General features: G+C 59.8%; 55 protein-coding genes and 1 tRNA gene (1 of these 56 only partly in view). 18 read left to right on the top strand and 38 right to left on the bottom strand.

Annotated elements, in window-relative coordinates:
* From hybC to ACW5W8_RS12895, 8 genes are all read left to right on the top strand, one after another.
* Positions 1 to 175, top strand: the final stretch of a protein-coding gene (hybC, locus tag ACW5W8_RS12930; protein WP_498628224.1) for a hydrogenase 2 large subunit. It extends 1,529 nt beyond the left edge of the window; 175 of the gene's 1,704 nt are visible here — the last part of the coding sequence; the start codon falls outside the window, past its left edge; its stop codon occupies positions 173 to 175.
* The gene (locus ACW5W8_RS12925; RefSeq protein ID WP_498628223.1) at positions 175 to 705 is read left to right on the top strand and encodes a HyaD/HybD family hydrogenase maturation endopeptidase; all 531 of its coding nucleotides are present in this window, start codon (positions 175 to 177) and stop codon (positions 703 to 705) included. Before hybC ends, ACW5W8_RS12925 begins: the two co-directional genes overlap by 1 nt.
* Positions 687 to 1,226, top strand: a complete 540-nt coding sequence (hybE, locus tag ACW5W8_RS12920; RefSeq protein WP_498628222.1) for a hydrogenase-2 assembly chaperone — start codon at positions 687 to 689, stop codon at positions 1,224 to 1,226. The genes ACW5W8_RS12925 and hybE overlap by 19 nt, the downstream gene beginning before the upstream one ends.
* A gap of 131 nt (positions 1,227 to 1,357) precedes the next feature.
* Positions 1,358 to 2,968 (top strand): ABC transporter substrate-binding protein, encoded by a 1,611-nt coding sequence (locus tag ACW5W8_RS12915; protein WP_498628221.1) that lies wholly within the window; start codon positions 1,358 to 1,360, stop codon positions 2,966 to 2,968.
* Positions 2,953 to 3,963 carry an ABC transporter permease gene (locus ACW5W8_RS12910; RefSeq protein ID WP_498628220.1) on the top strand — a complete coding sequence of 337 codons (1,011 nt, stop codon included), beginning with the start codon at positions 2,953 to 2,955 and terminating at the stop codon, positions 3,961 to 3,963. Before ACW5W8_RS12915 ends, ACW5W8_RS12910 begins: the two co-directional genes overlap by 16 nt.
* Positions 3,953 to 4,768: an ABC transporter permease gene (locus tag ACW5W8_RS12905; RefSeq protein WP_498628219.1), complete on the top strand. Its 816-nt coding sequence runs from the start codon at positions 3,953 to 3,955 to the stop codon at positions 4,766 to 4,768. The genes ACW5W8_RS12910 and ACW5W8_RS12905 overlap by 11 nt, the downstream gene beginning before the upstream one ends.
* A complete protein-coding gene (locus ACW5W8_RS12900) occupies positions 4,762 to 5,550 on the top strand; it encodes an ATP-binding cassette domain-containing protein (RefSeq protein ID WP_498628218.1) in 789 nt (262 codons plus the stop codon). Before ACW5W8_RS12905 ends, ACW5W8_RS12900 begins: the two co-directional genes overlap by 7 nt.
* Before the next feature lie 100 nt (positions 5,551 to 5,650).
* Positions 5,651 to 6,292: an ATP-binding cassette domain-containing protein gene (locus tag ACW5W8_RS12895; protein ID WP_498628217.1), complete on the top strand. Its 642-nt coding sequence runs from the start codon at positions 5,651 to 5,653 to the stop codon at positions 6,290 to 6,292.
* Positions 6,293 to 6,616: 324 nt separating this feature from the next.
* On the opposite strand, the gene hypB is transcribed toward ACW5W8_RS12895, so the two are convergent.
* On the bottom strand, positions 6,617 to 7,477 hold the full coding sequence (gene hypB / locus ACW5W8_RS12890) for a hydrogenase nickel incorporation protein HypB (RefSeq protein ID WP_498628227.1): 861 nt from the start codon (positions 7,475 to 7,477) through the stop codon (positions 6,617 to 6,619).
* Between hypB and ACW5W8_RS12885 the strand changes: the two genes are divergently transcribed.
* The gene (locus ACW5W8_RS12885; RefSeq protein ID WP_498628216.1) at positions 7,364 to 7,735 is read left to right on the top strand and encodes a hypothetical protein; all 372 of its coding nucleotides are present in this window, start codon (positions 7,364 to 7,366) and stop codon (positions 7,733 to 7,735) included. The genes hypB and ACW5W8_RS12885 overlap by 114 nt on opposite strands.
* On the opposite strand, the gene hypA is transcribed toward ACW5W8_RS12885, so the two are convergent.
* The 17 genes from hypA to ACW5W8_RS12800 form a co-directional block, all read right to left on the bottom strand.
* Positions 7,713 to 8,054 (bottom strand): hydrogenase maturation nickel metallochaperone HypA, encoded by a 342-nt coding sequence (gene hypA / locus ACW5W8_RS12880; protein WP_005301911.1) that lies wholly within the window; start codon positions 8,052 to 8,054, stop codon positions 7,713 to 7,715. The two genes, ACW5W8_RS12885 and hypA, sit on opposite strands and share 23 nt — an antisense overlap.
* Positions 8,055 to 8,120: 66 nt before the next feature.
* Complete coding sequence (hypE, locus tag ACW5W8_RS12875; protein WP_498628215.1) at positions 8,121 to 9,125, bottom strand: hydrogenase expression/formation protein HypE; 1,005 nt, start codon at positions 9,123 to 9,125, stop codon at positions 8,121 to 8,123.
* 85 nt (positions 9,126 to 9,210) lie between these two features.
* Positions 9,211 to 10,329: a hydrogenase formation protein HypD gene (gene hypD, locus ACW5W8_RS12870; protein ID WP_498628214.1), complete on the bottom strand. Its 1,119-nt coding sequence runs from the start codon at positions 10,327 to 10,329 to the stop codon at positions 9,211 to 9,213.
* Positions 10,323 to 10,574 (bottom strand): HypC/HybG/HupF family hydrogenase formation chaperone, encoded by a 252-nt coding sequence (locus ACW5W8_RS12865; protein WP_043819819.1) that lies wholly within the window; start codon positions 10,572 to 10,574, stop codon positions 10,323 to 10,325. Before ACW5W8_RS12865 ends, hypD begins: the two co-directional genes overlap by 7 nt.
* A 5-nt stretch (positions 10,575 to 10,579) precedes the next feature.
* Complete coding sequence (gene hypF / locus ACW5W8_RS12860) at positions 10,580 to 13,018, bottom strand: carbamoyltransferase HypF (RefSeq protein WP_498628213.1); 2,439 nt, start codon at positions 13,016 to 13,018, stop codon at positions 10,580 to 10,582.
* Positions 13,015 to 14,898 carry a selenocysteine-specific translation elongation factor gene (gene selB, locus ACW5W8_RS12855; RefSeq protein WP_498628212.1) on the bottom strand — a complete coding sequence of 628 codons (1,884 nt, stop codon included), beginning with the start codon at positions 14,896 to 14,898 and terminating at the stop codon, positions 13,015 to 13,017. Before selB ends, hypF begins: the two co-directional genes overlap by 4 nt.
* Positions 14,899 to 14,902: 4 nt before the next feature.
* Positions 14,903 to 16,372, bottom strand: a complete 1,470-nt coding sequence (gene selA / locus ACW5W8_RS12850; protein ID WP_498628211.1) for an L-seryl-tRNA(Sec) selenium transferase — start codon at positions 16,370 to 16,372, stop codon at positions 14,903 to 14,905.
* A gap of 314 nt (positions 16,373 to 16,686) precedes the next feature.
* A tRNA-Sec gene (locus tag ACW5W8_RS12845) sits at positions 16,687 to 16,778 on the bottom strand.
* A gap of 212 nt (positions 16,779 to 16,990) precedes the next feature.
* A complete protein-coding gene (gene hycI, locus ACW5W8_RS12840) occupies positions 16,991 to 17,482 on the bottom strand; it encodes a hydrogenase maturation peptidase HycI (protein ID WP_498628210.1) in 492 nt (163 codons plus the stop codon).
* Positions 17,482 to 17,895, bottom strand: a complete 414-nt coding sequence (locus ACW5W8_RS12835; protein ID WP_005351509.1) for a formate hydrogenlyase maturation HycH family protein — start codon at positions 17,893 to 17,895, stop codon at positions 17,482 to 17,484. The genes hycI and ACW5W8_RS12835 overlap by 1 nt, the downstream gene beginning before the upstream one ends.
* The gene (locus tag ACW5W8_RS12830; RefSeq protein WP_005301886.1) at positions 17,888 to 18,703 is read right to left on the bottom strand and encodes an NADH-quinone oxidoreductase subunit B family protein; all 816 of its coding nucleotides are present in this window, start codon (positions 18,701 to 18,703) and stop codon (positions 17,888 to 17,890) included. Before ACW5W8_RS12830 ends, ACW5W8_RS12835 begins: the two co-directional genes overlap by 8 nt.
* A complete protein-coding gene (locus ACW5W8_RS12825) occupies positions 18,703 to 19,293 on the bottom strand; it encodes a formate hydrogenlyase complex iron-sulfur subunit (protein WP_408843831.1) in 591 nt (196 codons plus the stop codon). Before ACW5W8_RS12825 ends, ACW5W8_RS12830 begins: the two co-directional genes overlap by 1 nt.
* Positions 19,294 to 19,302: 9 nt before the next feature.
* Positions 19,303 to 21,021, bottom strand: a complete 1,719-nt coding sequence (locus ACW5W8_RS12820) for a hydrogenase large subunit (protein WP_498628209.1) — start codon at positions 21,019 to 21,021, stop codon at positions 19,303 to 19,305.
* Positions 21,022 to 21,101: 80 nt separating this feature from the next.
* The gene (locus ACW5W8_RS12815) at positions 21,102 to 22,055 is read right to left on the bottom strand and encodes a respiratory chain complex I subunit 1 family protein (RefSeq protein ID WP_498628208.1); all 954 of its coding nucleotides are present in this window, start codon (positions 22,053 to 22,055) and stop codon (positions 21,102 to 21,104) included.
* 1 nt (position 22,056) lies between these two features.
* On the bottom strand, positions 22,057 to 23,940 hold the full coding sequence (gene hyfB, locus ACW5W8_RS12810; RefSeq protein WP_498628207.1) for a hydrogenase 4 subunit B: 1,884 nt from the start codon (positions 23,938 to 23,940) through the stop codon (positions 22,057 to 22,059).
* On the bottom strand, positions 23,940 to 24,605 hold the full coding sequence (locus tag ACW5W8_RS12805; RefSeq protein WP_498628206.1) for a 4Fe-4S dicluster domain-containing protein: 666 nt from the start codon (positions 24,603 to 24,605) through the stop codon (positions 23,940 to 23,942). Before ACW5W8_RS12805 ends, hyfB begins: the two co-directional genes overlap by 1 nt.
* Before the next feature lie 488 nt (positions 24,606 to 25,093).
* On the bottom strand, positions 25,094 to 25,270 hold the full coding sequence (locus tag ACW5W8_RS12800; protein ID WP_498628205.1) for an ATP-binding protein: 177 nt from the start codon (positions 25,268 to 25,270) through the stop codon (positions 25,094 to 25,096).
* A 93-nt stretch (positions 25,271 to 25,363) separates the two neighbouring features.
* On the opposite strand from ACW5W8_RS12800, the gene fliB reads away from it, so the two are divergent.
* Positions 25,364 to 26,536: a flagellin lysine-N-methylase gene (gene fliB / locus ACW5W8_RS12795; protein ID WP_498628204.1), complete on the top strand. Its 1,173-nt coding sequence runs from the start codon at positions 25,364 to 25,366 to the stop codon at positions 26,534 to 26,536.
* 299 nt (positions 26,537 to 26,835) lie between these two features.
* Here the strand turns inward: fliB and kup are convergent, their stop codons facing one another.
* The 4 genes from kup to ACW5W8_RS12775 form a co-directional block, all read right to left on the bottom strand.
* On the bottom strand, positions 26,836 to 28,704 hold the full coding sequence (kup, locus tag ACW5W8_RS12790) for a low affinity potassium transporter Kup (RefSeq protein WP_498628203.1): 1,869 nt from the start codon (positions 28,702 to 28,704) through the stop codon (positions 26,836 to 26,838).
* A gap of 533 nt (positions 28,705 to 29,237) precedes the next feature.
* Entirely contained in the window at positions 29,238 to 30,152 is a 915-nt protein-coding gene (locus ACW5W8_RS12785; RefSeq protein ID WP_498628202.1) for a hypothetical protein, read from the bottom strand.
* A 157-nt stretch (positions 30,153 to 30,309) separates the two neighbouring features.
* On the bottom strand, positions 30,310 to 30,732 hold the full coding sequence (locus ACW5W8_RS12780) for a GNAT family N-acetyltransferase (RefSeq protein ID WP_498628201.1): 423 nt from the start codon (positions 30,730 to 30,732) through the stop codon (positions 30,310 to 30,312).
* A 3-nt stretch (positions 30,733 to 30,735) separates the two neighbouring features.
* The gene (locus ACW5W8_RS12775) at positions 30,736 to 31,233 is read right to left on the bottom strand and encodes a GNAT family N-acetyltransferase (protein ID WP_498628200.1); all 498 of its coding nucleotides are present in this window, start codon (positions 31,231 to 31,233) and stop codon (positions 30,736 to 30,738) included.
* Between the two features lie 588 nt (positions 31,234 to 31,821).
* Here ACW5W8_RS12775 and ACW5W8_RS12770 point away from each other — a divergent pair.
* From ACW5W8_RS12770 to fdhD, 5 genes are all read left to right on the top strand, one after another.
* Positions 31,822 to 32,436: a 4Fe-4S binding protein gene (locus ACW5W8_RS12770; RefSeq protein WP_498628199.1), complete on the top strand. Its 615-nt coding sequence runs from the start codon at positions 31,822 to 31,824 to the stop codon at positions 32,434 to 32,436.
* Positions 32,437 to 32,545: 109 nt separating this feature from the next.
* Positions 32,546 to 34,690, top strand: coding sequence for a formate dehydrogenase subunit alpha (fdhF, locus tag ACW5W8_RS12765; protein ID WP_498628198.1), 2,145 nt, complete (start codon positions 32,546 to 32,548; stop codon positions 34,688 to 34,690).
* A 196-nt stretch (positions 34,691 to 34,886) separates the two neighbouring features.
* Positions 34,887 to 35,186 (top strand): hypothetical protein, encoded by a 300-nt coding sequence (locus tag ACW5W8_RS12760; RefSeq protein ID WP_498628197.1) that lies wholly within the window; start codon positions 34,887 to 34,889, stop codon positions 35,184 to 35,186.
* Positions 35,187 to 35,602: 416 nt separating this feature from the next.
* Positions 35,603 to 37,735 carry a sigma 54-interacting transcriptional regulator gene (locus ACW5W8_RS12755; protein ID WP_498628196.1) on the top strand — a complete coding sequence of 711 codons (2,133 nt, stop codon included), beginning with the start codon at positions 35,603 to 35,605 and terminating at the stop codon, positions 37,733 to 37,735.
* Positions 37,732 to 38,604 carry a formate dehydrogenase accessory sulfurtransferase FdhD gene (fdhD, locus tag ACW5W8_RS12750; protein ID WP_498628195.1) on the top strand — a complete coding sequence of 291 codons (873 nt, stop codon included), beginning with the start codon at positions 37,732 to 37,734 and terminating at the stop codon, positions 38,602 to 38,604. Before ACW5W8_RS12755 ends, fdhD begins: the two co-directional genes overlap by 4 nt.
* Before the next feature lie 101 nt (positions 38,605 to 38,705).
* On the opposite strand, the gene asd is transcribed toward fdhD, so the two are convergent.
* The 4 genes from asd to ACW5W8_RS12730 all read right to left on the bottom strand — a co-directional run bounded on the left by asd (position 38,706) and on the right by ACW5W8_RS12730 (position 43,317).
* Positions 38,706 to 39,818, bottom strand: coding sequence for an aspartate-semialdehyde dehydrogenase (asd, locus tag ACW5W8_RS12745; protein WP_005345266.1), 1,113 nt, complete (start codon positions 39,816 to 39,818; stop codon positions 38,706 to 38,708).
* Between the two features lie 352 nt (positions 39,819 to 40,170).
* Positions 40,171 to 41,478, bottom strand: coding sequence for a D-amino acid dehydrogenase (locus tag ACW5W8_RS12740; protein ID WP_498628194.1), 1,308 nt, complete (start codon positions 41,476 to 41,478; stop codon positions 40,171 to 40,173).
* Between the two features lie 154 nt (positions 41,479 to 41,632).
* Complete coding sequence (locus tag ACW5W8_RS12735; protein ID WP_498628193.1) at positions 41,633 to 43,153, bottom strand: cryptochrome/photolyase family protein; 1,521 nt, start codon at positions 43,151 to 43,153, stop codon at positions 41,633 to 41,635.
* Positions 43,153 to 43,317 carry a DUF2256 domain-containing protein gene (locus ACW5W8_RS12730; RefSeq protein ID WP_498628192.1) on the bottom strand — a complete coding sequence of 55 codons (165 nt, stop codon included), beginning with the start codon at positions 43,315 to 43,317 and terminating at the stop codon, positions 43,153 to 43,155. The genes ACW5W8_RS12735 and ACW5W8_RS12730 overlap by 1 nt, the downstream gene beginning before the upstream one ends.
* A gap of 474 nt (positions 43,318 to 43,791) precedes the next feature.
* Between ACW5W8_RS12730 and ACW5W8_RS12725 the strand changes: the two genes are divergently transcribed.
* The gene (locus ACW5W8_RS12725) at positions 43,792 to 45,177 is read left to right on the top strand and encodes a tryptophanase (protein ID WP_498628191.1); all 1,386 of its coding nucleotides are present in this window, start codon (positions 43,792 to 43,794) and stop codon (positions 45,175 to 45,177) included.
* Between the two features lie 131 nt (positions 45,178 to 45,308).
* Here the strand turns inward: ACW5W8_RS12725 and cdd are convergent, their stop codons facing one another.
* From cdd to ACW5W8_RS12710, 3 genes are all read right to left on the bottom strand, one after another.
* Positions 45,309 to 46,193: a cytidine deaminase gene (gene cdd, locus ACW5W8_RS12720; protein ID WP_498628190.1), complete on the bottom strand. Its 885-nt coding sequence runs from the start codon at positions 46,191 to 46,193 to the stop codon at positions 45,309 to 45,311.
* A gap of 197 nt (positions 46,194 to 46,390) precedes the next feature.
* Positions 46,391 to 47,077 carry an LrgB family protein gene (locus ACW5W8_RS12715; protein ID WP_021230200.1) on the bottom strand — a complete coding sequence of 229 codons (687 nt, stop codon included), beginning with the start codon at positions 47,075 to 47,077 and terminating at the stop codon, positions 46,391 to 46,393.
* Positions 47,074 to 47,430, bottom strand: a complete 357-nt coding sequence (locus ACW5W8_RS12710; RefSeq protein WP_005333279.1) for a CidA/LrgA family protein — start codon at positions 47,428 to 47,430, stop codon at positions 47,074 to 47,076. The genes ACW5W8_RS12715 and ACW5W8_RS12710 overlap by 4 nt, the downstream gene beginning before the upstream one ends.
* Before the next feature lie 164 nt (positions 47,431 to 47,594).
* On the opposite strand from ACW5W8_RS12710, the gene ACW5W8_RS12705 reads away from it, so the two are divergent.
* Complete coding sequence (locus tag ACW5W8_RS12705; RefSeq protein WP_498628189.1) at positions 47,595 to 49,304, top strand: glycoside hydrolase family 36 protein; 1,710 nt, start codon at positions 47,595 to 47,597, stop codon at positions 49,302 to 49,304.
* A gap of 78 nt (positions 49,305 to 49,382) precedes the next feature.
* On the opposite strand, the gene ACW5W8_RS12700 is transcribed toward ACW5W8_RS12705, so the two are convergent.
* Positions 49,383 to 49,883, bottom strand: coding sequence for a hypothetical protein (locus ACW5W8_RS12700; RefSeq protein ID WP_498628188.1), 501 nt, complete (start codon positions 49,881 to 49,883; stop codon positions 49,383 to 49,385).
* A 156-nt stretch (positions 49,884 to 50,039) separates the two neighbouring features.
* Complete coding sequence (gene sbcB / locus ACW5W8_RS12695; protein WP_498628187.1) at positions 50,040 to 51,467, bottom strand: exodeoxyribonuclease I; 1,428 nt, start codon at positions 51,465 to 51,467, stop codon at positions 50,040 to 50,042.
* Between the two features lie 183 nt (positions 51,468 to 51,650).
* Here sbcB and ACW5W8_RS12690 point away from each other — a divergent pair, with 183 nt between their 5' ends.
* Complete coding sequence (locus ACW5W8_RS12690; RefSeq protein ID WP_139462677.1) at positions 51,651 to 52,844, top strand: tyrosine-type recombinase/integrase; 1,194 nt, start codon at positions 51,651 to 51,653, stop codon at positions 52,842 to 52,844.
* Here ACW5W8_RS12690 and ACW5W8_RS12685 read toward each other — a convergent pair.
* From ACW5W8_RS12685 to ACW5W8_RS12655, 7 genes are all read right to left on the bottom strand, one after another.
* Entirely contained in the window at positions 52,791 to 52,985 is a 195-nt protein-coding gene (locus tag ACW5W8_RS12685) for a helix-turn-helix transcriptional regulator (RefSeq protein WP_139462675.1), read from the bottom strand. The genes ACW5W8_RS12690 and ACW5W8_RS12685 overlap by 54 nt on opposite strands.
* Positions 52,982 to 53,239 carry a hypothetical protein gene (locus ACW5W8_RS12680; protein WP_181222486.1) on the bottom strand — a complete coding sequence of 86 codons (258 nt, stop codon included), beginning with the start codon at positions 53,237 to 53,239 and terminating at the stop codon, positions 52,982 to 52,984. Before ACW5W8_RS12680 ends, ACW5W8_RS12685 begins: the two co-directional genes overlap by 4 nt.
* Positions 53,240 to 53,320: 81 nt before the next feature.
* Positions 53,321 to 53,515, bottom strand: a complete 195-nt coding sequence (locus ACW5W8_RS12675) for a hypothetical protein (protein WP_498628186.1) — start codon at positions 53,513 to 53,515, stop codon at positions 53,321 to 53,323.
* Entirely contained in the window at positions 53,491 to 53,928 is a 438-nt protein-coding gene (locus ACW5W8_RS12670; protein ID WP_498628185.1) for a hypothetical protein, read from the bottom strand. The genes ACW5W8_RS12675 and ACW5W8_RS12670 overlap by 25 nt, the downstream gene beginning before the upstream one ends.
* Entirely contained in the window at positions 53,928 to 54,083 is a 156-nt protein-coding gene (locus ACW5W8_RS12665) for a hypothetical protein (RefSeq protein WP_498628184.1), read from the bottom strand. Before ACW5W8_RS12665 ends, ACW5W8_RS12670 begins: the two co-directional genes overlap by 1 nt.
* Positions 54,080 to 55,816, bottom strand: a complete 1,737-nt coding sequence (locus ACW5W8_RS12660) for a phosphoadenosine phosphosulfate reductase domain-containing protein (RefSeq protein ID WP_498628183.1) — start codon at positions 55,814 to 55,816, stop codon at positions 54,080 to 54,082. The genes ACW5W8_RS12665 and ACW5W8_RS12660 overlap by 4 nt, the downstream gene beginning before the upstream one ends.
* Positions 55,813 to 55,998 (bottom strand): hypothetical protein (locus tag ACW5W8_RS12655; RefSeq protein ID WP_498628182.1); only part of this gene is annotated, 186 nt, incomplete at its 5' end. The genes ACW5W8_RS12655 and ACW5W8_RS12660, both read right to left, overlap by 4 nt.

Here is a 55,998-nt window from a genome sequence, read left to right as displayed (position 1 = left end):
CTTCAACGACGAACCTGGCCCCTACGAGCAGGCGCTGGTGGGCACCCCGGTAGCCGATCCGGCCAAGCCGCTGGAAGTGGTGCGCACCGTTCACTCGTTCGACCCCTGCATGTCCTGTGCTGTGCATGTGGTGGATACCCAAAATGGTGAAACGACTCAGGTGAAGGTGCTGTGATGAACACCCTGATCCTGGGCGTCGGCAACCTGCTGTTGAGCGATGAGGCGGTGGGGGTTCGCATCGTCGAGGCGCTGGGGCGCGAATACCGTTTCGCCCCCGGCATCGAGCTGCTCGACGGTGGTACCGCCGGCATGGAGCTGCTCGAAGCGATGGCCAGTCGCGATCACATCATTCTGGTGGATGCGGTGCGCAGCGGTAATCCGCCGGGCACAGTGGTGACCCTGAGGGATGAGGAGATCCCGACCCTGTTTGGCCGCAAGATCTCCCCCCATCAGCTGGGGCTGGCGGACGTGCTCTCGGCGCTGCACATGACGGGGGAGTCGCCCAAGCGGCTCACCCTGATCGGGGTCGAGCCCGAATCCCTCGAGCCCCGCATCGGCCTCACCCCTGTGGTGGCGGCTGTCATGGGGGAGGCGACGGATCGGATTTTGACTCTGCTGGCTGCCGTTGGCGCGCCCGCGATTGCGCTCTCTGAACAGGAGAAAGCTGAACAAGCACGGGAGGGCCTATGGCACAGTCCCATTTAAGCGAGGTTGAGAGAGTGCTGGAGAGAGTACCGGAGACAGCGCAGGAGTTTGCCGGTTTTGCCAGCGATCCCGCGCCTCTGCTGGTAGCCCAGTACGAGCGGATCGCTCGCGAAGAGATGCAGGCGTTGCCCTTCTATCACGCCACCATGCCCATTGTGGCGGAGTGCACGTTGTTTGACGGTCAGTGGCTCGGCTGCGTGCTCACTCCCTGGATGTTGAGCGTGGTGGTGCTGCCGGGGCCGGATCAGCTTTGGCCAGTTCGCAGCAGCAGCGATCGGCTCGCCCTGCAGCTCCCCTGCGGCAACATGACCTTTATGGTGGGTGAATTGCCCGAAAGTGGCCAGCTGCTGGCTTGCTCCCTAATGTCGCCGCTCGATCCCCATCTCGGTGCCGAGCAGGGGCGGGCGCTGGTGAGCAGCACCCTCAAGATGCTGCTCTCCTTGCCGGTGCAGCAAGGGGCTGGCGGCGTGGATCTGGGCCGCAGACGGCTATTCGGTGCCCGGCGCGGTCAACCGGCATAGTCGCTAGGTTTCACGCGAAATCAAGTTTAGAATAGGGGGCCATTTTGGCCCCTCACTCCCATGTTCAGACACGCATTCCACCTCTTTTTTGAGTGATGATCCGTGAGTGGTACAAAACAAGAAGGATCCCCATGACTGTTCCACGCAATTCTTTTCGCCATTACTGTGGCACCAGTGCTGCCGCCCTGTTGACTCTGCTGCTGGGCACTGCCTCTCACGCGGCGCTGGCCGCAGCCCAACCTGTGCCTGCCGAGCTCAAGCTCGCCATCGGAGCTGAACCCACCGAAGGGTTTGACCCTCTGCTCGGCTGGAGCCACGGCAGCTACCTGCTGCTGCATAGCCCGCTGCTCAAACAGAACGCCGATCTCAGTTGGCAGAATGTGCTCACCCAAGCGGTGACCCCGAGCAAGGATGGCAAGGGGTGGCTTATTACCCTCAAGCCTGAACTGAAATTCTCCAATGGCGCGCCGCTCACCGCCGAGGATGTGGCCTTTACCTACAACAGCGCAGCCCAGGGTGGTGGCAAGATCGACATGGGCAACTTTGTCTCGGCCAAGGTGCTCTCGCCCACCGAGGTTGCCATCACCCTGAGTGCTCCCCAGAGCACCTTCGTCAACGTGCTGGGATCTTTGGGGATAGTGTCGAAGCGGGATTACGACGCAAAAGCCTATGCCCAAAAGCCGGTCGGTGCCGGCCCTTACCGGTTGGTGAGTTTCCTGCCCGGCCAGCAGCTGGTGGTGGAGGCGAACCCCTATTACGCCGGTGGCAATAATGACTTCAAACGGTTGGTCTTTGTCTTTATCGATGAAGAGAGCGCCTATGCCGCCGCCCAGAGCAGCCAGCTCGATGTGGTGCGCATTGCCCCGTCACTGGCGCCCACAGTGCCAGCCTCCCTCAAGCTGTGGGTGCGGCCGAGCGTGGAGAACCGCGGCATCGTCTTCCCCATTCCGCCTGCTGGCGGCAAGGATGCCAAGGGTTATCCCATCGGCAACGACGTGACCTCTGACGTGGCGGTGCGCCGCGCCATCAACTACGCCATCGACCGCAAGCTGCTGGCCGACCAGCTGCTGGAAGGGCACGCCATCCCCGCTTACAGTGCGGTAGAAGGCCTGCCTTGGCTAAACAAAGCCACCGCCTTCAAGGATGGAGATGTCGCCCATGCCAACGCCCTGCTCGACGAGGCGGGTTGGAAGATGGGCAGTGACGGCATTCGCCACAAGGGCAATCTGCGCGCCGCCTTTACCCTCTGGTACACCAGTGGCGACAGCACCCGCCGGGATCTGGCGGAAGCGGTGCGGGCCATGCTCAAACCCATCGGTCTTGAGGTGAGCCTCAAGTCCGGCAGCTGGGAGCAGGTGGAGCGGGAGATGCACGCCAATCCGGTGCTGATGGGGTGGGGGAGTCTGGATCCCATGGAGCTCTATCACCACTACCAGAGCGGCTCCGGTGGCGTGGAGTTCTACAATCCGGGCTACTACAGCAACCCTGTGGTGGATGGCCACCTCAAGCAGGCGCTGGATGCCCCGAACTGGCAGGCGGCCGTGCCGTTCTGGCAGCAGGTGGAGTGGGATGGCAAAACCGGCGCCGGAGTGCAGGGAGATGCCGCCTGGGCATGGCTGCTCAATGTGCAGCACACCTATCTCGCCAACCGCTGCATCGATCTTGGCAAGGGGGCGCCGGAAATCCACGGTAGCTGGTCCCTGCTCAACAACCTGCAGGATTGGCGGTGGACGTGCCGTTAAGTTCGCCCTTGAGTCATTCAGGTTATCTGTTGCTAAAAGCCCTGCTGCGTCTGGCAGGGCTGTTATGTCTGGTCTCTGTCGCCACCTTTGTGCTGCTGAGCTATTCCCCCATCGACCCCATCAAGGCCTATATCGGCAACGATCTGCTCCATGTGCCGCCGGAACAGTACGCCCGTATCGCCGCCCGCTGGGGGCTGGATCAGCCGCTGTGGCTGCGTTACTGGCACTGGTTCAGCCAGGTGCTGCAGGGGGATCTCGGTTACTCCATGCTCTACAACGCGCCTGTGGGTGAGGTCATAGGCCAGCGCTTTGCCGCCTCTTTCCTGCTGCTGGCGGGGGCCTGGCTGCTCTCCGGCTTTTTCGGGATTTTGCTGGGCCTCTGCGCCGGTCGCTATCTCAACCGCTGGCCCGATCGCCTTATTTGCCGTTTTGCCTACCTGCTCGCCTCCTTGCCCACCTTCTGGGTCGGCCTGTTGCTGCTCGCCCTGTTTGCGGTGCACTGGCCGCTACTGCCAGTCTGCTGCGCCTGGACGCCGGGGCTCGCTGCCGAGGAAGCGGATTGGGCATTGCGAGCGCGCCATCTGTTGCTGCCGGTCACCACCCTGGCGCTGCTCGGGGTAGGCAACATTGCCCTGCATACCCGGGGGCGGGTGGCAGAGGTGCTGGAGAGCGACTTTATCCGCTACGCCCGCGCTCAGGGGGATGGCGGCTGGCCCATGCTGCGTTTTCACGTGCTGCGCCACGCCCTGACTCCGGCGCTCTGCCTGCAGTTTGCCTCCCTTGGTGAGCTGATTGGCGGATCCCTGTTGGCGGAGAAAGTGTTCTCCTATCCGGGGCTCGGCCAGGCCACCGTGGATGCGGGGCTTAGGGGGGATATCCCCTTGCTGATGGGCATAGTGCTCTTCTGCACCCTGTTGGTCTTTATTGGCAACACGGTGGCCAGTTTGCTTCTGGCCCGCATCAATCGGGGTTGGGAGGGCGAGCATGCTGTTTAATCCGTTTCCCTCCATACTGCGGCTGGTTTTTGCCCTGCTCGGATTGGCGCTGCTGACCACTTACGGCTGGAGCTTGTCGGCTCAGGATGTGCCTATGGATCTGCTGGCGCGCCAGCAGCCTCCCTCGCTGACCCACTGGTTCGGCACCGATCAGATGGGGCGGGATCTCTGGTTGCGCGCCTTTCAGGGTACCCTCACCAGTCTGGAACTCGGCATCAGTACGGCGCTCTGCAGTGGCCTGCTGGCCATGGTGGCGGCAAGCGTGTCGCTCATCCATCCCAGATGCGATGTGGCGGTGCGGCTGGTGATCGATGCCATGCTGGCGCTGCCCCATATGCTGCTGCTGATCCTGATCTGTTTTACCGTGGGGGGCGGTATGCGCGGGGTGATCCTGGCGGTGGCGCTGACCCACTGGCCCAAGCTGGCGCTCATTCTCTGCGCCGAGGCGCGGCGGATCGCCTGCAGCGACTACGTGGTGCTGGCCCGCTGTCAGGGGATGGGGGCGCTACGTCGCTGGCGCACCCACCTGCTGCCGGGGCTGTTGCCCCAGTGGTTTATCGGCACCTTGCTGATGTTTCCCCATGCGGTGCTGCACAGCGCCGCCTTGAGCTTTCTCGGCTTTGGGCTGGCGGCCCACGAGGCCTCGCTGGGCCTGCTGCTGGCCGATGCCCTGCGTTATCTGGCCGGTGGCGGCTGGTGGCTGGCCCTCTTCCCGGGGCTGATGTTGCTGCTGCTGGTGTTGCTGTTTGATCAGGCTACCCGCGCCTTGCAACAACTGTTGTGGCACAGGAGTGAACCATGCTGAGTTTTGATCAGGTGACCATCGAGGCGGCCCACTACTCCTGGCTGGGGCGGCGCAGCTGGCAGCCTTTGCTGACCGATATCAGCCTGCAACTGGCGCCGGGGGAGATAGTGGCACTGGTGGGGGGAAGCGGCGAGGGCAAGAGCCTGCTGTTACAAAGCGCCCTGACTCTGTTGCCGGACAATCTGCGGATGCGCGGCAGCATCTCTCTTGATGGCACATCTCTGTGCGATGCCAGCCGGGCCCGTCTGCGCGGCCACACCCTCTGCTATGTGCCGCAGGGGGTCAGCGCCCTCAATCCATTGCTGACGGTGGAGCGTCAGCTGGGACGTGCGGCACGCCTCTGCGGCCAGAACGGTTCTCGCGAGCGGCTCGGCGAGCAGCTGCTGCGCTACCAGTTGCCCGCGACCACCCTGGACAGATTCCCGCGCCAGCTCTCCGGCGGCATGGCCAAGCGCATTCTGGCCTGCACCGCGGCCCTTGGCGGTGCTCGTTACATTCTGGCAGACGAGATCACCGCCTGGCTCGACGAGGGGCTGGCTTGCCTGCTGCTCGGTCAGTTGCGTGAATTGGCCAATCAGGGCAGCGGTATCCTCTGGGTGACCCACGATCTGGCGCTGGCGGCCCGCTTTGCCGATCGCATCGTGGCCCTGCATCAGGGCCAAGTAAGTGACACCTTGAGCAGCCACCATCTGCGCCAGGGGCAGGGGAGCGAGATGCTCCGTGCCCACTGGCAGGCGCTGCCGGAATTCAACGCGCTCTTCTCTGTACCGGAGGTTTCCTGATGTGGGTATCTCTGAGACTAGCCGTGTGCTGCGCGGCAGACATTCAGTGGCAGGCGCTGCCGGAGTTCAATGCGCTCTTCTCTGTGCCGGAGGTTTCCTGATGTTTGAAGTACGAAATCTCACTATCGCCCAGGGGGAACGTCCCCTCTGGCAGGGGTTATCGCTGACGGTGAAAGCGGGCGAGCGGCTCGGCATCTCCGCACCGAGCGGCCATGGCAAGACCACGCTGGGGCGGGTATTGGCGAGTTGGCAACCGGTTGGGGCCGGCGGGCAGATCCTGCTGGATGGACAGCCAGTGCCTGAACAGGTAAAAGGCTATAACCCCATCCAGCTGGTGCCCCAGCACCCGGAGCTCACCTTCAATCCCTATCGCACCACCGGGCAGGCGATGTGGGATGTGTGGCGCCCCGATGAGGCCATGCTGGCCCGCTTTATGGTCAAGCCTGAATGGCTTGGTCGTAAACCCGGCCAGCTCTCCGGCGGTGAGCTGGCCCGCATCGCGCTGCTGCGCGCCCTCGATCCTCGCACTCGTCTGCTGATTGCCGACGAGGTGACCGCCCAGCTGGATCCGCAAATTCAGCGCCAGCTCTGGCGGGAGCTGATGATTGAGTGTGAGCAGCGTGGGCTTGGCATGGTGATATTCAGCCACCAGCAGGCGCTGCTGCGCCAAGTCTGCCATCGGGTGCTGCGCTTTGGTGAGGTGCCTGCGGAGCAGGAGGCGATGGCCCGTAGCGTGGCCTGAGGATTGGCTTCCCCCTCATCCCCAACCCTTCTCCCGCAAGGGGAGAAGGGAGTTGAAGGTGCCATCTCACCACGCTCAGGGTTTGGGAAGCAGGGCGGGTTGTTATGGTCGCAGACTCTCTGGGGGGCAAATATTTCGAGCATCTCGCGAGCATCCACAAACCGGTTCCCTCTCCCTGGGGAGAGGGCCAGGGTGAGGGGGGCGAGTATGATATGCCGGCCATTCTGGACAGATAGCACGGCCGACAAGGTCCACAGATAAAAGAGAGGGAGGCATCAGCCTCCCTCTCTTTTTACCTATTGCTATCAGCGGCGTTTAACCGGTTCAGGCACTGGCCAGCCAGTTGAGCCAGGCATCCATCCCTTCGCCTGTGGTGGCGCTGACCTGGATCACCTGGATATAGGGGTTGACCCGTTTGGCGTTCTCGATGCAGCGGGCCACGTCAAAGCTGACGTAGGGCAGCAGATCGATCTTGTTGATCACCATCAGCTGGGCGGCGGCAAACATGTCCGGGTATTTCAGCGGCTTCTCTTCCCCCTCGGTGACGGAGAGGATCGCCACCTTGTACTTCTCGCCGAGATCGAAGCTGGCGGGGCAGACCAGATTGCCCACGTTCTCGATAAAGAGGATGCCCCCTTCATTGGCAGGCAGCTGGTGGCAGGCGTCGTGGACCATTTTGGCATCCAGATGGCAGCCCTTGCCGGTGTTGATCTGCACGGCAGGCACGCCGGTGGCACGGATGCGATCCGCATCGGCGCTGGTCTGCTGATCCCCCTCGATCACCGCGCAGGGGCGTTTGTCGGCCAGTTGGCGCAAGGTTTCGCACAGCAAAGTGGTTTTGCCTGAACCCGGGCTAGAGACGAGATTGAGCACCAGCTGGGCTGCCTCGTCGAAGTGTTCGCGGTTGTGGGCGGCCAGCGCATTGTTCTTGGCCAGCACATCCATCTCGATGGCAATCAGCTGGCGCTGCCCCATGCCGGGTACCGACAATCCCGCTTCCCCTTTGCCATAGTGCAGATCACCCTGCTGATGGTCATGGTCATGGTCATGGTCATGGTCATGGCTGTGATCATGGGGATGCGCGTGGGAATGGCCGTGGTCATGAGAGTGGGGATGATCATGATGATGGTCGTGGGGGTGATCATGGTGGTGCTCATGCGGCTGATCATGACCCTCATGGCTTATGGGAGCCTGCACCCCGTGGTAGTGGTGATGGACATCCCCCTGATGGTGATAGTGGTGGTGAATGATCAGGGTGCGCGGTGCGCTCTGCTCGTGGTCATGATGGTGATGGGCGTCATGAGCATGATGGTCGTGCTCATGACCATGTTCATGGTGATGTTCATGTTCGTGATGATGCTCATGATCGTGCTCATGGCTGGCGATCCGTGCCTGGCCGCATCCGCATACGCTACACATATCAACTTACCTCGATGTCGGTGATGCGCAGGCTATCACCCTGCGCGACTCGTAATTTGTATCCGCCACACTCGGGGCAGGCCTGCCCGCGCTCGGTGAGGGTGACCGTCTGGTTGCAGTCGTAACACCAGGCTTCTGCCGCCTGGTGTTGAAAGTGAAGTTGGGCCCCCTCGACGGCGGTGCCCTTGGCGGCGGCCTCGAAACAGAAGGCAATGGTGTCCGGGTCGACGCAGGAGAAGCTGCCGACCTCGAGCCAGAGGGCGGTCACCTTGTTAAAGCCCCGCTGGGTGGCCTGCTCGGCCGCCAGATCGATGGCGGCCATGGCCAGAGACATTTCGTGCATGGTGGCTCCTTAACCGATATTGGGAGGAGTGACCCCCCCCTGTAATGGGCTGAACGGCATGGCCGATCAACAGATCCGCGGCAGCAGTTCTCCCTGCGGCAGCTCCAGATAACGGCGGCTGCCCCAGGGGTTATTGAGGATCACCTTGTGGCGATCGCTCTTAGTCACTCCCCCGATCTGACTGGCGGCGGGGTTGAATTGCCGCAAGATGCCCAGTGCGTCCTGCGCCTGCTCGGCAGGCAGGGCCAGCACCATGGTCCCCTCGTTGGCGAGATCATGGGGCTCGAAGCCGTAGAGCTCGCACAGGCCGCGCACCGGATCGCACACCGGAATGGCGGACTCCTCCAGCTCGATGGCCACTTGGGAGGCGGTGCTCCATTCATTCAGCACGGCGGCAAGGCCACCGCGGGTGGCATCGCGCAAGGCGTGAGGGGTAAGTCCCGCCTGCAGCAGCGCTTCTACCTGCGGCCAGAGGGTGGTGCAGTCGCTCTTGAGATCCGATCCCAGTTGCAGGGCGTCGCGGGCCATCAGGATGCAGGCGCCGTGGCTGCCGATATCCCGCGACACCAGAATGGCGTCACCGGCTTTGAGGTTGCGCACCGAGATGCCCCGGCTCTGCTCAGGCAGCGGGAAGGTGCCGACCCCGCTGGTGTTGATAAAGATCTTGTCGGCGGCTCCCTTGGGCACCACCTTGGTGTCGCCGCAGACGATACGGGCACCGCTGTTGGCAAGCTCCGCGGCCATCGACTCGACGATGCGGGCCAGATCGGCGTAGGGGAACCCCTCCTCGATGATAAAGCTGCAGCTCAGATACTCGGGCTTGGCCCCCATCATTGCGAGATCGTTGACCGTGCCGGCGATGGCCAGCTTGCCGATATCACCCCCCTCGAAGAAGAGCGGCGAGACGGTAAAGCTGTCGGTGGTAAAGGCGACGGGGCCCTCTACCGGCAACAGGGCGGCATCTTCACCGCGCAGCAGGATCTCGTTACCAAAGTGGCGAAAGAAGAGCTGGTTGATCAGCTGATTCATCTCGACGCCGCCGCCGCCGTGGCTAAGTTGGATTTCTCTCATCGGGTCTGGTTCTCCACAAGATTGCAGAAACGGGCTGGTTCATCTCTCCTCATCACCCGACCACCGTGGCTTAACTGGATTTCTCTCATTGTTCCTGGATCCCCATATATCGGTAGTAGGCATTGCAGGCCCCTTCGGAGCTGACCATGCAGCTGCCCATGGGCTGGGTCGGGGTGCAGCCCCGGCCAAAAACTTTGCACTGGTTCGGTTTGGCCAAGCCACGCAGGATATCGGCGCACTGGCACGCCTTGTGGTCATCGATGGGGGTCTGATTGAGCGCGAAGTGACGCTCCGCATCGCGCTTGGCAAAGGCATCGCGCAGGCGCAGGGCGGAGGCGTTGATATCCCCGAGACCTCGCCAGCGAAAGTGCTCGCGGGTCTCGAAAAAGCGCTCGACTAGCCGCTGGGCGGCTTTATTGCCACTGGCGGTGACGGCGCGGCTGTACTGCACCTCCAGCGCGTAGCGACCCTCCACCTTCTGGCGCACCATCATCAAGAGCGCCTCCATCACATCCACCGGCTCGAAACCGCTCACCACCACGGGCACCTGATAACGATCGACGATGGGCAGGTAGATATCGGCACCGGTGATGACGCTGACGTGAGAGGGGCCGATAAAGGCGTTCACCTTGGCCACCCCGTCGGCCATCACCGCATGAATGGCGGGGGGCACCAGCACATGGTTGATATGAAACAGCAGGTTCTCTACCCCCTCCGCTTCAGCGGCAGCCAGTAGTGCCGCCGTCATCGGGGTGGAGGTCTCGAAACCGATGGCGAAGAAGACCACGGTTTTTTCTGGGTTCTCTTTGGCGATGCGCAGGGCATCGAGGGGGTCATAGACCGGGCGGATATCGCTCCCCTTGGCGCGCTGCTGGGCCAGCGTGCCCTTGGAGCCCGGCACCCGGATCATGTCCCCTAGGGTGACCAGAATGACGCTGGGCTGGCTAGCCAGCTCGATGGCCTGATCGATGCGCTCTTTGGGCATGATGCAGACCGGGCAGCCGGGGCCGTGGACAAACTCGATGCTGGCCGGCAGCAGTTGGTGCAGGCCGTACTTCATGATGGTGTGGGTATGGCCGCCGCACACCTCCATCACCCGCAGCGGTTCGGGCAGATCTTTGGCCAGTTCGGTGATCTGGGTTGCGAGGGCGCGGATGACGTCGGGCTGACGAAAGCCCTGAAACAGGTCATTCAAGGTCAGCATGGCAAAATATCCTGTTTGGGCATCAGGGCCACCATCTGGCGGAAGCTCTCGAGGCTGGCCTGCGCCTCCTCTTCGTCAATCTTGCTCATCACAAAGCCGATATGGAGCAGCACATAGTCGCCAATGTTGAGAGGCTCTTCGAGCAGCATGCAGCTGACGCGCCGCTGCACCCCCAGGGTATCGACGGTGACGCAGTTATCTTCGGGGTGCAGTTGCACCACCTGAGAGGGGATGGATAGACACATGGATTTCAGGACTCCGACAAGGTGGCACAACCTGCTGTGGCAGGCTGGTGCGTGGCAAGATGGTGGATGGCAAACCAGAGCTGACCGGCGGCGATGCCACCGTCATTGAGTGGCAGGGTTTCGCTGGTCAATACCTGCCGGCCGGCCGCTTCGAGAGCGGGCACCAGCTGGTCCATCAGCACCCGGTTTTGAAAGACGCCGCCCCCGAGCGCCACCGGATAGCCGGGGAAGCGCTCGGCCAGGGCGATGACCAGATTGCTGATGGCGCGGATAAAACCGGCGGCCAGGCTGGCGGTGGAGGTGCCTTGGCGCTGCTCGCTGACAAGGGTATGGATCAGCTCGGCCCACTGGATCTGCAGTGGCCCCTCTGTTGATTGGCTGAGATCAAAGGCGAGGGGGAAGGGCTGTTCATCGGGGGCCAACTGCAAGGCAGCTGCCTCCAGCAGGAGTCCGGCCTCGCCTTCGTAATCGGGGGTATCGATCACCCCCAACAGCGCCGCCACCGCATCGAACAGCCGACCGATGGAGCTGGTGTAAGGGGCGTTGCGGCCAAGGCGCCAGAGCTGGTGCAGGTTGCTGATCCGCTCAAGGGACTGATTGTTGATCAACGGAATATCGAGGGCGCTGATCTCCTCAGGAGTGTGCGATTCAAACAGCAGTCCCAGCAGCTGGCGTACCGGTTCGCTGATCGCCGCTTCGCCGCCGATCAGCTTGAAGGGGGTGAGGTGGGCAACGCGCGTAAAGCCCTGAATGTCTGCGATCAGCAGCTCGCCACCCCAGAGGGTGCCGTCATCGCCAAGGCCGGTGCCATCGAAGGCAACCCCCAGCACCGGGCCCGTGATGTCGTGCTCGGCCATTACTGCCAGCAGGTGGGCGTGATGGTGCTGCACCTCGAGATGGGTGGCATTCTGATCGCGGCAATAGCTTTTGGCCCACTGATGGCTGAGGTAGCCGGGGTGGCGATCCGAGACCAGCAGCTCCGGCTTGAGAGCGTAGAGATCGCGAAAGGTCGCCAGGGTCTGCTCGAAGTGCTCCTGCATCGGCAGGCTGTGCAGATCGCCGATATAGGGGCTGTAGATGCGCTGGCGGCCGAAGGCGAGCGCCAGCTGGTTCTTCTGCTGCGCCCCGACCGCCAACAGCGGCACCCTGACCGCCTCTTGCAGGCTGGGAGTGCAGGGGGCATAGCCCCGGGCCAGCCGCAACGTCTGGCGTCGCCCGCCTGCCCACTGCAGCAGACTGTCGTCGCACGGGTGCAGGATGGGGCGGTTGTGATCCAGGATGCCGTCAATCTCGCTGCCGAGTTCCCTGACCACCGCCTCGCACTCGATAAGGATTGGGCTGCCACGACCATTGGCGCTGGTGGCCACCAGCGGCATGGCGCAGGCATCCAGCAACAGCTGATGGAGCGGGGTATAGGGGAGCATGACGCCAAGGTAGGGGATGCCGGGGGCGATCCCCTCGGCCAGCGGCGCGGTTGTCAGTTTGGATTCTGACGGCCGATCATCGTTTTTGCGTTTGCGCAGCAAGGTGATGGGTCTGGCCTGAGAGGCGAGCAGCTTCCACTCGTCTTCGCTGCCGGTGACATGCAATTTGGCCTCGGCAAGGGAGCCCATCATCACCGCCAGCGGTTTGCGCGCGCGCCGTTTGAGCATTCGTAATCTGGCAACACTCTGTTCATTGCGGGCATCACACATCAGGTGATAACCCCCCATCCCCTTGACCGCAATCAGCGCTCCCGCCTGCAGGGCGCTTGCAGCGGCCCGCAGGGCATCCTCGCGCTCGGCCAGTGCATCGCCACGGCCATTTCGCCAGCTGAGATGGGGCCCGCACTCGGGGCAGCTCACCGGCTGGGCGTGGTAGCGTCTATCCAGCGGGTTTTCATAGGCCGCCGCACAGCGCGGGCACATGGCAAAGCTCGCCATGGCGGTATGGGGGCGGTCGTAGGGGAGGCGGCGGATGATGGTGTAGCGCGGGCCGCAGTGGGTGCAGTTGGTAAAGGGGTAGTGATGGTGGCGATCCGCCGGATTAGCCACATCCCGGGCGCACGCCTCGCACATCCCCTGATCCGGCGAGATGGCGACTGTGGCCGCGCTCTGCTGCTGGCTCGCTTTAATTCGAAACTGGCCATGAAATTGGCCATCGAAGTCGGGATCATCAGCGAGGGGCAGTTCCCGCTCGTTGAAGTGATCGATACGGCTCAGTGGCGGCGCAAGTTCCCGTAGTTCGCGGGCAAAGGTGGCGAGCTGATCAGGCGATCCTTCGGCGCCGATGGTGACGCCGTTGGCATCGTTCAACACATAGCCGATAAGGCCGTGGCGCAGCGCCAGCCCATAGACGAAGGGGCGAAAGCCCACCCCCTGTACGATGCCGTCGATATGAAATTCGCGGCGCAGCCGGTTGGTCACAGGATTGGCAGAGCCAGAGGGGGCGATGGTGGCGCTCATGCCGGCTCCATATCATCTTGAGTCTGCGGCAAGCGCAGCACCCGGCGCTCGTTCTCCTCGCGCCGTACCCAGCCATCCATCTCCATGCGCAGGCAGAATGGAATGGCGTATTTGCGCGACAAACCGGTGATCTCCTTGAGGGATGCCATGTCGATCAGATCTCCCACCTGCTGGCCCGCCAGCACGGCGGCAACCATCTGGTTGTAAAGGGCGGCGTCGTAGTAGATGGGGCCATCGAGCTGCACCAGATACTTGAGTCGTGCCAGATTGCGCAGCTGCTTTTGCAACGCGCCTTTTTGCTGCAAGCCCTGCTGCAGGGCCGCGGGCAGCTTGCGGGTGATAAAGGGATCCAGCTCCACGCCGCCGGGGCCCAGTTTACCGGGCTCGTAACCCTCCTTGCCTTGATCTCGCACCACCTTGAGTACCAGCTGCGCCTCTTCTCCCAGATCGTCTTCCGACTCGCCGCTGCCCGGTTGCCACTTGTCATGGTGCAAGCGAATTAGCTGCTCGCTCTTGAGCTGCTGGAGCAGGGCCTGAGTGACCGGCAGGGCGATGCCAAAGCGGGTTGCCAGCTCGGCGGCACTGAGCGGTTCGCTGGCCAGGGTGGTGAGCAGTTGATCGCGGCTTTGGGCCAGCCAGTGGTTGTCCAGCAGCCAGTCACCGAGAGGGCAGACCTGCTCGGGCCGCTGGTCAAAGCGGCTGGCCAGCACATAGCCATTGAGCCCCAGCTGCAGGGTGGCCGGGTTGTAGTGCTCCAAGTCATCAGGCAACTCGCCCAGCAGGGTGTGCAGCGCCTTGCGTCTGGCGGGATGGATGTCGCCGCACCAGACGATGCGGGCGCCGTGCAGCAGTTCGCTGCTGCCGTGGCGAATGATGGCGAGCGGCTGGCCAAAGAAGCAGGGGATGGGGCTGGTAAAGATCAGCCGCGCCAGTCGGGTATCCTTGATGGGGACGAAACGAGCCCGGCCATGCCAGCTGCCGAGGGCCACCTCGACCTCCTGCGTGCGCAGTGTCTTGCTACTCAGGCTCTCGGCGTTGAGGCGTACTATAAGGTGGGTTGCCGCCTCGCACTGGCCGACAGTGCTGGTAAGGCAGTGGCCGCGGGCCACCTCCTTGTGAGGCACTTTTTTAAGGCCCACCGCTACCCGGCAGACGGCGCCGATCTCCTCGACGCTCTGGTGATAGGCCTGCAGGGAGCGCACCTGCACTTCCCGATCGGCGGGGTAGAGGCGCAGCTTGTCCCCCACCTTGAGGCAGCCCTGTTGCAATGTGCCGGTGAGCACGGTACCGGTGCCATTGGCGGTAAAGACTCTGTCGACATACAGTCGTGGGGCGCACTGTTCGCGAGCCGCTTGTGAGGCTGGCAGATCGGCAAGCTGGTGCACGATGGCGGCGTGCAGGGCGGCCATATTCTCACCGGTCTTGGCGCTGACGCTGAGGATGTCGGGCACCATGCCGCTCTCATCCATCACCCGCTCCAGCAGGCTCTCTTCCAACAGCAAAAGCTCGTCGGGGCTGACCAGATCGCACTTGTTGATGCAGACCAGCAGACGCGGTACCCCCATCGCCTTGAGCAGGCGCAGGTGATCGCCGGTCATCGGCATCCACCCCTCGTCGGCGGCAATCACCAGCAGCACCAGATCCAGACTCCAGAGCCCCGCCACCATGTTGCGGATATAGCGCTCGTGGCCGGGCACGTCGATGACGCCTATGGTGTTGCCCTGACCGTCGTCGAAGTGGGCAAAGCCGAGATCTTGGGTCATGCCGATGGCCTGCTCATGGGTGCGGGCTGTGGTGATGCCGGTGAGGGTTTTGATCAGCAAGGTCTTACCGTGATCCACGTGGCCGGCAAGACCGATAACGGCGCGATAGGGGGTCATGGGATCAGGACTCCTCTGTTGCATTGATCGAGGCAGGTAGCAGCAGCTCGTCAAGCTGGGCGATCAACAGATCCATCTCGGTCGGCAGCAGGGTGGCCATATTGAGCAGCACCTTCTGCTGGCGCACGGTGGCAATCACCGGCACCGGCAGTTCGCGCAAATCATCGAGCAGCTGCTGGGCCGGGCGCGGGTCGGTGCATTCCAGCGCAGGGGCCGGGTAGAACTCGTCCGGCAAGGTGCCGCCACCGACCACCAGCTGGGCGGGGACCGGCACAAAGCAGCCGGGCAGGGCGGCCATCAGCTGATCGACTCTCGCCTGCATGGCAGCCGGGTTGCTTAAGGTGCGTTGGGCGATGCCCTCGCCGATGGAGGATTTGTTGAGCTTGTGGATGAGCAGCCGTTCCAGCAGGGAGTAGACGATGCGGCTCGGGCGGAAGGTGCGCATCATGGGGTGTTTTTCCAGCCGCTTGATGAGATCGCTGCGGCCGCTGATGATGCCCGATTGCGGGCCCCCCAGCAGCTTGTCGCCGGAGTAGCAGACCAGATCTGCCCCCGCCTTGATGTATTGGCGCACCGAGGTTTCGTTCGGCGCAAACTCCTCGGTGGTCAAGCCAGAGCCCTGATCCACCGCCAGCACCACGTGTTCGGGCAGGGCGCGGGCCACCTCGCCGATATCGGGGGATTCGGTAAAGCCGCGAATGGCGAAATTGGATTTGTGCACCATTAGCACCAGCGCGGTCTGATCGGTGATGGCATCGAGGTAATCCTTGGCGGTAGTGATATTGGTGGTGCCCACCTCCACCAGTTTGGCGCCGGAGAGGGCCAGAATATCGGGGATGCGAAAGCCGCCGCCAATCTGGATCTGCTCACCGCGCGAGACGATCACCTCACGCCCCTTGGCCACCTCTTGCAGCAGCAAGAAGAGGGAGGCGGCGTTGTTGTTGACCACCAGTGAATCTTCGGCCTGGGTGAGGCAACGGAGCAGGGGAGCGATCAGCCCCTTGCGCCCGCCGCGCTTGCCGGTGGCAAGATCCAGCTCCAGATTGTTGTAGCCGGTGTTGAGGTCACGCACCTCGTCCCACAGCTCGTGACTTAATGGTGAGCGCCCCAGATTGGTGTGCACCAGGGTGCCGGTGGCGTTGATCACCCGGGTCTGGCGCTGGCGCAACTGCTGTTGGCAGCGTTTGGCAATCAGCGCCTCGATCTGCTCGGGGGCGACGCCATGCTGGCGAAAATCTTCGCTCTGGCGTAGCTCGCTCAGGGTATCGCGCACCGCCTGGGTCACCAGCGGGCGGCTCAGCGCCTCGATAAACCCGGCGAGAAAGGGTTGCTGCAGCAGCTGTTCCACTTGGGGCAGACGGCGCGTTGGTTGCTGGCTGGGCTGTTGCAGTGAATCTGGCAGTGAATCGTCGGCAGCCGTACCTGATGCGGGCTGGCGGTGGGGGATTGCTGGCGCGTGAGACGAGTTCGGCATGGGATTACCAGTGCAGTGCGTGGGTTCGGGATGTGCACCGGTTTGTCGATAGAGAGACCGAGCTGACGGGTTATGGTACTGCTGGCGATTTGCGGATGACTGCAAACTGGGTGCATCAATGAGCGGGTATAAATTAATGCTGCATCGATGCTGATAAATTAATTTTTGGCCAGCGAGATAACCTGACTTCGGATTATATTGGCAAGCGGTAAGCACCTTTTTTAAGGTATTACTTCAAACGTATTTAACAAACAATGGAAATAACATCCTGGCTGAAAAAATCAGCGAGAGAGTATTTGTTCAATAGATAAATTTGGCGGAAGAGGCAGGAATCGAACCTGCCAAAGCCTTCTCGGCTCACATCGGTTTTGAAGACCGAGGAGGCCACCAGACCCCATCAACTTCCGTAACGGTCGCCATTTTGTGGCAAGTTTCTGTGACTGGCAACGCTTTTTTGTCATAAAAAATCGAGAGTTAGCGATTTTTTGAAAAAATAAAAGAACCTTGTTTTATATCAAGTTCAGCACAATTAGCCCGATGTTTTTAATTTAACATCGGGCCTCGATCACATTGCCGGAACCGTCGGTCAATAACGGTCGTTAACAACTCGCTAAATAATCACAGGTTGGCGTTGGCAATATTCCACCGCTCCAGTTTCTCTATTAACAAGTCGGTATCCTTGGCGGCATCAAGATGCTGATAAAGATAATCCATCGCCTCGCTCACCATCTCGGTCATCGGGAAGGAGAACGCCACGATGGCCGGTTGTACCCCGACAAAGATCACCTCGGGGACAAAGGTCTTGAGCTCGTCGATCAGGAAATTGAGCGGCATATTGTGGGTCGAGAAGATAAACATCTCGGCGATGGTCTCGGGGGGGATCACCTGCAGGGTTCCCGCCTTCTCGCCGATCTCGGCGGCATCCACCAGCACCACCCGCTCCGGTTGCAGCTCCCGCACCTTGTAGACCACATTTTCCGGCGCGATGCCGCCGTCGATATGGATCCAACCGGGCAGGGGGGCGGCTTGCAGTTTGTCGGCAAGATAGGGGCCGGCACCGTCGTCCCCCATCATGGCATTGCCCACGGTCAACACGAGATTGCAGCCCATCAGCGGCTCCTTACCATCAGGTACATATGGGGGTCGTTAAAGAGGGCGGTGAGCTGATCCATAAAGGTATTGGTCCAGCCCAGCTCCTGCTCATCGAGCAGATTGTCGGCTTTGCGCAGTCGGTCGAAGGCGCAGGCCAGCATATGGCAGTGCTCGCGATAGATGGTGATCTCGCCAAAGGTGAGAAACCCCTCCATCTTGCGGCGCGCTTCGCTCCCCTCTGGCAGCTTGGCTACCCAGTCGCGATAACCGGTCAGCGAGCAGACCAGGTCTGCTCGCAGGCAATCGACGATGCCAAGGTGATGGCCGATGGCGAGGCTGTAGTACATCACCTCCCTGGCCTCTTCCGGCACGTCGAACTGCTCGTCGACGAACTTGCGCGAGAGGCGATAGAAAAAAACCTCGTCAGCCATGTACCGCCTCTCCCTTGCCGGCCGCCCGGTTGAGGCAGGCATTTGCGAGGTTGTTGACGATCTCCGCCAGACGCGGATCGTCGTGCTGATCGAGGTAGCTCTGGATGCGCAGATCCACATCCTGCTGGGTCGCCCCTTCGAGCAGGGCCATAAACTCGTCGGCGATGATCCGCCCCTGCCGGTAACCGGCCATGCGGCGCGCTTCGCGCTCGATCATCACCCGGATTTCATTGGGGATGCCGGTGTGGCGCAGTTCGACCCGCTCACCCGGTTGCACCTCGTGGCTGGTGGCTTTGAGTTTCTGCTCAAGCAGGCCGAGCGCCACGGCAAAGCCGTAGATGGTGGCCGCCGGTGTCGGAGGGCAGCCCGGGATATAGACATCCACCGGCACGATCTTGTCGGTGCCGCCCCAGACGCAGTAGAGGTCGTGGAAGATGCCGCCGTCACAGCCGCAGGCGCCGTAGGCGATGCAGATCTTGGGATCGGGCGCCGCCTCGTAGGCGCGCAGGGCCGGCACCCGCATCGCCCGGGTCACCGCGCCGGTAAAGAGCAGGATGTCGGCGTGGCGGGGAGAGGCGACCACCTTGATGCCGAAACGCTCGGCATCAAACAGCGGGGTGATGGTGGCGAAGATTTCGATCTCGCAGGCGTTGCAGCCGCCGCAATCGACCCGGTAGACATAGGCCGAGCGGCGAATGTCCTTGAGCAGGGTCTTCTTGAGTTTGGTGATCTCGGGATCCTGTGCCAGCGGCACGGCGCGGGTATGGGCATGGCCGACAACCGGTTCTATGCCTTTGATCTTGCTCATCACATCCACTCCTGTTGTGTGGTCATCGGTGCGGCCATCGGTGTGGCTATCGGTGTGATCAGGGCCGAGTCAGGCTGGCTCAGCATGCTCTGTTTTCGTTTGCAGTCGGGGCAGTGGTGCAGTCGCTCTGGCGGCGCTAGCGGCTTGGCATCGCGAGCCAGCGGCGTGCCCGCCTGCTTGAGGGTGTCTTCCACCAGCGCCACCAGCTTGCTCGGGGCAAAGTAGGTGCCGCACAGGGTGCAGGGGGCCAGCGCGAAGCGGGCCTCCTCATAGAGGTCCGCCTTGTTGGTCACCGCCAGCTCGAACTCGGGTGAGAGCGCGATGGCGCGGGTCGGGCAGACCTCCTCGCAGCGGCCGCAGAAGATGCAGCGCGCCATGGAGATCTCCCAGCGGCGCTCGCCGGTCTCCATGTCCACTTCCATCACCAGCGCATTGGCCGGGCAGGCCTTGGTGCAGGCGGCGCAGGCGATGCACTGATCCGCCTGATATTTCGGTTTGCCGCGAAAATCCCGGTTCACCTCGTAAGGGGCGAAGGGGTACTTGGCGGTCGGGGTGCCAGCCTTGAGGATGGTCTTGAACAGCTTGATCATGATGACCCCTTATTTCAGCGGAGAGTGCTTGCGATCGATGCCGTAGCGCTCGATCTCCTTGTAGGAGACCACGGTGGATTTGCCCTTCTTGGGGTCGACCAGGGTGACCCGGTCCGTACAGGAGTAGCAGGGATCCAGACTGCCGATGATGAGCGGCGCATCCGCCACGGTATTGCCGCGCAGCATGTAGCGCAGGGCGGGCCAGTTGGCGTAGGTGGCGGCGCGGCAGCGCCAGCGGAACAGCTTCTGGTTATCTCCCGTCATGCTCCAGTGGACGTTCTCGCCGCGGGGCGCTTCGGTAAAGCCCAGCGCAAACTTGCCCGGCTGGTAGGTGAAGCCTTCGGTGAGCAGTGGCCCTTCCGGCAGGTGCTCGAGACCAAACTCAATCATGTCGAGGGAGTCGTAGAGCTCGTGGATGCGTACCAGTACCCGGGATTGCACGTCGCAACCCGCCTTGGTCTGGATCTCCATCGGCAGCTCGCGGTAGCCGGCAAAGTCGTGGACCCGGCGCACGTCGCGCTTGAAGCCGCTCGCCCGCACCATGGGGCCGACGCAACTGAAATCGCGGGCAATTTGCGGGTCGAGCTTGCCGATACCGATGAGACGGGAAGAGATGTTGGCGGTATCCAGCAGCATGGCCATCAGGGGTTTGAGCTCATCACGCAGTTCCCGCACCAGCTGGGCACCCTTGATGCGATCTTCCTTGAAGATGTCGCGGCGTACCCCGCCAATCAGGTTGAGGCCGTAGGTCTTGCGGGCACCGGTCAGCAGCTCGGCCAGGGTCATGGATTTCTCCCGCACCCGGAAGAACTGCATGAAGCCGGTGTCGAAACCGGTGAAGTGGCTCGACAGGCCGATGTTGAGGATATGGCTGTGCAGGCGCTCCACTTCCAGCAGCACGGCGCGGATCATCTTGGCCCGCTCCGGTACCGGAATACCCATGGCGTTCTCCACCGAGGTGGTGTAGGCGACGCTGTGGGTAAAGCCGCAGATGCCGCAGACCCGGTCGGTCAGGAAGGCCACTTCGTTGTAGCCCATCCGGGTTTCCGCCAGCTTCTCCATGCCGCGATGGACATAAAAGAGGCGGTAGTCGGCATCGATGATGTCTTCCCCATCGACGAACAGGCGAAAGTGGCCCGGTTCGTCCGAGGTGATGTGCAGCGGGCCGACCGGCACGATGCGGTTGGCATCACTGCCGAGCTCGTTGACGAAGGGGTAGGTCTCGGTGTCGGTGGTGGGCATCGGGCGCTGGCGGTAATCCATGGCGTCCTTGCGTAGCGGATGGATATCCTCCGGCCAGTCATCCGGCAGCACCAGACGGCGTTCATCCGGCAGACCGATGGCGCGCAGGCCGTACATGTCGCGGATCTCCCGCTCGCCCCACACCGCCGCCGGAATGGTCGGGGTGATGGAGGGGTACTCCTGGGTATCGGCATCCACCAGCACCTTGACGGTGATCCAGCACTTGGTGTCGCCCTCCATGGAGAAGACGTGGTAGACGGCGAAGTGGCCGTTGAGGCTGCGCTCGTCATTGGCAAAGGAGAGCGGAAGCCAGCCCCCCAGCTGGTGGAAGATCAGGCTGGCGGTTTCGACCAGACTGGTGGGCTTGACGGTAATGGTGGCCTGATCGGCGGTTTGCCACTCCTCGTCGACGATGGCGTGGGGCAGTTGTGCTCGCACCTGTTGGATGTAGTCGCAGCCGATGCGATCCGAAATGGCGATGGTCATGCAGTTCTCACTTTAATGTTCGGGAATGAGCATTCACAAATGATGAAATCGGAAAAAGTTGCTGTGCTGGCGGGCATGGCTCAGACCCCGACCAGATAGGCGAGCAGCGCCAGCAGGGCAAGCCCCAACCCGTAGCGGGTGAGCTTGTGGGTGCGCACGAACTGGGTACGGGCCATGGCGTTTTCGATGATGCCAGCCAGCAAAAAGGCCACCAGCAGCTTGCAGGCGAGGATCAGCGTCGCGCCGATGAGCGCGGGCAGACTCCAGTTGGCCGCCTTGCCAAAGGGCAGGAAAATCACCAGGAAGAGCTGCACCACCACCAGTTGCTTGAGGCCGATGGAGAGCTTGAGCAGGGCCAGGCCCGCACCGGAATACTCGGTGAGCGGCCCCTCTTGCAGCTCCTGCTCGGCTTCGGCGCAGTCAAAGGGCAGCTTGCCCATCTCGACAAACACCGCGAAGGCACAGGCGGCGCCAGCCAGCAGGGTGGCGATGGGCGCGGCCAGCGGCTGGGTCGCCACATAACTGCTGATATTGCCCAGATCCGAGCTGCCCACCATCATCGCCATGATGAAGCAGGCGAGCACCAGAATGGGCTCCACCAGAATGCCGAGGGTCAGTTCGCGGCGGGCGCCGATCCCTGCAAACATGCTGCCGCTGTCGAGCCCCGAGAGGGAGAAGAAGAAGCGGAAGATGGCAAACAGATAGATGTCGGTGATGAGATCCCCGGCGATGGGGAAGGGAGACTCGTGAGTCAGGGTCGGCAGCGCCATCGCGACCAGCAGCAAGGCGGCGATCAGCAACGCAGGCATCAGGTTGAAGATGATGCCGGCAGGCTCGGGGGTCACCTCCTGACGGCGCAGGAGCTTGGCGATATCCCGGTAATCCTGCAGCAGGCCCGGCCCCTGACGGGAGTGCATCTTGGCCCGCAGCACCCGGTTGAAACCGGTGGCGAGCGGTGCCAGCGCCAGCATGGCGATGGCCTGGGTCAGGGCGAGGGCAACCATGCCCCAGCTCGGCATTTCAAGAACAGGCATATCAGACTCCTACAGCCATCAGGATAAAGAGCATCAGCACAATGCCATTTATTAAAGAGAGCAGCGGCCAGCCGGTGTTGCCGGGGGTATCGCTCACCCCGTGCAGGGCGCTGGCCAGATCGAGCTGGGGCTGCTTGCGATAGAGCGGCGCGCAGAGTTGGCGCAAGGTGTGGGTGACACCGCCGGAGGTGAGGCTCATGCGCTCCTCATAGGCGTAACCACAGGCCCACGGGGTGCCGGCGTGACGACGACCGAGCTTGGGCCCCTTGAAGATGGCCAGTACCAGCAGCGGGCTGAGGAACAGCCCCAGCAAGGTGATGGCTATAACGGGCGGGGAGAGGATCGCTTGTGAGCTGTCGAGTGGCAGCAGGGTGGCGCCAGTGGCGACACTCATCTGGCTGACAACCAAGGCTTGGCCATAGCTGGCGATATGGGGGGCAATCCAGGGGGCGCCCAGACCCAGCACCAGACAGACCGCGGCCAGCAGCAGGGTGCCTGCCACCATGGCGCCCGGCACTTCGCGGGCGTGGCTCGCCTTCTCGCTGCGCGGGGCGCCGCAGAAGCAGATGCCGAACACCTTGACGAAACACATCACCGCCATGGCGCCGGTCACCGCCAGCATCACTACCGCGAGCGGCGCGACCACAGAGGTGCCGAGTTTGGTCATGGAAAGGAGCGACTGGTAGATAAACCACTCGCTGACAAAGCCGTTGAGCGGCGGCAGCGCCGAGATGGCCATGGCACCGATGAGGAACGCCAGCGCAGTCCAGGGCATCAGCTTGGCGAGGCCACCCATCTTGTCCATGTCGCGGGTGTGCAGGCGGAACATCACCGAGCCGGTGCCCATAAAGAGCAGGCTCTTGAAGATGGCGTGGTTGAGCAGGTGATAGAGGGCACCGAGCAGCCCCAGCACCACCAGCGCCGGTTGCTGATTGGCGATGCCGATCATGCCGATGCCCATCCCCATCAGGATGATGCCGATGTTCTCCACCGTGTGGTAGGCGAGCAGCCGCTTGAGGTCATGCTCGGCCAGCGCAAACAGCACCCCTAGCACCGCCGAGCAGGCACCGAAGATCAGCACCACATAGCCCCACCAGAGCTGGCTGGCGCCGAGAAAATCGATGCTGACTCGCAAGATGCCAAAGAGACCCAGCTTCACCATCACACCGGACATCAGCGCCGAGATATGGGAGGGAGCAACGGGCTCGGCCACCGGCAGCCAGCCGTGCAGCGGCACGAAACCGGCGCGCAGGCCAAAGCCGCAGAAGCTGAGCAGGAACACCAGGGATGCCAGGGCGCCCGCCAGATGGTGCTCGCGCAGCGCGGCGAACTCCAGCGAGCCGGATTCGCGGCAGAGCAGCCAGAAGGCGACCAGCACCAGCGCCATGCCGATATGGTTCATCACCAAGTAGAGACGGCTCTGTTTGGCGGCTTCCGGGTTGGTCTTGACCAGCCAGTAGGTGGTGAGGGTTACCAGCTCGTAGCAGAGCAAGAAACCGAGAGCGTTGTCGGCCAGCACCATGCCCACCATGGCGAACAGGAAGAGGTTCATCAGCGCGCCGATGGCCACATCCCCCTTGCCCTGATATTCGCGGATATAGGCAAAGGAGTAGAGGGCGACGGCGACCCCGACGGTGCTAATCACCAGCAGCATCAGCGCGGAGAGCATGTCGAGGTGAACCGAACCCAGCAGCCAGAGTTGGCCATCGACGGGTGCGCCATGAGCAAAGGTCTGGATGGCGGCGACCAGACCCGAGAGCGACCCCAACAGGGCAAAGCCACTGTTGAGGCGGTTGGCCAGTGCGGGCAGCTTTTGCAGGAGCAAACCGGCGGCAGCGCCCAGCAAAAAGAGCAGGAGCGTAGCCATTACAAGGGGGGACAACATCAGCGGGCTCCCTCTGTGGTGGATAAATCGAATGCAGGGAGCGCCGTGGCGGGTGCCGAAAAGGCGGAGGCCCCTTGCGGGTTGGTGTCGGCCGCTTGCTGGCGACGGATACGGGCGGCGCGTTCGGTGTCGCCGTCATTGACCAGCTTCAGTGCCTGGGAGGGGCAGGCTCCGACACAGGCGGGGCCTTCGGCGCGAAACTCGCACAGGTCACACTTGACCGCGATGCTGCGCACGCCCGGCTCCCAGCTCAGCAGATCCTCGCCAAAGCAGCGCAGGCCTGCGGAGGTAGAGGGGTTGCTGGAGCGGATGGAGCAGGGGATATAGGTGTCGTAGCTGTTGGCCATGGCCACCGGACGGCTGCCGCCGCTCTGGATGGCGCCAAAGGGGCAGGCCACGGCGCAGAGATTGCAGCCGATGCAGAGCGACTCATTGAGTTGCACGCAATCGCCGGTCTGGCGAATTGCCTCGACCGGGCACACCTTGATGCAGGGGGCATCGTCACAGTGACGGCACTGAACCGGCATGGTTGCCTGCTCGTGTCGCATAACGGTTAAACGGGGGGCTTGCTGCAAACCTTGCGCCTTGTGTACTTCACTGCAGGCCGCCATACAGGTGCCACAGCCGATACAAAGCTTGGGGTCAGCGATAACGAAGCGGTTCATAGCCTACCTTGTCGTGTCGCGAACGGAGAAAGTAGGGGCATGTTGGCAAGATACGGGCCAGAATAACCATCAGCGTAAAATTTGCTTCAGTTCTTTGTTTTTAAAGGGATTTAAATTTTGAATTGCGCCATGACGAAAAGGCGGAACGGTGTCGAAGTGTGATGTTCGTCACTTGTGACGCCGCCGCCGGGAGGGCTCGTCACCCCCGAAAATGTGGTATGGGTAGGCTTGGAGTGGGCAGTTACACAGAATTATTTACAAGCTCTATATACAGCCAGATACGGCCAGATACAGCCAGACTCGCCCTCATCACTACAACGGTGGAGTAACCCCCAATGAATCTGAGCGGCAGTACTGGGCTGCTTATAAAACCGTGGCCAGTATTACTTGACCACTACAACCAGCCGGTTGGCAAGCTGCCTGGCTTTGCCAGCAGCCTTCTCTTTCTCCAGTTGGTTGACCAGATCCACCACATCGCAGCAACGCACTCACTTGCCCCGACGCACTGCATTGCGTCCCAGGGGGATGGCCAAGTGGGTTTTACCCGCCCCGGTTCCACCGATCGGCTGCAGATTGCGCTTCTGTTCCTGGAGGTCGCCCCAACGAGTGGGTAGACAACCGGATTCACACAGACAGAGCAAATCCACAAAAGCGAACGTTTGCATGGATTCATGCATTCCTATATTTATCTTGACCAAAAGCAGCTCTCTGTTTCACCCTGCGCTACAGGGTAATACTCGGAAAGAAAAGGAAGCCCCATGCCAATGTTGACTCGCTTTGTCCCCCGTTTTCGCAGCACTTTCCACTGTATCGGCCCGGCGTGCGAAGAGCATTGCTGTCAGGGATGGTCGATACAGATAGACAAGCCCACCTTTCGGCTCTACTGGTTTAGCGATGATGAGCGGATCCGCGCCACGGCCCGTGGATGCCTTCAAAAAACCAAAAGCAGTAATGATGACTGGGGGCGGGTGAAGCTCGATGAACAAGGAGTATGCCCTTTTCTCGACAGCGACAAGTTGTGCTCCATTCATCGCAGCCTTGGCGAATTGGCACTAAGCAATACCTGCTCGACGTACCCGCGCAGCACGGTCACCTTTCTCAATCAACAAAAAGAGAGTCTCACCCTCTCTTGCCCCGAAGCCTGCCGTCAGCTGCTCTTCGATCCTGATGCCATGCTGATCGAAACCCAGGAGCAGACGGTCGCCTCCCTCTCCCAGGCAGTGCCGGATGCGGCTCAGCGGCTCAATCAACTCAGCTATCAGATTGCAATGACCCAGGAACTCTCCCTGGAGATGCGGCTGTGGATGATAGGGATGTTGATCCACCACGACGAGGGTAACTCTTCTTACGAGCAGTTTCTCGATGAGCTGGTTGTACTGCTGGAGAAAGGGCAACTGCAGGCCATGTACGACACCCTTCCCTCACTGCCCCATGTGCAATGGTGGGCTCTGAGAACCCTGACCCATCTGCTGCTGCAGTCCAACGATACCAACCACAGGGGAAGGGCAATGATTGAAGAGTGCCTGGACACGCTCTACAAGTTGCTCGATGGTGAATATGACCAAGAGAAGATGGCCTTCTTCCCGCGCCTGTGGCGAGAACAGGTCGCCCCCTTTCTGGCCGAGCGTCCCCAACTGCTGGATAACTACTTGCTCTACCAGATCTACCACTTCAATTTTCCCTATCACAGTTCGAAATCGATGGAGACTGCCTATCGTCTGCTGGTCGCAGATCAGTTTTTGCTACGCAGTTACTTCTGTCTGCTGGCGCATCAAGGAGAGCTAACCGAAGAGAAAGTAATCAAACTGGTCTATAGCTATCACGCTCGCCGCCAGCACAACCTCAGCTTCGAACAGGAGTTGGCCACCGGATTACTCGAGACGGGGTTTAGCTCAGATATCACGCTCTATGCGCTGCTGAATCTTTCCTAAATAGTGCGCAGGTGGGTGTAGATTCTCGCTGTTTTAAAACGTCGATTAGCGAAGCGTAATCGGACGCACGAGAACGGAAATATATCGGCAGCATGCGGGGAGCAGGGTGCAAAGAACGAAGTGAATTGCACCGTTTGCAGCATATAGTCGTGGTGGTTTGTTCCCTTCTCCCCTTGCGGGAGAAGGGCTGGGGATGAGGGGGCGGTAATCGGGGTTAACGGAAACAAGAGAGGGAGGCCAATGCCTCCCTCTCTATTTGCTGACGTTTTCTATGCCATCAAGAGGCCATCAACCCGCCATCAGATATCCACCTGCGATCCCAGTTCGATAACCCGGTTGGGCGGGATCTCGAACTGATCCGGCGCCCGCAGGGCGTTGCGCTGCAGCAGCATAAAGAGCTTGCCGCGCAGATAGAGATACCAGGGGCGGTCTTTCATGATGAGCGACTCGTGGGCCATAAAGAACGAGGTCTCCATCATCCGGCAGCTGAGACCCTCGGCGTTGCAGCGGTGGAAGATCTCCTCCACGTTGGGGGTCTCGCGCCAGCCGTAGCTGGCCACCACCCGCCAGAAGGTGGGGGAGAGCTGCTCGATGCAGACCCGGCGCACATTGTGGACGTAGGGCACCTCTTCCACCCGCAGGGTGAGCAGGATGATCCGCTCGTGCAGCACCTTGTTGTGCTTGAGGTTGTGCAGCAGCGCATGGGGGATCACATTGACCACCCGAGACATATAGACGGCAGTGCCAGCCACCCGGGTCGGCGGGGACTTTTCCAGCGAGGCAATCATCGGCTCAAGGGAGTTGCCGTGCTCGTTGAGGCGACGAATAAGCTGGAAACGCTCGCTCTTCCAGCTGGTCATCACGGTGAACATCACCGCGCCCAGAGTGAGCGGCAGCCAGCCGCCGGAGAAGATCTTGGCGAGGTTGGCGGCAAACAGCGGAACGTCGATACAGAGCAGCGCGGCAAACAGGATGGCCACCAGATACTTGTTCCAGTGCCAGCTGTTCTTGGCCACCGAGCAGGAGAGGATGGAGGTGAGCACCATGGTGCCGGTCACCGCGATGCCGTAGGCCGCCGCCAGATTGCTGGAGTGCTCGAAGCTCATGATGACGATCACCACCGAGAGATAGAGCATCCAGTTGATGACCGGAATATAGATCTGGCCGGACTCCAGCTCTGAGGTGTGAACGATGCGAATAGGGGAGAGATAACCGAGGCGCACCGCCTGCCGGGTCAGCGAAAAGACCCCGGAGATCACCGCCTGCGAGGCGATCACCGTCGCCATGGTTGCCAAGAGCAGCAGCGGCACCAGCGCCCATTTCGGTGCGAGCAGGAAGAAGGGGTTGGTAATGGCCGCCGGATTGCTTAGCAGCAGCGCACCCTGACCGAAGTAGTTGAGCACCAGGGAGGGCAGCACCACGATAAACCAGGCGAGGCGAATTGGATTCTTGCCAAAGTGGCCCATATCCGCGTAGAGCGCCTCCACCCCGGTGATGGCCAGCACCACGGCGCCGAGGGCAAAGAAAGAGGTGGTCTGGTACTGGATAAAGAAGCGCACCGCCCAGATGGGGTTGAGCGAGCCCAGCACCTCCGGGTTGTGGATGATGCCGCGCAGCCCCAGCACCGCCAGCGTCATAAACCAGATCAGCATGATGGGGGCAAACAGCCTGCCCACCATGGCGGTGCCATGTTTCTGGATGGCAAACAGCAGGGTCAGCACCAGCACCGAGAGGGTGACGATATAGGGGTCGAGGGCGGGGGTGAGAATGCTCAGACCCTCGATGGCCGACATCACCGACATCGCCGGGGTGATCACCACCTCGCCATAGAAGAAGCTGCCGCCAATCAGGCCGAGGATGATCAGCAGCGGCGTCCAGCGGGTGGAGGCGTTGCGGGTTGCCAGCGACATCAGGGTGAGAATGCCACCCTCACCTGCGTTGTCGGCCCGCATCACAAAGGAGAGGTACTTGACCGACACCACCAGGATCAGCAGCCAGAAGATCAGCGAGAGAAAGCCGAGAATGGAGGCCGGCTCGACGCCGAACCCGAATTGACCTGACAGGCACTCGCGCAAGGTATAGAGCGGGCTGGTGCCGATATCGCCATAGACTACGCCAATCGCCGCCAGCATGACGCCGGACATGGCTTGTTGTTTATCACAGTTCATGAGTTCATCTTGTCAGTTTGATGTTTACACGTTTGCCAACGCACAGCTGCCCGACCTACCAAGAGAGTCGTGATATTTAATCGGGAGAGAATTAATGGATTGCGATGGGAAAGGGCGCTAACGGAATAGTGATCTGCTTGTCATGGAACACAGTCTGTTCATCTGTCGTTAAGCTTATAATGACACACACTCTGCGGGTTCATGCTCAGGTATAAATAATCAAAACGTCCTTTTGAGTAAGGTTATTAATTGGCCGTTGATTGAAATATTCATGCGCTCTGCGGGCAACCGTTTGTTTTATCTGGGGAAGTGGTTTGGCCACTATTTTTTACCGAAGTGAGTGAAAAATAGACGATAAAATAGTGACTAATTAATTGCTGGCAGGATGGCAAAGGGGAGGGCGTTGGGTAGCGATGGAGTCTTTATTTGGTAGGGGAAAACGTAGGGTGCAATGAACGAAGTGAATTGCACCAAGTATTAAAAGAGGCAAGAGGTGCAATGCGCTGCGCTTATTGCACCCTACAGTGTTATTTTTACGAACTCATTTCAGCACATTTTATGGTGTGATACTTGGCTACCTTTATTAATTCGGTTGTATGCTCAGGGTATTTTTGCTGCAAGAAGCAGATGGCGTCAGCCAAGGTAATTTGATGCAGATTAAAGCAGCTATCAAAAACCAACGCTCGTATTTGTTCAATAAAACCACCGGGATCATGATGGGTGGCGCACGAGTTCCACAAATTTAAATCCAGTTCATCATCAGGGTCTTCAAGGGGACTGACGGCTTGTAAATTGAGGTTGCCCAGCATGGTATTATATTGAGCATCAGATAACGAGGTTTTGCAGCGAACTATCCAGGCCAAAGTGATCAGGTTATGGCCAAAAAAGCCGGGCTGCTGCAAACAGAAGTGCAATACATCCTCTAATGTTACCGGCTGTCCGGTTGTGATCACCTCACCGCGTTCTCTATTTTCTTCATTAGGAAAGGTAGCGGTGACAAACTCCGTGACACGATTTAAAAATGCAGGCACCCACTCGGGAGGAAGGATGTTGTATATCTCATTGAGCGCAAGAAAAATGGTAACATTATGGGATAAATACTCAGGTTTTCTAGCCGCCTTATCGATATAGAATTCAAAAATATCGTGAAAGCCGTATTCAGCATGCCACTGTGAAACAGCCTGATAGGCAGCGGGATAGATACCACGCGCCAGAATACGATGTCTGCGCACATCGGAGAAAGCGACAGGCTGCACACTATCGGTAAGTACCGTTGAAACCAGCAACCCATCCTTGGCAATCAATTTGGCGGTTTGTTGCCACAAGGCTTCCGGTTGTCCAAGGTGCTTCGCAAGAAATTGAGCTGATGCATAGGCTTTTAATGCATGTGGCTGATGAATAACAGCACTGCTATGTACTGCTTGCTCAAGTAGTTCCCGAGATGTCATTAATCCTCCATGAATTTAGCGTTTTCCTTAAGGGGCTGGCAACGCATCACCCGCAAACACAACAACCGTAGGGTGTAATGAACGAAGTGAATTGCACCGTATAATTAAATATGCAAGAGGTGCAATGCGCTGCGCTTATTGCACCCTACAGTAATTACTACTCTCCATGATAGTGCTTCAATAAAAAGTAGCGGTCAGGACTATCTTTAACGCCGCTCACTTTACCGACGATTTTAAATCCCATTTTTTCATAAAATTTGGGTGCCTGAAATGACAGAGTATCGACTTGAGCAGCGATACATCCCCGTTTTTGTGCCTCGCGTTCAGCAATCACCATTAATTTAATGCCAAGCCCCTGTCCTCGCTTGTCATCGTGTACCCAAAGCACCTCGATCAAAAATTGATGATAAATGGTTCGTCCGGCAATGCCACCCACAATCTCGTCGTTATCATTACGAATAATCACCATTAATGGTTGGGATCGCTCCTCACCCATATTCTTAAAGTTGAATTGTCTGAGATTATTAACAAGTACGGAGAATATTTCTTCCTGAGACTCGCTGTAAATTTCAATGTTCATAACTTAACCTTGGTAATTTATTGGCATTTGATAGCGAGCAACATCGAAGCCAAACATTTCTTGCCTATCAATGAACTCAAAACCAAACTGCTCATAGAAATTTCTTAAACGTACTCTGTCTCCGTGGCAATCACACCTTAAGCAAGTACATCCCAGATGTTTCCCAAGTGATAATATTTCAGCAAGGGCTAATGTGCCCAATCCTTTTGAGTTATGTGCATCACCTATTGCTAATTTGTGAAAAAATAAGCTGCCTGGAGTGGAAAAATCTTTCCAAAAAACATCGTAATCGAAACTAATAAATACACAACCTACAAAATCACGATCATGTTGTAAGAGATAGAGGCTTTCGAAAGAGTATGATTTTTTCAGTGAGAATATATTGACTTGCTCATATGTCCACAATGGAACTCCATTCTTGTTGCATCTCGCGACTGTCTGAGTGAGTAAATTGGAAGCTATTTCCCAATGTTCATTTTTTGAAGCTTTGACCAATTCCATTTGTTATCCAATGAATGTAAACATTGTGAATACGACAGGGCTTATTTCTTTACCGCAGTCTGCCGCTGTTAATTTTGTGCACTTTTTGCGGTTTCAGCATGGAGGTGACAGCCAATTGCGCTGGTTGCCAACTGGCACATATTAACCGGAGGGATAGAAAACTGAAGGGGCAGGGGCCTAAAACCGGCTCTGGCTCAACAAATCAGTCAATAAGCGGCCCATTTTTGGCCATTGGTATGGCTTTTCTCCCCGGATGTCGTTCCTCCGCTTGCCCGGTTTGGGATGGCCGAACCTTGCTGCAAATTCCTTCGAACGGCTTCGTTATATGGCTGGGGCAGGGTCTGGTCAGCCGGTGTCGAGCTCGTCACTTTTGTCGTGTCGAGCACACTTCCCACCCCGTCGTCACTCTCGTCAGTTGTGGCATCCAGCACGCATCTCTTTCTGATTACTCCTTTATTTTCAGTTGATTGTGAATTTTTATCGCACCTTTTGCCCGTTTTGGTCTGATAAATGCTTTGTGGGGGGCTGGCCGCCTCTTTGCCTGTCGGCGGGCGGCCCGGTGTAACGAACCATTTAGGATCCCTCTCTATGAACAGCTTCGTGATTGCAGATCCCAGTCTTTGTATTGGGTGTCGTACCTGTGAGGTGGCCTGCGCCGTTTCACACCAGTCAACGTCCTGCACGGGTACCGTTGAGCGGGAGGGCGGCCTGCATCTTGCCATCGAGGATGGACATCTGGTCTCCAAGGACAGCTATTTCCAGCCGCGCCTGAAGGTGATCGTGGGCAGCAAGGTGACCACGCCGGTACTTTGCCGCCAGTGTGAAGACAAGCCGTGCGCCATGGCCTGCCCGAACAATGCCATCGTCAGCGAGGATGGTTGCGTCAAGGTGTTGCAGGAGCGCTGCATCGGCTGCAAATCCTGCGTGGTGGCCTGTCCTTACGGTGCCATGGCGGTGGTGGTGAAAGAGGTGGCGCCCGCTGCCGATGCGTTGTTCAAGCGGCCGCAGACCAAGGCGCAAGCCTTGAAGTGCGATCTCTGCCGTCACCGCGAGGCGGGCCCGGCCTGTGTCGAGGTGTGCCCGACCCAGGCACTGCGGCTGGTCACGCCGCAAGCCCTTGGCGAACTGAATCGCCAGAAGCAGCTGGCCAGTGCCGAGGCGATGGCGGCCTGCCAGCGCCAGCCGGTCTCTGCACAGGGGTAAGGCTATGGGGATGACGTGCGCCTCTGCGCTGTCACCCTGCTCAGCCATTTTCGTTAAAGGCCTTTGATCGTTAACAGCCTTTTACCGTTAACAAACAAGAGTGTGAGTCATGAAAAAAGTCATTACCATGTGCCCCTATTGCGGCACCGGTTGCAAAATCAACCTGCTGGTTGAAAACGACAAGGTGGTGGGGGCCGAAGGCGCCAACGGCCGGACCAACGAGGGGCAGCTCTGCCTCAAGGGCTATTACGGTTGGGATTTTTTGAACGACACCAACCTGCTGACCCCCCGTCTCAAGAGCCCGATGATCCGCCGCGAGCGCGGTGGCAAGCTCGAGGCCGTCTCCTGGGATGAAGCGATCGAGTTCGCCAGCAGCCGTCTCTCTGCCATCAAGGCGAATTATGGCCCGGACGCCATCATGACCACTGGCTCTGCCCGTGGCCCGGGCAATGAAGCCAACTATGTGATGCAGAAATTTGCCCGTGCGGTGATTGGGACGAACAACGTCGACCACTGCGCGAGGGTGTGACACGCACCCTCAGTCTCCGGTCTGGAGACAACTGTAGGCAACGGCGCCATGAGCAACGCCATTCCCGAAATTCAAGAGACCAAGTGCCTGCTGGTGTTTGGTTACAATGCTGCTGACTCTCACCCCATCGTCGCTCGCCATATCCTCAAGGCGAAGGCAAACGGGGCCAAGGTGATTGTGTGTGATCCCCGCATGGTGGAGACCGCCCGCATCGCCGATCAGTGGCTGCCGCTCAAAAACGGTTCCAATATGGCGCTGGTTAACGCCTTCGCCAACGTGTTGATCAATGAAGGGCTCTACAACAAGGCCTTTGTCGCCAACTACACCGAAGGGTTCGAGACCTTCAAGGCGACGGTGGCCAAGTACACCCCGGAATACGTGGAGGAGATCACCGGCCTCAAGGCCGCGGATATCCGCGCCGCCATTCGCACCTATGCCGAGTCGCCTGCTTCCATGATCCTGTGGGGCATGGGGGTGACCCAGTACGGTCAGGCGGTGGACGTGGTCAAGGGGCTGGCGGGTCTGGCGCTGCTGACCGGTAACTTCGGTCGTCGTGGCACCGGTTGCGGCCCGGTGCGCGGTCAGAACAACGTGCAGGGCACCTGCGACATGGGGATGCTGCCTCACCAGTTCCCGGGTTATCAGTCGGTGGCCGATCCCGCCATCAGCGCCAAGTTCGCCAAGGCGTGGGGCGTGGAATCCCTCTCTCAAAAGCCCGGCTATCGTCTGACCGAGCTTGGCCACAAGGTAGAGGAGGGCAAGTGCAAGGCCTTCTACATCTTTGGTGAAGATCCGGCCCAGACCGAAGCTGACTTGGGTCAGTTCCGCCGTACCCTGGCGGGGATGGAGCTGGTGATCGTACAGGATATCTTCATGACCCAGACCGCCGAGATGGCCGACGTCATTCTGCCCGCCACCAGCTGGGGCGAGCATGAAGGGGTCTACAGCTCGGCGGATCGTGGCTTCCAGCGCTTCTACAAGGCGGTGACGCCCCCCGAGAACGTGAAACCGGACTGGGCCATCTTCTCGTTGATGGCGACCGCCATGGGTTATCCCATGGAGTACCACAACACCGAAGAGATCTGGGACGAGATGCGTGCGCTCTGCCCGCTCTATACCGGGGTCAGCTACGACAAGATGGCCGATCTCAAGAGCGTGCAGTGGCCTTGCCCGACCGAGGATCACCCGGGCACCAGCACCCTGTTCGAGGGGAATGTGTTCACCACCCCGAGCGGCAAGGGCCAACTGCTCGCCGCCGAGTGGCGGCCGCCACGTGAGCAGCCTTGCGCCGAGTACCCGCTGGTGCTCTCCACCGTGCGCGAGGTGGGTCACTACTCCTGCCGCTCCATGACCGGCAACTGCTCGGCGCTGCAAACCCTGGCCGATGAGCCGGGCTATGTGCAGATCCATCCGAGCGATGCCAAAAAGCTCGGGGTGAAGGATCAGGCGCTGGTCTGGATCTCGTCACGACGCGGCAAGGTGATCACCCGCGCCAACTACAACGAGCGGGTCAACGCCGGCGTGGTCTATATGACCTACCAGTGGTGGATCGGGGCCTGCAACGAGCTGACCATCGAGCACCTTGATCCGGTCTCCTACACCCCCGAGTACAAGTACTGTGCGGTGAAGATCGAGCGCATCGAGGATCAGCCTGCGGCGGAAGTGTACGTCCAGACTGAATACAGCGCGCTCAAGGCGAAATTGCGCAGCGCAGCCAAAGGCTGACCCGCCCTAAAAAAGGACGTTCTGCACAAATAAGGGAACCCGACTCGGATTTATCGAGTCGGGCACCCTTTTATTACCCAAAAACAGGGGATAAATGATGCAACATGAAATTGGTCGCTTATTCGGAATTTTCTATATTGGTACCTATCTGGCGGCGATATTGCTGGGAATAGGTTGCTATATTTGGCGCGACGAGATGATATTTCTGCTCGGCTTCGGTTTTTTCGGCTGTTTTATGGCAGCACGGCTCGCCATGGGCAGCGTATTTTCCGCCTTGAGTATTTCCAGTGCCTGGCTGATCGGGTTTATCTCCACCACCTTGATCAACGGCCTGCTGCTGGGGGTGATCACCCTGCTGATCTACCTCACGCACCAGAGCGTCACCGCCGAGCTTGCCGACAACGCCAGCTGGCTGCTGATGGCCTTCCAGAGCTTGTCGGCCCTCTTTATCTTCGGAGGCCTGAAGTGCTGCCACAGCCGGTTCATCACCTCATAAATTGCCGATAAATGGGCAGCAAACGCCATCTCGAAACCCGCAGCCAGCGAAGAGGAGAGGCAGATCTGACAGTTGACGGCGGCCCACTTTTCGGGCGCCTTAATTGAGATCAAGAACTGATGAAATAACCGGTTAAATATGGCCATCAGATATATTAAATCGGATTGTAATGAAATTTGAGCTCATCTATGATGAGTCGCCATTCCAATATATCCCCCGATAACGATGTTACTTTTTGTTGTCGTTCGTTAATAACAACTCTGGAATTGCAACATGCGACAATTTTCGTCACCGCTTTTCTTATTGGCAGCCGCTTTTACGGGCTGCGGCTATTTATTTTGGTGACGGGTGCTTGTCGTGATGCGATGGCATGGACAGCCTGACTGGTGACTAAATCGATATAACGTGAGGCCGCAATGCTAAATGTGAGTGCCATCCCCCTGGACGAGATCTCTCCCATCTGGGACGACGGTTTCCTCCTGCTCTCCAAATCCCTCCTGTCGGCCGTGACGCTCGATGATTTTATCCACAAACTCAACAAGATAGATGCCAGCTTCGGCGGCGTGACCCGGGTCAACCTGATCCTCAACATGGGTGCGGACGAGGAGGCCATCTTCTATTTCATGGGACAGTCCGGCCCAAAGCATCTGGTCTGCCCCAAGGCAGAGCTGCACCTCTCCCCCCGTCCTACCAAAGAGACCCCGGAACAGGCCATCATTCTCGCGGCCGCCCGCTTTGAGAATCGCTGCCCGGCCCTGGATCGCGAAGGGATCTACGGGGGGCTGCGCTCCTACTGCCAGCTCCCCATCACCACCGCCCGCAGCCATCTGGGCGGGGTCGAGTTTATCAACACCCAGCTCGACAGCTTCACCATGGAGACCCTGGCCAAGCTGACCCAGCTGGCGGCCATTATCGCCATTGCGCTGGAGAACGTGCTCGACAAGGAGCGCACCCTGGAGCAGGCCAACTCCCTGCGCCTTGAGCGCGACAGCTGCAAAATTCTGGTGGATGTAACCAATGCGGTGATCAAACTGGTGCGCATCGCCGAACTGCCCAAGAGTCTGTTTGCCATCCTGCACCACCACTTTGGCATCAGCAGCTTGTGTCTGGCGGAGTACAACGCTACTTCCGACAGCTTCAAGAGCTATCTGGTCAATCAGCAGCAGTGCGACGAGCCGGGCATCATCGATCACTCCTGTTTCGAGCAGAAGTGTCTGCAGGGGGCACTTGGTCACAGCGAGCCGTTTTTCGTCTATCGCGAGCATGGCCACGGCTGCAGTAATCGTTGCCGGTTTACCTCCCAGATCCTGCCGCCCGATGCCGAGAGTTCCTGCATTTTGCCGCTGCGCTATCGGGGCAACCTGCTGGGGGTGTTGATCCTCTCGCACCCCAATGCCGATTTCTTTGCCGATATCGATATCTCCCTGCTGGAGCAGGTGGCGGCGCGCACTGCGATTGCCATGAACAACGTGCAGGCGCAGCAGGAGATCTCCAACACCAACGGCGCTAAAGAGAAGACTATTCGCATCAACGAGCCGCAGATGCAGGGGGAGTTCCCCCACATCATCTATCAGAGCGCGGTGATGGAGAGTGTGCTGGAGAAGGTGCGGCTGGTGGCCGAGAGTGACAGTACCGTGCTGATCCTCGGCGAAACCGGCACCGGCAAGGAGCTGATCGCCCAGGCCATTCACGCCCTGAGTGCCCGCCACGACCACGAGATGGTGAAGGTGAACTGCGCCGCCATCCCCACCGGCCTTATCGAGAGCGATCTCTTTGGCCACGAGAAGGGGGCCTTTACCGGCGCCCTGACCCAGCGGATCGGCCGTTTCGAGCGGGCCCACAAGGGCACCCTGTTCCTCGACGAAGTGGGGGATATGCCGCTGGACTTGCAGCCCAAACTGTTGCGGGTATTGCAGGAGCACGAGCTGGAGCGGGTGGGTAACAGCAACCCCATTGCGGTGGATGTGCGGCTGGTGGCCGCCACCAACTGCGATCTGCTCTCCATGGTCAAGAACAAGCGTTTCAGAAGCGACCTCTACTATCGCCTTAATGTCTTTCCCATCGAGCTGCCCCCTCTGCGGGAGCGGCGCGAGGATATTCCGCTGCTGGTCAATTTCTTTATCAAGAAGATCGCCAAGCGGATGCGCCGCACTATCACCTCGATCCCCGCCGATGCGATGAAGATGCTGGTGTCGCTGCCCTGGTACGGCAATATCCGCGAGCTGGAGAACGTCATCGAGCGCGCCGTGGTGATGACCCGCGGCCATGTGCTCAACCTCTCGCCCGATGAGCTGATGCCGCTCAAGGGCTACCACAAGATTGAGACTCTGGTTTATGACGAGCCCGCCACGCCGCTCTTTGCCGAGGAGGGGCCGATTGATGAGCGCGAGGCGATCATCGCCGCCCTGCGTGACTGCAACGGCATCGTCGCTGGCGAGCGGGGGGCGGCCAACCGTCTCGGCATGAAGCGTACCACCTTGCTCTCGAAAATGAAGCGGCTCGGCATTTCGGCCAGAGATCCCGAGATCATTGACGGGGTCGCTTTATGAGGGGTGAGGCAAGTGAGCTTGAGGCGCGAAGCGAGCAGAGAGAACAAAGAGGGCTGAGCGAACAGAACGAGCTGGCCCGCTGCGCCATCCACCGCGAGGTGGTGCACTACCGCGCCGATACACTGACCTGCGACAGCGAGATGGAACTGCCCTCCGAGACGCCGGTGGCGCTGGTCTACAACGGCATCGCCCACAGCGTGATGATGTGCTCGGCCTCCGATCTGGAGGATTTCGCCATCGGTTTTTCGCTATCTGAGGGGATCATCGACAGCCTGCTCGATATCCACGACATCGAGCAGATTGACGGCTGTCAGGGGATTGAACTGCATATCACCCTGGCCAATCGCTGCGTTCATCGCCTCAAAGAGAAGCGGCGCACTCTCGCGGGTCGCACCGGTTGCGGCATCTGCGGCAGCGAGAGTCTTGAGCAGGTGATCCGCACCCAGCCTGTTCTGCCCGACAGCCAGCGGCTGGCGGTGGGTGATATCGACAAGGTATTGAGCGCGCTGCGCCCGCTCCAGCTATTGGGTCAGCGCACCGGCGCCACCCATGCGGCGGTGCATCTGGATGGTGAGGGCAATATTCTCGCCATTCGTGAGGATGTGGGGCGTCATATTGCGCTGGATAAGCTGGTGGGGCACTTGTGCCGCACGGGTCGCCGTGATGGTGCCATTCTGGTGACCAGCCGCGCCAGCTTCGAGATGGTGCAAAAGTGCGCCAGCGCCGGGGTCGAGATCTTGCTGGCTATCTCCGCCGCTACCGAGCTTGCGGTCGAGCGGGCCGAGCAGACCGGGCTGACGTTGGTGGGTTTTTGCCGCCCCGGGCGGGCCGAGATCTACAGCGGCTGTCAGCGTATCCTGCTCAAGTAATCGCAAGGCCGTGAACCCGCTAAACGGGGCACGAAAACTGGCAATGAAAAAGGGCGGGGAGTGTGACTCCCCGCCCTTTTTGTATCTGCTGCTGTGGCGAATTAGCGCGCCAGCAGGATACGCAGCATGCGGCGCAGCGGCTCGGCGGCGCCCCACAGCAGCTGGTCACCCACGGTAAAGGCGGCCAGATACTCAGGGCCCATATTGAGCTTGCGCAGACGGCCCACCGGAATGCTGAGGGTGCCGGTGACGGCAGCCGGGGTCAGCTCGCGGGCGGTGATGTCGCGATCGTTGGGGATCACTTTCACCCAGTCGTTGTGGGCAGCCAGCAGGGCTTCGATCTCCGCCAGCGGCACATCCTTTTTCAGCTTGATGGTGAATGCCTGGCTGTGGCAGCGCAGGGCGCCGATCCGCACACACAGACCATCCACCGGAATGACGGCGTTCTCGATACCCAAAATCTTGTTGGTCTCGGCCTGACCCTTCCACTCTTCACGGCTCTGGCCGTTGTCGAGCTTGGTGTCAATCCAGGGGATAAGGCCACCGGCCAGCGGCACGCCGAAGTTGTCCACCGGCAGGGTGCCGGAGCGGGTCTTCTCGGTGATCTTGCGCTCGATGTCGAGGATGGCGGAGGCAGGGTCTGCCAGCTCGACCGCCACTTCGTCACGCAGCATCCCCATCTGGGTGACCAGCTCGCGCATATGGCGGGCACCGCCACCGGAGGCGGCCTGATAGGTGGCCACGCTGACCCATTCCACCAGATCGGCCTTGAACAGGCCGCCGAGGGCCAGCAGCATCAGGCTGACGGTGCAGTTGCCGCCAACGAAGGTCTTGATGCCATCGTTCAGGGCCTGCTCGATCACGTCGCCGTTGACCGGATCCAGAATGATGACGGCGTCTTTCTCCATCCGCAGGGAGGAGGCGGCGTCAATCCAGTAGCCCTGCCAGCCAGCGGCTTTCAGGCGCGGATAGACATCCTTGGTGTAGTCGCCGCCCTGGGCGGTGATGATGATATCCTGCTTGGCTAGCGCCTCGATATCGAAGGCGTCTTGCAGAGTACCGGCATCGACGCCGAAGTTGGGGGCGGCCTCACCGGCCTGGGAGGTGGTGAAGAATGTGGGTTGAATATGGGCGAAATCCTGCTCTTCCTGCATCCGGCTCATCAGAACCGATCCCACCATGCCACGCCAACCGACCAAACCTACTTTTTTCATAATGTCCTACCCTGGATTGCTGCTAAAGAAACTCGTGGTGACACCCGTAACCCCTTGTCTGGCGACGCCTGTTTACAAGCGGTTTACAGGCCATTTAAAAAATATGCGCTGCGAAAAATGCGTCTATCCACATTACGGATTGTGACGGCTTGCGCAAGTCGAATTGCGCAATATTCTGTGCCGTTTGCTGCATTAACCGGCAGCCAGCGCACCGCTCAGGCAGACGGGGAGGGAGAAGGTCAACATCAGACGAAAAGGCCACCGTTTATGGCGGTGGCCTGTCAATAAAGCGGTTGAGAACGTCCTCTGCTGGGCGTAGTTGGCGAGTGAAACAGCCCGACAGCTTGGGCGCTTAGCCGTAACGGGCCAGAGTGAGCCCCTCATCGCTGATGGCGGGTTCGCTGCCGCTGATGAGATCGCACAACAGCTGACCCGAACCGGCCGCCATGGTCCAGCCCAGGGTGCCGTGGCCGGTATTGAGCCAGAGGCCGGGAATGGGGCTCGGCCCTACCAGCGGGGTGCCGTCCGGTGTCATGGGGCGCAGGCCGGTCCAGAACTCGGCCTGGCTGATATCGCCCCCCTCGGGGAAGAGATCCCCGACCACCATCGCCAGCGTGTCGTGGCGTCTGGGATTAAGGGCGAGATTGTAGCCCGACAGCTCCGCCATGCCGCCGACCCGGATCCGCTCGTCAAAACGGGTGATGGCCACCTTGTAGGTCTCGTCGAGCACGGTACTGCGCGGCGCTGCCTCGGCGTTGATCATCGGCAGGGTGAGGGAGTAGCCCTTGACCGGATAGACCGGCAGCTCCAGCCCGAGCGGGCGCAGCAGCGGCCGCAGAAAACCGGTGGCATAACTGCCCAGCGCGCAGACGATGGCATCGGCGCGATAGCGCTGCTCGCCCGCCCGCACCGCCACGGCGCGGCCGCGGGCTTGCTCAATCTCGTCGATGTCGCAGTTGAAGACAAACTTGACTCCGAGCTTCTCGGCTTCAAGGGCAAGGGCCTTGGTGAAGCGGAAGCAGTCGCCGGTCTCGTCGCCGGGCAGACGCAAGCCGCCGACGATTTTGCCGCGCACCCGCGCCAGCGCAGGCTCTGCCGCTTCGCAGCCGCTGGCATCCAGCGACTGGTAGGGGACGCCATACTCCTCCAGCACCTCGATATCGCGCTGGCTGGCATCGAGCTGGGATTGGCTGCGAAACAGCTGCAGGGTGCCGAGCTGGTGCCCTTCGTAATCGATGTTTAGCTCGTCGCGCAGCAGCTTCATGCAGTCGCGGCTGTATTCGGCCAGACGCACCATGCGCCCCTTGTTGGTGGCATAGGCGGTCGGGGTGCAGTTGGCGAGCATTCTGAGCATCCAGCGTAGCTGGAAGGGGTCGGCGGTGGGGCGCACGGTGAAGGGGGCATGCTTTTGCAACATCCATTTGGCGGCCTTGAGGGGGATGCCGGGAGCCGCCCAGGGGGCCGCATAACCGGGTGATATCTGCCCGGCGTTGGCATGGCTGGTTTCAAGGGCTACGCCACCTTGTCGCTCCAGCAGAGTCACCTTGTGACCCGCTTTGGCCAGATACCAGGCGCTGGTTACCCCAATTACGCCGCCACCGAGAACCACTATCTCCATATCGTCTTTCCTTGACTGATCTCCTGATGTGGCTACCACCATAATCAGCCGCCACAGGATATTCAACCGCTCTACGCAGGATTGGGATCTCCGTCTGCTTGCCAGTCACAAGCTGGTGTTTGGTGCGATGGTGAGCCTGATTGCCAGCGTAAATCGCTGCGCTGTTTTCAGGGCAGTGTCAGGGGGTATGGTCCGCTTACAACTGCTCCAGCTTGATCAGGTACTGCTCCGCAGTGGCCAGAATGACCTGCTGCTGTTCGGCGGCTTGGCCATCCCAGTTGGCATAGGGGAGGGCGAGGCGGGGATTGCCGCCCAGTTTGTCCCGATTGCGCCAGAGAAAGTGCCAGTAGAGGCTGTTGAAGGGGCAGCTCCCATCGCCGTGGCGGGCTTTGACCTGATAGTGGCACCCCTTGCAGTAGTGGCCCATTCGCTCGAGATAGGCGCCGCTGCTGGCGTAGGGCTTGCTGCCCATCAGGCCGCCATCGGCAAACTGGCTCATGCCGCGGGTGTTGGGCAGCTCCACCCACTCGATGGCATCCACATAGATACCGAGATACCACTGATCCACCTCGTCAGGATCGATCCCCGCCAGCAGGGCAAAGTTGCCGGTCACCATCAGTCGCTGGATATGGTGGGCGTAACCGTGCTCAAGAGACTGGCGAATGGCGTGGCGCACGCAGGCCATCCTGGTTTCGCCGCTCCAGAAGAAACCGGGCAGCGGCCGGTTGGCATCGAGAAAATTGGCCTGCTGGTAGTCGGGCATCTTTTCCCAGTAGAGGGCGCGGACAAACTCGCGCCAGCCGAGGATCTGGCGAATAAAACCCTCCACCTGCGCCAGCGTGATGGTGGCCTGATTGGCCTGCCAGTGGGCCTCGGCGGCGCGGATCACCTCAAGCGGATGAAGCATCTTGCTGTTGAGGGAAAACGACAGGCGGCTGTGAAACAGACTCCAGCCACGCTCGCTCAGGGCATCCTGATAGCGGCCAAAGTGAGGCAGGCAGTGGGTCAGAAAATGGTCCAGCAGCTCGCGACTCTGGCGCCTTGTGATGGGCCACGGCAGTCTGCTGGTATCCGCCTCGCCGATGGTGTTGACCCCGTGGCGGGTCAGCATGGCGTCAATCTCGCTCACCTCGTTGGCAAAGGTGAGGGGCGCCGGGATCGGCTGGCTCGCCGGCAGCTTGGCGCGGTTCTCGTCATCGAAGTTCCAGCGCCCGCCAAGGGGTTGGCCGCGCTCATCGAGCAGCACCTGATATTGCTTTCGCAGGGCGCGGTAGAAGAACTCCATCCGGCTGTGGGGGTAGCGCTGCCAGCCATCGCGGGGGGTGAGAAAATGTTCGCTATCTACCTCGGTGGCAGGGATGGCAAGGCCCGCCGCCCAGCTTTTCAACTGGCTGGCGAGGCGCCATTCATCCGGGCTCTGCCAGGCAAAGCTGTTGGCCTGATGTGCTTCGAGCTGAGCTGCCAGCAAGCTTGGTAAATCGGGCCAGCGGGCACTCTCATCAAGGGTCAGGTAACAGACGCGGTGGCCCGCTTGGGTGAGTGCCGCTGCGAAGGTGCGCATGGCGGCAAAGAAGGCCAGCACCTTCTGACGATGGTGGCGGCAGTAGTCGGTCTCCTGCCGTAGCTCCGCCATCAGATAGCAGACCGTCGGATCCGGGGTGCGAAACCAGCTGTGACCGGCGTTTAGCTGATCGCCGAGAACAAGGCGTAGCTCCATCAGACTCGATCCTCCTCAGGTTGCTGGCAGCGGTGACGAGCGTGGCGACAGCGCTCGCTGCAGTAGCGAACCTCCTCCCAAATGCGCGCCCACTTGCGCCGCCAGCTGAAGGGGCGTTGGCAGACGGGGCAGATCTTTTCGGGTAGATGGGGTTTGCGATGCATGATGGCTTCCGGCCCAGGCTGATGGGGGATGTGGCGTATGGGTAGGGAGAATAACGAAGCGGGGGAGCGAGCGGATCAACCTCACTGCCGGTTTGCCGTGCAGATGCCCACTTTGTGAGCGGGCGCACAGCCCGTCGGTGCGCCCCTTGTTTGCCAATTAACCTGCCGTTAACGTGGCGAGGCTGCCTGTTGGCAGCATCCATCAATGGACATGGTTTCATCGACATAGTTGGCCACCGACTGTTTACAACCGATATGGAGGGGAGTGATGCCAATCATGACAGCTACGCCCCGGGCAGCTTGCCTGCTCGCCCACTGGTATACCCGGGATCCCATTCTCACCTTCGACTTTCCTCACCGCTGATTGGCGGCACCCGCCGTTTGAATTTGTCAGCCGGAAGACCCTGATCGCCCCGGCCTCTTTACCAATCCCGATTTCAAACACACTGGCCCCGCGCCGGTGAGGAGTCTTTTATGCGTCGTATACCCGAACCGTTTCGTATCAAGATGGTCGAGCCCATCAAACAGACCACTGGCGCCGAGCGCCGTGCCGCCCTCGAGGCCGCTGGCTGGAACCCCTTCCTGCTGCTGGCCGAAGATGTCTATATCGATCTGCTGACCGACAGCGGCACCGGTGCCATGTCCGATCGCCAGTGGGCTGGCATCATGATGGGGGATGAGGCCTATGCGGGCAGCCGCAACTTCGTCGAGCTGGAGCGCGCGGTGCGCGATATCTTCGGTTACCAGCATGTGACGCCTACCCATCAGGGGCGCGGGGCCGAGCAGATCCTCTTCCCCGAGCTGGTCAAGCGCTGCAAGGGCAAGGCACCTGTCTTTATCTCCAACTACCACTTCGACACCACCAAGGCCCATGTGGAGTTGGCCGGCGCGCGCGCCATCAACCTGCTCACCCCGAAAGCCCTCGACACCACCGCCCCCTACGCCTGGAAGGGGGATTTTGATCTTCCTCGCCTGAGCGACACCATCGAGACCCTGGGGGCCGCCAATGTGGCCGGCATCATCATCACGGTCACCTGTAACAGCGCCGGCGGCCAGCCGGTTTCCATGGCCAATATGGAGGCGGTCGCCGAGCTGGCCCGTCGCCACCATATCCCGGTGGTGATCGACGCCGCCCGCTTCGCCGAGAACGCCTGGTTTATCAAGGAGCGGGATCCGGCCTATGCCAAGCGCAGCATCAAGGAGATAGTGCGCCAGATGTTTGCGCTGGGGGACATCTTCACCATGTCGGCCAAGAAGGACGGGCTGGTCAATATCGGCGGGTTGTGTTGCTTTAAAGAGGATCTCGATCTGTTCCGTGCGGTGCAGGTGCGCTGCGTGGCGATGGAGGGGTTTGTCACCTATGGCGGCCTCGCCGGGCGGGACATGGCGGCGCTCGCCATCGGCCTGCGCGAGGGGATGGATGAGGAGTATCTCACCTATCGCATCAGTCAGGTGGCCTATCTCGGCGAGCGGCTGGCCGAGGCTGGGATCCCCATCCAGACCCCCACCGGCGGCCATGCGGTGTTTGTCGATGCCAAAAAGCTGCTGCCCCATATTCCGGCCGAGCAGTTCCCGGCCCATGCGCTTGCCTGCGAACTCTATCTGGAAGGGGGCGTGCGCGGGGTGGAGATAGGCTCCCTGCTGCTGGGGCGCGATCCCGCCACCGGCAAGCAGGAGGCGGCGGATTTTGAGCTGTTGCGCCTCACCATTCCACGCCGGGTCTACACCCGGGATCACATGGACTATGTGGCCGACTGTCTGATCGCGGTGAAAGCGCGGGCCAGCGACATTCGTGGGCTCACCTTTGACTACGAGCCGCCGCTGCTGCGCCACTTCACGGCGCGGCTAAAACCTGTCTGATCAGCAACCGGTCAGACGGGGTGATCAACCGAGCAAACCCGTGAAGATCAAGGGCTGCCCCCGATTAAACGGCCAAGTAAAAAGCCCCCGCACCAAGGTGCGGGGGCTTTCGTTTATCGAAGCAAACTGGGTCAGACAGCTTGATACTCCAGCTCGACAGAGCCCAGCGCCTTGAGGGTAGACTGGGCGGAGTCACGCTGGCTGATCTGGCCGCTTTTGTTCTCCAGCAGCACGGCGCGGCGGATGGTGGCGAGATCTTCGCCGTTAAGCACCGCATGGGCGCAAGCCATCTGCATCGGCGGCAGGCTGGGGTTGAAGGCGGCGTTCTCGGCGTAGCGGCCAGAGAAGATGCGGCCATCGGCAAACTGCAGCGCCACTGCGGCATAGCCTTGGCTGTAGGGGGCGTAGCTTTGACGGGCGGCGGCCAGCGCGGCCTGCCACAGCGGATCTTCGCTTTGAAGTTCAAGCTCTGCGTGATCCTGCGGGCTCATCAGCGCGTCCGTGATGTCGAGATCCGCCGGGCCAAACGAGTGGGGCAGGAAGGATTGCAGGGCGCTCAGGTCATCGGGCAGAGAGACTTTCAGGATCTTGGCGGTACTCAGCTCGTTCATGAACTGACGGCAGTGGCCGCAGGGGGTGTAGTTGACGGTGATTTCAGAGATCCCGGTCTCGCCACCCAGCCAGGCGTTGGAGATGGCGGACTGCTCGGCGTGAACCGAGTGGAACAGACCTTGCCCCGCGAACTCCATGTTGGCGCCGAAGTACCAGGTGCCGCTCAGGCCGCAGGCGATGGCACCGACATAAAACTTGGAGATGGGGGCTACCGAGCAGGCGGCGGCCAGCGGCAACAGGGCGAGGCGCAGGGCGCGATCATCGAGACCTGTGGCGGCTTTCAGGGTGGCGACTTGCTCCGGCGTGAAGCGGGCGTTGAAGTCGGCACTATCCAACATGGGCTGCACGGCTGCTTTGAGCGGGGCAGAGAGGGTATCGAATGGCTTGGCAAAACGGGGATGCATAGTGTGTCCTCAAAGGCCAATTGGGCGGCCATTGTAGGGAGCAAGCTCGGGTAAATGTGTGAGCAGGCTCACGCCCTGATGGGCAAACGGAGGGGGATGGTAATGGAAACGTTTGTCTTGTGCAAATTGTGCGGCAGGTCGCACCCCGAGAGGCCAGCAGGCCCCCCGGAATGGACAACAGGAGGTCAATGGGGTGATCAGATCAGCCAGTGATAGATGGCAAACAGCAGCGGGGCGACGGCCGCGGTGAGGATCCCGCACACCACCATGGCCAGCGACGCAAAGGCGCCCTGGGTGATCCCCTTCTCGGCGGAGGTGGCGGTGCCGATGGCGTGGGCACAGGCCCCCATGGCGAGCCCTTGCGCTTCCGGGTCGGTCACTTTGAGCAATCTGAGCAGCGGGTAGCCGATCAGGGCGCCAACAATTCCCACTACCACCACAACGGCGGCCGCGATGGCGGGAATGCCGCCGATGGACTGGCTGACGCTCATGGCGAGCGGGGTGGTGATGGATTTGGTCGCCAATGAGGCGAGCAGTGCCGGATCAGTGCCCATAAAATGACCGATCAGCAGGGTTGTGCACACCGAGATCAAGACGGAGGCGAGGGTACAGATTAGGATGGGCTTGAGCTTGGCCTGGATCTGGCGCGCCTGTTGATAGAGCGGCAGCGCCAGTGCCACCACGGCGGGCTCCAGCAGCATGGTAATGGGGCTGCTGCCGCGCTCGTACTGCTCAAGGGGCAGGTCAAACCAGAGCAGCAGGCCGATGATCACCGCGGTCGGCACCAGCACCGGATTGATGATGGGCCAGGGCAGGCGGCGATAGAGGGCGCGGGTGGCGAAATAGAGCGCCAGGGTCAGGGGAATGGCTAGCCAGAAGATCATTTGTTCATCCTCTGGTAAAGCCGACCGACGGTGGCGAGGATCAGCACGATCCCGAGCACGATGCAGAGCATGATGACGCCGAAGGATTGGCGCAGGGGCTCAAGCCAGGCCACCAGTCCGACCGCAACCGGCACGAACAGCACACCCATGTGGCGCAGCAGCAAGCCTGCGCCCAGCTCGACCCAGTGCAGCTTGATCAGTTGCAGGGAGAGCAGCACAAACAGCAGCAGCATGCCGATGATGCTGCCGGGAAAGGCGAAAGGCAGGATGGCTGCCACGGATTTGCCTGCCAGCAGGCAGGCGACGATGACCATAAAGTCACGAAAGTACAGCAAGGCGCGTTGCGCGATCACGTGAACCTCATCGACTGGGAAGAAAAATCGCAGTTTACCAGAGAGGCCGGGTCGCGGCATTAAAACAATAACAACTGAAATCAGTTCGTTTGCAGCTGATTTGTATGCAGATTATCTGTTGAACATCGTCTGATAGAACCCTTTTCGAACTACAAGGAGTAGTAATGACATCCCTCTTGTCCCGCGTTCGCCAGCTGGCGAACGATAATGCGTTGCCCTCCCACCTGTTGCAAACCCGCCAGTGGGAAGGGCCTCTGTGCCGGGTGCGACTCGACAACACAGGTTCTGATGCCACCCCGGTAGAGCGCTGGGTGCTGTTTGATGGCAAGCTTGGTCTGCCGGTAGAGAGCGCCATCTATGGTGAAGGATTCCAGATGCTGGCTCAGACCATGGGGTGCTGGCAATCACCACAACATGTCGGCCGTTGCCCCGATGCCAGCGTCTATCGCATCACCGATGACAATGGCTATCACACCATTCACAACCTGCTGCTGGTGGAGCATAACAAGGGGTGGCTGCTGCTTGCCTTTGCCAGCTGCCACCGTTTTGGCGGGGAGTTTCGTCTCTATCCCGATGGCCGCTTGCAGATCCTGATGAACTGCGAAGGGCGAAAACTCGCAGCCGGTGAGCACTGGCAGAGCGAGGCGCTGATCTGCCTCGAAGGAGCGGAGCGCGAGGATCTGCTGGCCGAACTGGCACAGCTGATCGAGGCCGAGCACGGCTTATTGATCGGCCAGGTGAGTGATCGCCCGAGCGGTTGGTGCTCCTGGTATCACTACTACGCCGAGGTGAGCGCTGCCGATATTCGCGAGAATCTGCAGGTGCGTGCCGAGCGCTTCCCGGCCCTGCGCTATGTGCAGATTGACGACGGCTATCAGGCCAAGATGGGCGACTGGCTCACTCCGTCGGCCAAGTTCGAGCAAGGTGTAGCCTCACTGGCTGCCGAGATCAAACAGGCTGGCTGCGAGCCTGCCCTCTGGGTCGCCCCTTTTATTGCCGAACCCGGTTCACAGGTGTTTCAGGAGCACCCCGACTGGTTTGTGAAGGGGGATGACGGCCTGCCGCTGCCTTCCGAACGGGTTACCTACGGCGGCTGGCGCTGCACTCCCTGGTATGTGCTGGACGGCACCCACCCCGAGGTGCAAGCGCACCTTGAGAAGGTGTTCCGTACCCTGCGCGAGCAGTGGGGCATCCACTACTTCAAGCTCGATGCCAACTTCTGGGGCGCTATCCACGGTGGCCGCTTCCACGATCCGGCCGCCACCCGGGTTGAAGCCTATCGGTGCGGCATGGCGGCCATCCTGCGTGGTGCAGGTGAAGGCGCTTTCCTGCTCGGTTGCAACGCTCCCATCTGGCCGAGCCTTGGATTGGTTCATGGTATGCGGGTGAGTGACGATGTGGAGCGCAACGGCCACCGCTATCGCCAGATTGCCCGCGAAGCCTTCTGCCGCGCCTGGCAAAATGACAAGCTCTGGGCCCTCGACCCCGACTGCATCTGTCTGCGGGATCTACCGAGCCAGCAGGCAAGCAAGGCGGATTACAGCTTCCATCTGGCTGCGTTGGTGGCGAGCGGCGGCATGATGTTGGCCGGAGATCGACTGCAAGATCTCGATGAGGAGCAGGCGGCGCAACTGCGCAAGCTGCTTGAGCTCTGTGCGGCCCGGGCACCCTCTGCCCGTTTCGAGTCGATGGACTTTGCCTGTGGCGAAGTGAGCCTGCCCGAGGGCGGCACTCTGCTCTGCCTGTTCAACTGGGAGGGGCAACCACAGGAGTTTCTGCTGCCGGAAGGGGGCGCTGATTTTTGGCAGGGGCAGGCCGTTGGTACTGCCGTGACCCTGCAAGGGGGCGAGGGACGGGTGATCCGCTACAGCTGATCACAGCCTCACCACATACAATTCAGGCTCCATCACGGAGCCTGAATTGTTTCAATCAGTGGTTATCAGCCACGGTTGTCAGTAACGCCACTCAAAGCCGATGGCATATTTGGCGGAGCCGTAGCCCGGGATGTCGCTGTCGGAGGCGATCGCCTTGAGGGTCAACAACGGGGTGATGGGCACCCCCAGACCGAAACCGATAGCCAGCTGATCATTGGGGTTCCCCATCAGATCGACCCGCATCACCCGATAGAGGGACATATCCTCGCTCAGGTGCGTATACGCCTGTGACGCACGGTTATAGGCCTGACCAAATACCTCCAGCTGAAAACCGGACTGGGCACTGATGGCCAGCGGCACCCCGACAAACTTGTAGAGATGGGAACCGTTGAAGTAGCTGTTGGTGATCTGGGGGGTGAAGTCAGTCTGCTGGTAGAGCGTGCTGAAGTTGTGTTCGACGATGCGATAGGTCTGCTCCGGCAGGCGAGCAAGGTAGTCCGGCACATCGAACCGGTATGCGGCGTTGGCTGCCAGCGGCAGCAGGGCCAGTAATCCGAGCAGTGCGTGGTGACGAGGCATCAGCAATTGGCTTCCGTTCGGCCAAAGAGAACTCTTGCTTGGGAAACATCCGTTCAGGATGTTGCAAGATATTGGTTTTTTGGGGAAATCCCCTTCGTCATTATGACCTGAAGAAGGGGATGGGCGGGTAGGATTTATTGTGAAACGACTCACAACTCATAAATCTTCCAGATAATGGTAAAGACTCTTAAGAATCGCAAAGTTCCGTTCGTTACTCTGGTTCTGCTCTGCCAGCGCCTCGAGACGGGGCACATAGTCCGGCAGACGGCGGCTGAAGTAGTCGCTGCAGTGCAGGCGCCAGCGTTTCTGCTCCGCTTCGCTCAAGGTGTGCGGCCAGTTGCGGGCGCGGTAGCGGAACAGCATCTCCGGCAGCCGGGCGTCGGTAAAGGCGAACTCCCGCTCACCCAGTAGATCCGCGGGGGTGGCACGCACCAGATCCATGGTGGACTTGTCGCCATGGCCAAAGAATCCGGCGTAGAGCTGGGTATCGGGATCGCTCTCATTGCTGCCGGCGAACTCCTGATTGAACACTTCCACCAGTTTTTCCCGCACCTCGGGGTGGGCGCGCAGCAGATCTAGGCTCTTGCGGCACTGCTCCCGATTGATGCCGAGCTCGTCGGCGCGCTCCGCGGTCAGGGTGGCGGCCGGCGCCAGCACCGGGCACTTGTTGATATGCACCAGTTTCACCGGAATGCCCGCCAGATCCCCCAGCTCCTCTTTTTTGGTATAGAGGCGCTCGCGGATCTCCTCGCTGGAGAGTTCAATGAGCGGGGTGGGGTCACGGGTCAGATCCACCATGATCACCGCGTTCTGGTTGGTGGGGTGCCAGGCAAGTGGCGAGACCCAGCTTGCACAACCCTGCCAGGGGGAGAACATGCCGGAGACGTGCACCAGCGGCTTCATGGTCACTACGTCAATCAGCGCCTTCACCTTGTTTTTGTTTCGCAGATCAAAGAGATAACAGAACAGCTTGGGTTGTGCCTTTTTCACCAGCTTGGCCATCTCGATGGTGGCCAACACGTCCGAGAGTGCATCGTGGGCATTGGCGTGAGTCACGCCGTTGGCGACCGTCAGTTTTTCAAGTTTGAAACTCGGCTTGCCTTCATCGTCAAAGGCCCACTCTATCCCCTCCGGACGCAGGGCATAGCAGGCCCGCAGCATGTCGAGAATATCCCAACGGGAGTTGCCATTCTGCCAGCTGTAGGCATAGGGATCATAGAAGTTGCGATAGAGGGTGTAGCGGGTCACTTCATCATCGAAGCGGATGCTGTTGTAGCCAAGCACACAGGTATTCGGCGTGGCGAACTGCTCGTGGATCTGGCGAATGAAATCCGCCTCGCACAGCCCATCCTTCATCGCCTTTTGCGGCGTGATACCGGTAATCAGGCACGCCTCCGGATCCGGCAGGTAGTCTGCCGGCGGTTTGCAATAGATGACCAGCGGCTCGCCAATGAGGTTGAAATCCGCATCGGTACGAATACCGGCAAACTGCGACGGCCTGTCCTTGGCGGGGCTGATGCCGAAGGTCTCGTAGTCGTGGAAGTAGAATGTTGGCTGTGTTGTTTGGTTCTTGGGTGTGCTCATGTGTTCTTGTTTTATCGCCTAAGCTTCTGATTATATGGTTCTTAATGATGTGTTCAGCTTTGTCTGAGCACCCAATAAATTCTTTGCTGTTTGTGTCTGTCTGCCTATGTTCACCATCCAATTAGTACAACTCAAAGTACAAAACATGGTATTTTGTTAGTACAAAATTTTATTGGGTGAGCTATGGCAATTACAGACAGCTGGCTGCGAGGCGTTAATGGTAAACCATACTCCGGCCAGAGCGAAGTCACTGACGGTGATGGGCTTGGCATAAGGGTGTCACCTAAAGGGCTGATCACCTTCCAAGTGCGTCATATGCGTGATGGGAAACAAGTCAGAACCACGATTGGCCGTTACCCTACGGTGACTCTTCGGGATGCCAGGATCAAGGCCGCGGAAATCAAGGCAGGCCCTGAGCAAATTGTTAAAACCAGTGAAGAGCCTACACCTGCTGCTCTGTTTGAAGAGTGGTTCGAGAAGTATGTGATGCGGGAGTGTCGTGAAGGCACGCAGAAGAACTACCGCTACACCTTCTCTTCGGTTAAGAACCGGTTACCAGACAAGCCACTCAATCAGATTTCTATGGACATGTGGCTGAGCTATTTCGATGCCATAAGCGAAAGAGCACCTGGTGTTACCCGTTCGGTCATTACTGGGTTGAAAGCATGCTTCAACTGGCATATCCGCCGCGGCACGATCAACGTGCCCAACATGATGAGCTTACGGGCTCGGGATGTCGGGGCGCCAGCTAAGACCGGGCACCGGGTGTTGACGGTAGCCGAGGTTGCCAAGATTTGGCGAGCGATTGAGGCGAGCCGGGCAGGTACCGGTAACAAGGTGATCCATTTACTTTGTCTGGTCTATGGGTGCCGACTATCCGAGGCCAGAATGCTCAAGCGCCAAGACCTGGATTTCGAGTCTATGGTCTGGACGGTGCCGGCGGAGATCAGCAAGACCGGTAAGCCGATTCGTCGCCCTATCACATCAGTAGGTAAGCAACTGTTCGAACGGGCTGGGATGGCGTCGGTGGACTCTGTCTATCTGTTCCCTGGGCAAGGGGAGGGGAATAGTCCTCTGGAGATCCACTCGTGTAATCGGCTGGTGAGCCGCTTACGCAGCAACTTGGGGATCCCCCATTGGCGCATTCATGATGCAAGGCGCACCCTGTCGACCAGGTTGTCAGAGCTTGGCGTATCACCGCACGTTACTGAAACCATGCTGGGGCACGCATTGCTTGGGGTGATGTCTGTGTACAACAAACATGACTGGCTGGAGGACCAACGGGCTGCATATGAGCTTTGGTGGTCAGTCCTCCAGCGAGAGCTAGGAGTGGCTGTGAGTCCGGTTATGGCTATCAATCCACGCCATGACGTGTGACTTGATCCAGCGCAGCGGCTGGTGGTCGATTGGCTTGGGAAACGTGGCGTCTTTATTGCGCAGGTGATAAAGCGCGGTCCGTCCCTTGCCAAGCATCACCAGCAGCTCTTTCTGCTCAATTTTCTCGATTGGTTCAATCATAATGCCTCCATCGCTTGATAGCGTTGCTGGTACTCGGAGTTCACCTGCTTCCATTGCGGGTCATTAGCCATCTTGAGGCAATGAATACGGCGAGCCATGGCGAACCGGGCTTTGCCCAACATGTTGGCGCTTGCGGCGTGATGCTGGGCCTTCTTGTAGGAGAGGGCGGCATCGATGTAGCTAGCGCTCTGCTCCTGTTGGATGGCTTGCTTGAGGTCATCCCGGTAATTGCGTTGGTAGAGTCTGATATCCATCGTGTCCTCCCGGACAGTCGTTGTTACATCACAGCCAGCGTGGCCAGAAACAATGTGGTGCTAACCAAGATGGCCAGCCCTTCAATCAACGCCCTCTTCACATTCCTGATACTCCAGCTCGTTGAAGTTGAGATACTGGGCTGGGGCCTTATCAATGGCGGCCAGCCTGATCTGTTGGTGGGTCAGCGGGTGGTGTGCCTCGATGGTGCCGGTCAAGCGATCCGGTGCAGAGCCCAGTTCAGTCGCTGCGCTCAGGGTGTAGTTGTAGCGGTGCATTTGCCTGCTCCTTTGGTTGTGTCTATCTGCCAGCGGTACCCGCCGTGCTTTTCCTGCTGGCCGGCAAGGCAGCGGGTGATGGCTACCCTGACAAATCCACCCTTGGTCTCGGCGTCAGTGACGCTGTCGAACCGGACCACCTGATCCCCGCAAGTGCCTATCACCGGGGTCTTGCACCACTGCGGCGGCTTCACCACGTCAACATAGAGGCGGCGAGTGTGGCGGCCACGGCCGTTATCCCCGACCAGGCAGAAGTGTTCAACCCGGGTTGTGAAGCGGGACTCTCTGTGGATCTGCCCCATCACAATGCTGGCCGCGCTGACAGTGAGGGAGAACTCGGCGGCCACCTCGGCACTGATGACCCCGCCTTCTCTGCCGTGAATCCACTCGGCAATGTCCTGCACGATGCTCATCACTGCATCTCCTTGTGGTCAATGCAATACTGGCTGGCCAGCTGGCGGAGTTCGATTTCATTGCGCTTCTGCTGGCGCCGCTTGGGTGCTTCTGTCGCAGCGCGGTCTTTCTTCAGGCCTTTGCTGCAGATCAGCTTCTGGCTGTTGGTGGTCATGCTGCCTCCATAAAAATGACGTTATGGCGACTCGATTTCGGATAGAACGCTTTGATCGCCTCGTGCTCTTCATCGGAGATAGAGTTCTCTATTGCCCATGCCTGAATGTCGGGGACGTTGAGTTTTCTCTGCAGACGCGCCCACATCTCTGAGCGCTGGATGATTTCATCCAGGCTGGGTGGCTGGCCATGGCTCACTTTTACCATCCGGTGATGCAGATAGAATTTGATGGCTTCTGCCGGGTCTTCTCCGGTGCACTCGATGGCGATCGGGTTATTGATAAAATGCTCCAGCCAAAGCAAAGCCTCGCTCTTGTCGATCTCCATCTCTGGCACGATGTCGAAGGCCATGACCTCTTTTTCCACCCCGGTGACGCGATCCCTGATAGTGGGCTGCTTAATGCCAGCATGACGCTGCGCATGAATAATCAGTGGGTCTGTCAGGCCGCCAATGCCGTCCGGTGGTGCAAACCCCTCTGGCGGTTTGAACCAGCGGCGCTTTGGTACTGGAGCCTTTTCTGCTGGCTGCCCTTGCTCCGGATAGTAGCGGCGGCCGCAGCGGTGGATCTGGTAATACTCATGCAGCGCTGAGAACGCATGGGGCGCATCACGATAGATTGACCAGATAAAGTCGATGATGACCAACTGCCACGGCTGGATAAGCTGGAACCGTGGGAATCCATCATTGTGTTCATCTGCCCAGGCGCACTCATCAGCATCAATGCTCAGCATGTAGCGCAAGATCTGGCGGCGGGTTTTAAAGCTGAAGTAATCAGGTTGAAGCACGATGTGACCGGTCACTGGGTCGACCGTACGGCCTAACCACTCTCTGGCCGACATATCCCAACGGATGCCGAACAACCAGTCGCGGAAGTCGGCGATCGGCTTCAAATAGCCGTATTGGTCGTGGTCATTCTCGATCATGGCCTGCAGCGACTTGTCGCGCTCGCCGGTAGCTACGCATGACCAGCAGCCAAAACGGGCACCGCAGGCCGAACTGTTTAGCTGACTGTCGGCCAACCCGGATACACACCCGCCGTTGGCATCTTTGTAGAGCAGCACCAGGTCATCAAAGTGGTGAACGAATGAGGTGATCAGCGTATTGCCCATGCGTTGGTCGCACTTGCGCAGCAGCGTCCAGACATCGACTTCATCCCAGTCTGCGATTGGCACTGCGTACAGGTCGCCATCTGGGTTAGTAAGGATGACGCCAGCCTCATCACCTCGCGCCAGCATGCGAGCCTCACGCTCTTCAGACTCACAGAAGCGGGTGCCGACCAAGCTGATAATTGCGTTGCCAAACTGCTTGGACAGCCCCTTCTTCTCCTTGACGATCGGGTTGATCTTCCAATCCTTGCTGCAATCCCGGCTCATGCCTGGGTAGCGTGGCAACTTACCGCGACCAACGGTCACATAGTGGAACGATGCAGTCAGTGGAGGAGTCACGAGCCGGTACTCCAGCGGCAGTTCGTTAAGCACACAGAATCGCTCGAGCTCGCAGGACATCTGTTCAAAGAAGGCGCCAAGAGCCGGGTTCTCAACTGTGGTGTCGCTGGTGATGGCAAAACACTGTGGCAGAGTGATACCCGCAGCTTTTGCCCGCTTCATCGCTTCGATCACCAGCACCAGCACGGCGGTACTATCTTTGCCCCAGCTCAGGGATACGCAGAGCGAATATCCCTCGCGCAGCCAGCCAACCATAGGCGTGACAGCGGTTTCTATCAGGCGATTCATGCTGCTGCTCCTTGTTGACGGTTATCCTCCAGCATATCGAGCTGCTGCTCGGCATGGTTTGCAGTTGCGCCATCAACCCGCTTACCGAGCATTGAGGTATCCTGATTTTCACAGACAGTCCCGATTGTTACGATGAGACAATCGGGGGTATTGAATGAAATCGAGAGAACACTATTCACCAG

Source organism: Aeromonas aquatilis (genome assembly GCF_054052405.1).
The sequence above is the reverse complement of the archived record's forward strand: the minus strand, read 5'-3'. Positions and strand labels throughout refer to the sequence as shown.

Bases quoted from the DNA above. Each gene is read 5' to 3' on its own strand.
- ACW5W8_RS12915 (WP_498628221.1), top strand. From the start codon at position 1,358: ATGACTGTTCCACGCAATTCTTTTCGCCATTACTGTGGCACCAGTGCT.
- ACW5W8_RS12905 (WP_498628219.1), top strand. From the start codon at position 3,953: ATGCTGTTTAATCCGTTTCCCTCCATACTGCGGCTGGTTTTTGCCCTG.
- asd (WP_005345266.1), bottom strand. From the start codon at position 39,818: ATGAAAAAAGTAGGTTTGGTCGGTTGGCGTGGCATGGTGGGATCGGTT.
- hyfB (WP_498628207.1), bottom strand. From the start codon at position 23,940: ATGTTGTCCCCCCTTGTAATGGCTACGCTCCTGCTCTTTTTGCTGGGC.
- selB (WP_498628212.1), bottom strand. From the start codon at position 14,898: ATGACCCCCTATCGCGCCGTTATCGGTCTTGCCGGCCACGTGGATCAC.
- ACW5W8_RS12755 (WP_498628196.1), top strand. From the start codon at position 35,603: ATGCTAAATGTGAGTGCCATCCCCCTGGACGAGATCTCTCCCATCTGG.
- ACW5W8_RS12715 (WP_021230200.1), bottom strand. From the start codon at position 47,077: ATGATCTTCTGGCTAGCCATTCCCCTGACCCTGGCGCTCTATTTCGCC.
- hypA (WP_005301911.1), bottom strand. From the start codon at position 8,054: ATGCACGAAATGTCTCTGGCCATGGCCGCCATCGATCTGGCGGCCGAG.
- ACW5W8_RS12725 (WP_498628191.1), top strand. From the start codon at position 43,792: ATGCGTCGTATACCCGAACCGTTTCGTATCAAGATGGTCGAGCCCATC.
- selA (WP_498628211.1), bottom strand. From the start codon at position 16,372: ATGCCGAACTCGTCTCACGCGCCAGCAATCCCCCACCGCCAGCCCGCA.
- fliB (WP_498628204.1), top strand. From the start codon at position 25,364: ATGCCAATGTTGACTCGCTTTGTCCCCCGTTTTCGCAGCACTTTCCAC.
- hypD (WP_498628214.1), bottom strand. From the start codon at position 10,329: ATGCTGACCTTGAATGACCTGTTTCAGGGCTTTCGTCAGCCCGACGTC.
- ACW5W8_RS12885 (WP_498628216.1), top strand. From the start codon at position 7,364: ATGGGGATGCGCGTGGGAATGGCCGTGGTCATGAGAGTGGGGATGATC.
- ACW5W8_RS12830 (WP_005301886.1), bottom strand. From the start codon at position 18,703: ATGAGCAAGATCAAAGGCATAGAACCGGTTGTCGGCCATGCCCATACC.
- ACW5W8_RS12735 (WP_498628193.1), bottom strand. From the start codon at position 43,153: ATGGAGCTACGCCTTGTTCTCGGCGATCAGCTAAACGCCGGTCACAGC.
- ACW5W8_RS12670 (WP_498628185.1), bottom strand. From the start codon at position 53,928: ATGAGCATCGTGCAGGACATTGCCGAGTGGATTCACGGCAGAGAAGGC.
- ACW5W8_RS12705 (WP_498628189.1), top strand. From the start codon at position 47,595: ATGACATCCCTCTTGTCCCGCGTTCGCCAGCTGGCGAACGATAATGCG.
- sbcB (WP_498628187.1), bottom strand. From the start codon at position 51,467: ATGAGCACACCCAAGAACCAAACAACACAGCCAACATTCTACTTCCAC.
- ACW5W8_RS12805 (WP_498628206.1), bottom strand. From the start codon at position 24,605: ATGAACCGCTTCGTTATCGCTGACCCCAAGCTTTGTATCGGCTGTGGC.
- ACW5W8_RS12740 (WP_498628194.1), bottom strand. From the start codon at position 41,478: ATGGTGGTAGCCACATCAGGAGATCAGTCAAGGAAAGACGATATGGAG.
- ACW5W8_RS12895 (WP_498628217.1), top strand. From the start codon at position 5,651: ATGTTTGAAGTACGAAATCTCACTATCGCCCAGGGGGAACGTCCCCTC.
- ACW5W8_RS12685 (WP_139462675.1), bottom strand. From the start codon at position 52,985: ATGATTGAACCAATCGAGAAAATTGAGCAGAAAGAGCTGCTGGTGATG.
- ACW5W8_RS12865 (WP_043819819.1), bottom strand. From the start codon at position 10,574: ATGTGTCTATCCATCCCCTCTCAGGTGGTGCAACTGCACCCCGAAGAT.
- cdd (WP_498628190.1), bottom strand. From the start codon at position 46,193: ATGCATCCCCGTTTTGCCAAGCCATTCGATACCCTCTCTGCCCCGCTC.
- fdhD (WP_498628195.1), top strand. From the start codon at position 37,732: ATGAGGGGTGAGGCAAGTGAGCTTGAGGCGCGAAGCGAGCAGAGAGAA.
- ACW5W8_RS12730 (WP_498628192.1), bottom strand. From the start codon at position 43,317: ATGCATCGCAAACCCCATCTACCCGAAAAGATCTGCCCCGTCTGCCAA.
- ACW5W8_RS12800 (WP_498628205.1), bottom strand. From the start codon at position 25,270: ATGCAAACGTTCGCTTTTGTGGATTTGCTCTGTCTGTGTGAATCCGGT.
- ACW5W8_RS12825 (WP_408843831.1), bottom strand. From the start codon at position 19,293: ATGATCAAGCTGTTCAAGACCATCCTCAAGGCTGGCACCCCGACCGCC.
- hypE (WP_498628215.1), bottom strand. From the start codon at position 9,125: ATGAGAGAAATCCAACTTAGCCACGGCGGCGGCGGCGTCGAGATGAAT.
- ACW5W8_RS12700 (WP_498628188.1), bottom strand. From the start codon at position 49,883: ATGCCTCGTCACCACGCACTGCTCGGATTACTGGCCCTGCTGCCGCTG.
- kup (WP_498628203.1), bottom strand. From the start codon at position 28,704: ATGAACTGTGATAAACAACAAGCCATGTCCGGCGTCATGCTGGCGGCG.
- ACW5W8_RS12785 (WP_498628202.1), bottom strand. From the start codon at position 30,152: ATGACATCTCGGGAACTACTTGAGCAAGCAGTACATAGCAGTGCTGTT.
- ACW5W8_RS12775 (WP_498628200.1), bottom strand. From the start codon at position 31,233: ATGGAATTGGTCAAAGCTTCAAAAAATGAACATTGGGAAATAGCTTCC.
- ACW5W8_RS12665 (WP_498628184.1), bottom strand. From the start codon at position 54,083: ATGACCACCAACAGCCAGAAGCTGATCTGCAGCAAAGGCCTGAAGAAA.
- ACW5W8_RS12680 (WP_181222486.1), bottom strand. From the start codon at position 53,239: ATGGATATCAGACTCTACCAACGCAATTACCGGGATGACCTCAAGCAA.
- ACW5W8_RS12780 (WP_498628201.1), bottom strand. From the start codon at position 30,732: ATGAACATTGAAATTTACAGCGAGTCTCAGGAAGAAATATTCTCCGTA.
- ACW5W8_RS12815 (WP_498628208.1), bottom strand. From the start codon at position 22,055: ATGCCTGTTCTTGAAATGCCGAGCTGGGGCATGGTTGCCCTCGCCCTG.
- hybE (WP_498628222.1), top strand. From the start codon at position 687: ATGGCACAGTCCCATTTAAGCGAGGTTGAGAGAGTGCTGGAGAGAGTA.
- ACW5W8_RS12675 (WP_498628186.1), bottom strand. From the start codon at position 53,515: ATGCACCGCTACAACTACACCCTGAGCGCAGCGACTGAACTGGGCTCT.
- ACW5W8_RS12925 (WP_498628223.1), top strand. From the start codon at position 175: ATGAACACCCTGATCCTGGGCGTCGGCAACCTGCTGTTGAGCGATGAG.
- hypF (WP_498628213.1), bottom strand. From the start codon at position 13,018: ATGAGCGCCACCATCGCCCCCTCTGGCTCTGCCAATCCTGTGACCAAC.
- ACW5W8_RS12820 (WP_498628209.1), bottom strand. From the start codon at position 21,021: ATGACCATCGCCATTTCGGATCGCATCGGCTGCGACTACATCCAACAG.
- ACW5W8_RS12770 (WP_498628199.1), top strand. From the start codon at position 31,822: ATGAACAGCTTCGTGATTGCAGATCCCAGTCTTTGTATTGGGTGTCGT.
- ACW5W8_RS12760 (WP_498628197.1), top strand. From the start codon at position 34,887: ATGATATTTCTGCTCGGCTTCGGTTTTTTCGGCTGTTTTATGGCAGCA.
- ACW5W8_RS12835 (WP_005351509.1), bottom strand. From the start codon at position 17,895: ATGGCTGACGAGGTTTTTTTCTATCGCCTCTCGCGCAAGTTCGTCGAC.
- ACW5W8_RS12660 (WP_498628183.1), bottom strand. From the start codon at position 55,816: ATGAATCGCCTGATAGAAACCGCTGTCACGCCTATGGTTGGCTGGCTG.
- ACW5W8_RS12900 (WP_498628218.1), top strand. From the start codon at position 4,762: ATGCTGAGTTTTGATCAGGTGACCATCGAGGCGGCCCACTACTCCTGG.
- hycI (WP_498628210.1), bottom strand. From the start codon at position 17,482: ATGGGCTGCAATCTCGTGTTGACCGTGGGCAATGCCATGATGGGGGAC.
- ACW5W8_RS12690 (WP_139462677.1), top strand. From the start codon at position 51,651: ATGGCAATTACAGACAGCTGGCTGCGAGGCGTTAATGGTAAACCATAC.